The organism is Streptomyces sp. NPDC001816 (assembly GCF_042892235.1).
Lineage (GTDB): Bacteria > Actinomycetota > Actinomycetes > Streptomycetales > Streptomycetaceae > Streptomyces.
In genome coordinates, this window is the sequence record NZ_JBIATY010000002.1 from 844,178 (window position 1) to 898,146 (window position 53,969).

The 53,969-nt window shown below is 70.9% G+C and carries 52 protein-coding genes and 7 pseudogenes (1 of these 59 cut by a window edge); 26 read left to right on the forward strand and 33 right to left on the reverse strand.

What is annotated here, in order from left to right:
• From ACFYZZ_RS09690 to ACFYZZ_RS09710, 5 genes are all read left to right on the forward strand, one after another.
• Positions 1 to 200, forward strand: the end of a protein-coding gene (locus ACFYZZ_RS09690; protein ID WP_389173295.1) for an FAD/NAD(P)-binding protein. Its footprint begins 619 nt before the window's first position; only the last 200 of its 819 coding nucleotides appear in the window; its start codon lies beyond the left edge, outside the window; its stop codon occupies positions 198 to 200.
• A gap of 1 nt (position 201) precedes the next feature.
• Complete coding sequence (locus ACFYZZ_RS09695) at positions 202 to 1,083, forward strand: oxidoreductase (protein ID WP_389173296.1); 882 nt, start codon at positions 202 to 204, stop codon at positions 1,081 to 1,083.
• Positions 1,080 to 2,426 carry a Ni/Fe hydrogenase subunit alpha gene (locus tag ACFYZZ_RS09700; RefSeq protein WP_389173297.1) on the forward strand — a complete coding sequence of 449 codons (1,347 nt, stop codon included), beginning with the start codon at positions 1,080 to 1,082 and terminating at the stop codon, positions 2,424 to 2,426. Before ACFYZZ_RS09695 ends, ACFYZZ_RS09700 begins: the two co-directional genes overlap by 4 nt.
• Positions 2,423 to 2,929: a hydrogenase maturation protease gene (locus tag ACFYZZ_RS09705; protein ID WP_389173299.1), complete on the forward strand. Its 507-nt coding sequence runs from the start codon at positions 2,423 to 2,425 to the stop codon at positions 2,927 to 2,929. The genes ACFYZZ_RS09700 and ACFYZZ_RS09705 overlap by 4 nt, the downstream gene beginning before the upstream one ends.
• A gap of 139 nt (positions 2,930 to 3,068) precedes the next feature.
• Positions 3,069 to 3,932, forward strand: a complete 864-nt coding sequence (locus ACFYZZ_RS09710) for a universal stress protein (RefSeq protein WP_389173301.1) — start codon at positions 3,069 to 3,071, stop codon at positions 3,930 to 3,932.
• Positions 3,933 to 3,981: 49 nt separating this feature from the next.
• On the opposite strand, the gene ACFYZZ_RS09715 is transcribed toward ACFYZZ_RS09710, so the two are convergent.
• Together ACFYZZ_RS09715 and ACFYZZ_RS09720 are read right to left on the reverse strand one after the other, a co-directional pair.
• Positions 3,982 to 6,435: a SpoIIE family protein phosphatase gene (locus ACFYZZ_RS09715; protein WP_389173303.1), complete on the reverse strand. Its 2,454-nt coding sequence runs from the start codon at positions 6,433 to 6,435 to the stop codon at positions 3,982 to 3,984.
• A 228-nt stretch (positions 6,436 to 6,663) separates the two neighbouring features.
• Entirely contained in the window at positions 6,664 to 6,864 is a 201-nt protein-coding gene (locus tag ACFYZZ_RS09720) for a hypothetical protein (protein ID WP_389173305.1), read from the reverse strand.
• Positions 6,865 to 7,076: 212 nt separating this feature from the next.
• Here ACFYZZ_RS09720 and ACFYZZ_RS09725 point away from each other — a divergent pair, with 212 nt between their 5' ends.
• Positions 7,077 to 7,520, forward strand: coding sequence for a universal stress protein (locus tag ACFYZZ_RS09725; RefSeq protein ID WP_386577297.1), 444 nt, complete (start codon positions 7,077 to 7,079; stop codon positions 7,518 to 7,520).
• A 151-nt stretch (positions 7,521 to 7,671) separates the two neighbouring features.
• Here ACFYZZ_RS09725 and ACFYZZ_RS09730 read toward each other — a convergent pair whose 3' ends face one another.
• The 5 genes from ACFYZZ_RS09730 to ACFYZZ_RS09750 all read right to left on the reverse strand — a co-directional run bounded on the left by ACFYZZ_RS09730 (position 7,672) and on the right by ACFYZZ_RS09750 (position 12,098).
• The gene (locus ACFYZZ_RS09730) at positions 7,672 to 7,974 is read right to left on the reverse strand and encodes a DUF427 domain-containing protein (RefSeq protein WP_389173708.1); all 303 of its coding nucleotides are present in this window, start codon (positions 7,972 to 7,974) and stop codon (positions 7,672 to 7,674) included.
• A gap of 164 nt (positions 7,975 to 8,138) precedes the next feature.
• A complete protein-coding gene (locus ACFYZZ_RS09735) occupies positions 8,139 to 8,597 on the reverse strand; it encodes a cyclic nucleotide-binding/CBS domain-containing protein (protein ID WP_389173307.1) in 459 nt (152 codons plus the stop codon).
• Positions 8,598 to 8,612: 15 nt separating this feature from the next.
• The gene (locus ACFYZZ_RS09740; RefSeq protein WP_389173309.1) at positions 8,613 to 9,602 is read right to left on the reverse strand and encodes an Acg family FMN-binding oxidoreductase; all 990 of its coding nucleotides are present in this window, start codon (positions 9,600 to 9,602) and stop codon (positions 8,613 to 8,615) included.
• Between the two features lie 38 nt (positions 9,603 to 9,640).
• A complete protein-coding gene (locus tag ACFYZZ_RS09745) occupies positions 9,641 to 10,522 on the reverse strand; it encodes a universal stress protein (RefSeq protein WP_389173311.1) in 882 nt (293 codons plus the stop codon).
• Positions 10,523 to 10,718: 196 nt separating this feature from the next.
• A complete protein-coding gene (locus ACFYZZ_RS09750; RefSeq protein ID WP_389173313.1) occupies positions 10,719 to 12,098 on the reverse strand; it encodes a nicotinate phosphoribosyltransferase in 1,380 nt (459 codons plus the stop codon).
• Between the two features lie 186 nt (positions 12,099 to 12,284).
• Here ACFYZZ_RS09750 and ACFYZZ_RS09755 point away from each other — a divergent pair, with 186 nt between their 5' ends.
• A complete protein-coding gene (locus tag ACFYZZ_RS09755) occupies positions 12,285 to 12,707 on the forward strand; it encodes an Hsp20/alpha crystallin family protein (protein WP_389173314.1) in 423 nt (140 codons plus the stop codon).
• 68 nt (positions 12,708 to 12,775) lie between these two features.
• Here ACFYZZ_RS09755 and ACFYZZ_RS09760 read toward each other — a convergent pair whose 3' ends face one another.
• Complete coding sequence (locus ACFYZZ_RS09760) at positions 12,776 to 13,405, reverse strand: V-type ATP synthase subunit D (RefSeq protein ID WP_389173316.1); 630 nt, start codon at positions 13,403 to 13,405, stop codon at positions 12,776 to 12,778.
• Positions 13,402 to 13,647 (reverse strand): hypothetical protein, encoded by a 246-nt coding sequence (locus tag ACFYZZ_RS09765; RefSeq protein WP_389173318.1) that lies wholly within the window; start codon positions 13,645 to 13,647, stop codon positions 13,402 to 13,404. The genes ACFYZZ_RS09760 and ACFYZZ_RS09765 overlap by 4 nt, the downstream gene beginning before the upstream one ends.
• A gap of 382 nt (positions 13,648 to 14,029) precedes the next feature.
• Here ACFYZZ_RS09765 and ACFYZZ_RS09770 point away from each other — a divergent pair, with 382 nt between their 5' ends.
• On the forward strand, positions 14,030 to 14,680 hold the full coding sequence (locus ACFYZZ_RS09770) for a hypothetical protein (protein ID WP_389173320.1): 651 nt from the start codon (positions 14,030 to 14,032) through the stop codon (positions 14,678 to 14,680).
• 228 nt (positions 14,681 to 14,908) lie between these two features.
• Here the strand turns inward: ACFYZZ_RS09770 and ACFYZZ_RS09775 are convergent, their stop codons facing one another.
• The gene (locus tag ACFYZZ_RS09775; protein WP_389173322.1) at positions 14,909 to 15,202 is read right to left on the reverse strand and encodes a hypothetical protein; all 294 of its coding nucleotides are present in this window, start codon (positions 15,200 to 15,202) and stop codon (positions 14,909 to 14,911) included.
• A gap of 384 nt (positions 15,203 to 15,586) precedes the next feature.
• Here ACFYZZ_RS09775 and ACFYZZ_RS09780 point away from each other — a divergent pair, with 384 nt between their 5' ends.
• Positions 15,587 to 16,042 (forward strand): DUF6233 domain-containing protein, encoded by a 456-nt coding sequence (locus ACFYZZ_RS09780; RefSeq protein WP_389173324.1) that lies wholly within the window; start codon positions 15,587 to 15,589, stop codon positions 16,040 to 16,042.
• A 638-nt stretch (positions 16,043 to 16,680) separates the two neighbouring features.
• Here ACFYZZ_RS09780 and ACFYZZ_RS09785 read toward each other — a convergent pair.
• Together ACFYZZ_RS09785 and ACFYZZ_RS09790 are read right to left on the reverse strand one after the other, a co-directional pair.
• Positions 16,681 to 17,487, reverse strand: coding sequence for a helix-turn-helix domain-containing protein (locus ACFYZZ_RS09785; RefSeq protein WP_389173326.1), 807 nt, complete (start codon positions 17,485 to 17,487; stop codon positions 16,681 to 16,683).
• Complete coding sequence (locus tag ACFYZZ_RS09790) at positions 17,484 to 17,810, reverse strand: hypothetical protein (RefSeq protein ID WP_389173328.1); 327 nt, start codon at positions 17,808 to 17,810, stop codon at positions 17,484 to 17,486. The genes ACFYZZ_RS09785 and ACFYZZ_RS09790 overlap by 4 nt, the downstream gene beginning before the upstream one ends.
• Positions 17,811 to 17,892: 82 nt before the next feature.
• Here ACFYZZ_RS09790 and ACFYZZ_RS09795 point away from each other — a divergent pair, with 82 nt between their 5' ends.
• Positions 17,893 to 18,507 (forward strand): CBS domain-containing protein, encoded by a 615-nt coding sequence (locus tag ACFYZZ_RS09795; protein WP_389173330.1) that lies wholly within the window; start codon positions 17,893 to 17,895, stop codon positions 18,505 to 18,507.
• Positions 18,508 to 18,543: 36 nt separating this feature from the next.
• Here the strand turns inward: ACFYZZ_RS09795 and ACFYZZ_RS09800 are convergent, their stop codons facing one another.
• On the reverse strand, positions 18,544 to 19,200 hold the full coding sequence (locus tag ACFYZZ_RS09800; protein ID WP_389173331.1) for a CBS domain-containing protein: 657 nt from the start codon (positions 19,198 to 19,200) through the stop codon (positions 18,544 to 18,546).
• Between the two features lie 229 nt (positions 19,201 to 19,429).
• On the opposite strand from ACFYZZ_RS09800, the gene ACFYZZ_RS09805 reads away from it, so the two are divergent.
• Positions 19,430 to 20,335 (forward strand): universal stress protein, encoded by a 906-nt coding sequence (locus tag ACFYZZ_RS09805; protein ID WP_389173333.1) that lies wholly within the window; start codon positions 19,430 to 19,432, stop codon positions 20,333 to 20,335.
• A 32-nt stretch (positions 20,336 to 20,367) separates the two neighbouring features.
• Positions 20,368 to 20,478, forward strand: a pseudogene (locus ACFYZZ_RS09810) (universal stress protein); the annotation flags it as partial.
• 204 nt (positions 20,479 to 20,682) lie between these two features.
• On the opposite strand, the pseudogene ACFYZZ_RS09815 reads toward ACFYZZ_RS09810, so the two are convergent.
• Together ACFYZZ_RS09815 and ACFYZZ_RS09820 are read right to left on the reverse strand one after the other, a co-directional pair.
• A pseudogene (locus ACFYZZ_RS09815) lies at positions 20,683 to 20,952 on the reverse strand (OsmC family protein); the annotation flags it as partial.
• A complete protein-coding gene (locus ACFYZZ_RS09820) occupies positions 20,952 to 22,133 on the reverse strand; it encodes a site-2 protease family protein (RefSeq protein WP_389173335.1) in 1,182 nt (393 codons plus the stop codon). The pseudogene ACFYZZ_RS09815 and the gene ACFYZZ_RS09820, both read right to left, overlap by 1 nt.
• A 357-nt stretch (positions 22,134 to 22,490) precedes the next feature.
• Here ACFYZZ_RS09820 and ACFYZZ_RS09825 point away from each other — a divergent pair, with 357 nt between their 5' ends.
• Positions 22,491 to 23,561, forward strand: coding sequence for a zinc-dependent alcohol dehydrogenase family protein (locus ACFYZZ_RS09825; RefSeq protein WP_389173337.1), 1,071 nt, complete (start codon positions 22,491 to 22,493; stop codon positions 23,559 to 23,561).
• 142 nt (positions 23,562 to 23,703) lie between these two features.
• Here ACFYZZ_RS09825 and ACFYZZ_RS09830 read toward each other — a convergent pair.
• From ACFYZZ_RS09830 to ACFYZZ_RS09845, 4 genes and pseudogenes are all read right to left on the reverse strand, one after another.
• Positions 23,704 to 24,155: pseudogene (locus tag ACFYZZ_RS09830) on the reverse strand (pyridoxamine 5'-phosphate oxidase family protein).
• Positions 24,156 to 24,195: 40 nt separating this feature from the next.
• Entirely contained in the window at positions 24,196 to 26,883 is a 2,688-nt protein-coding gene (gene ppdK, locus ACFYZZ_RS09835) for a pyruvate, phosphate dikinase (RefSeq protein ID WP_389173339.1), read from the reverse strand.
• A 166-nt stretch (positions 26,884 to 27,049) separates the two neighbouring features.
• The gene (locus tag ACFYZZ_RS09840; RefSeq protein WP_389173341.1) at positions 27,050 to 27,700 is read right to left on the reverse strand and encodes a CBS domain-containing protein; all 651 of its coding nucleotides are present in this window, start codon (positions 27,698 to 27,700) and stop codon (positions 27,050 to 27,052) included.
• A gap of 26 nt (positions 27,701 to 27,726) precedes the next feature.
• A pseudogene (locus ACFYZZ_RS09845) lies at positions 27,727 to 28,185 on the reverse strand (cyclic nucleotide-binding domain-containing protein).
• A 481-nt stretch (positions 28,186 to 28,666) separates the two neighbouring features.
• Here ACFYZZ_RS09845 and ACFYZZ_RS09850 point away from each other — a divergent pair.
• Positions 28,667 to 29,461, forward strand: coding sequence for a hypothetical protein (locus ACFYZZ_RS09850; protein WP_389173343.1), 795 nt, complete (start codon positions 28,667 to 28,669; stop codon positions 29,459 to 29,461).
• A gap of 215 nt (positions 29,462 to 29,676) precedes the next feature.
• Here ACFYZZ_RS09850 and ACFYZZ_RS09855 read toward each other — a convergent pair whose 3' ends face one another.
• The 4 genes and pseudogenes from ACFYZZ_RS09855 to ACFYZZ_RS09870 form a co-directional block, all read right to left on the reverse strand.
• On the reverse strand, positions 29,677 to 30,189 hold the full coding sequence (locus tag ACFYZZ_RS09855) for a DUF2231 domain-containing protein (protein WP_389173345.1): 513 nt from the start codon (positions 30,187 to 30,189) through the stop codon (positions 29,677 to 29,679).
• Between the two features lie 69 nt (positions 30,190 to 30,258).
• Positions 30,259 to 30,513 (reverse strand): annotated as a pseudogene (locus tag ACFYZZ_RS09860) (acetate--CoA ligase family protein); the annotation flags it as partial.
• Positions 30,514 to 30,574: 61 nt separating this feature from the next.
• Positions 30,575 to 31,495 (reverse strand): SGNH/GDSL hydrolase family protein, encoded by a 921-nt coding sequence (locus tag ACFYZZ_RS09865; RefSeq protein WP_389173346.1) that lies wholly within the window; start codon positions 31,493 to 31,495, stop codon positions 30,575 to 30,577.
• Positions 31,496 to 31,766: 271 nt separating this feature from the next.
• A pseudogene (locus tag ACFYZZ_RS09870) lies at positions 31,767 to 32,275 on the reverse strand (heavy metal translocating P-type ATPase); the annotation flags it as partial.
• Between the two features lie 308 nt (positions 32,276 to 32,583).
• Here ACFYZZ_RS09870 and ACFYZZ_RS09875 point away from each other — a divergent pair.
• The 4 genes from ACFYZZ_RS09875 (at position 32,584) to ACFYZZ_RS09890 (ending at position 34,948) form a co-directional block, all read left to right on the forward strand.
• Entirely contained in the window at positions 32,584 to 33,078 is a 495-nt protein-coding gene (locus tag ACFYZZ_RS09875; protein ID WP_389173348.1) for an HPP family protein, read from the forward strand.
• Positions 33,079 to 33,126: 48 nt separating this feature from the next.
• Positions 33,127 to 33,420 (forward strand): hypothetical protein, encoded by a 294-nt coding sequence (locus tag ACFYZZ_RS09880; RefSeq protein ID WP_386577265.1) that lies wholly within the window; start codon positions 33,127 to 33,129, stop codon positions 33,418 to 33,420.
• A gap of 203 nt (positions 33,421 to 33,623) precedes the next feature.
• A complete protein-coding gene (locus ACFYZZ_RS09885) occupies positions 33,624 to 34,292 on the forward strand; it encodes a hypothetical protein (protein WP_389173350.1) in 669 nt (222 codons plus the stop codon).
• A gap of 2 nt (positions 34,293 to 34,294) precedes the next feature.
• Complete coding sequence (locus ACFYZZ_RS09890) at positions 34,295 to 34,948, forward strand: RES family NAD+ phosphorylase (RefSeq protein ID WP_389173352.1); 654 nt, start codon at positions 34,295 to 34,297, stop codon at positions 34,946 to 34,948.
• Between the two features lie 34 nt (positions 34,949 to 34,982).
• On the opposite strand, the gene ACFYZZ_RS09895 is transcribed toward ACFYZZ_RS09890, so the two are convergent.
• The gene (locus tag ACFYZZ_RS09895; RefSeq protein ID WP_389173353.1) at positions 34,983 to 36,995 is read right to left on the reverse strand and encodes a caspase domain-containing protein; all 2,013 of its coding nucleotides are present in this window, start codon (positions 36,993 to 36,995) and stop codon (positions 34,983 to 34,985) included.
• A gap of 77 nt (positions 36,996 to 37,072) precedes the next feature.
• On the reverse strand, positions 37,073 to 38,050 hold the full coding sequence (locus tag ACFYZZ_RS09900; RefSeq protein ID WP_389173355.1) for a hypothetical protein: 978 nt from the start codon (positions 38,048 to 38,050) through the stop codon (positions 37,073 to 37,075).
• A gap of 258 nt (positions 38,051 to 38,308) precedes the next feature.
• On the opposite strand from ACFYZZ_RS09900, the gene ACFYZZ_RS09905 reads away from it, so the two are divergent.
• The gene (locus ACFYZZ_RS09905; RefSeq protein ID WP_389173356.1) at positions 38,309 to 38,806 is read left to right on the forward strand and encodes a GNAT family N-acetyltransferase; all 498 of its coding nucleotides are present in this window, start codon (positions 38,309 to 38,311) and stop codon (positions 38,804 to 38,806) included.
• Between the two features lie 109 nt (positions 38,807 to 38,915).
• Here the strand turns inward: ACFYZZ_RS09905 and ACFYZZ_RS09910 are convergent, their stop codons facing one another.
• From ACFYZZ_RS09910 to ACFYZZ_RS09925, 4 genes are all read right to left on the reverse strand, one after another.
• On the reverse strand, positions 38,916 to 40,961 hold the full coding sequence (locus tag ACFYZZ_RS09910) for a HelD family protein (RefSeq protein ID WP_389173358.1): 2,046 nt from the start codon (positions 40,959 to 40,961) through the stop codon (positions 38,916 to 38,918).
• Positions 40,962 to 41,216: 255 nt separating this feature from the next.
• Positions 41,217 to 41,381, reverse strand: a complete 165-nt coding sequence (locus tag ACFYZZ_RS09915; RefSeq protein WP_389173359.1) for a hypothetical protein — start codon at positions 41,379 to 41,381, stop codon at positions 41,217 to 41,219.
• A 41-nt stretch (positions 41,382 to 41,422) separates the two neighbouring features.
• Positions 41,423 to 41,959 carry a hypothetical protein gene (locus tag ACFYZZ_RS09920; protein ID WP_389173361.1) on the reverse strand — a complete coding sequence of 179 codons (537 nt, stop codon included), beginning with the start codon at positions 41,957 to 41,959 and terminating at the stop codon, positions 41,423 to 41,425.
• 118 nt (positions 41,960 to 42,077) lie between these two features.
• Entirely contained in the window at positions 42,078 to 43,682 is a 1,605-nt protein-coding gene (locus tag ACFYZZ_RS09925; RefSeq protein ID WP_389173363.1) for an FAD-binding oxidoreductase, read from the reverse strand.
• An 82-nt stretch (positions 43,683 to 43,764) separates the two neighbouring features.
• Between ACFYZZ_RS09925 and ACFYZZ_RS09930 the strand changes: the two genes are divergently transcribed.
• Together ACFYZZ_RS09930 and ACFYZZ_RS09935 are read left to right on the forward strand one after the other, a co-directional pair.
• The gene (locus tag ACFYZZ_RS09930; protein ID WP_389173364.1) at positions 43,765 to 44,403 is read left to right on the forward strand and encodes a TetR/AcrR family transcriptional regulator; all 639 of its coding nucleotides are present in this window, start codon (positions 43,765 to 43,767) and stop codon (positions 44,401 to 44,403) included.
• Between the two features lie 117 nt (positions 44,404 to 44,520).
• Positions 44,521 to 44,766, forward strand: coding sequence for a hypothetical protein (locus ACFYZZ_RS09935; protein WP_389173733.1), 246 nt, complete (start codon positions 44,521 to 44,523; stop codon positions 44,764 to 44,766).
• A 56-nt stretch (positions 44,767 to 44,822) separates the two neighbouring features.
• Here ACFYZZ_RS09935 and ACFYZZ_RS09940 read toward each other — a convergent pair.
• Positions 44,823 to 45,164 (reverse strand): annotated as a pseudogene (locus ACFYZZ_RS09940) (DUF6192 family protein); the annotation flags it as partial.
• 267 nt (positions 45,165 to 45,431) lie between these two features.
• Here ACFYZZ_RS09940 and ACFYZZ_RS09945 point away from each other — a divergent pair.
• Entirely contained in the window at positions 45,432 to 46,226 is a 795-nt protein-coding gene (locus ACFYZZ_RS09945) for an SDR family NAD(P)-dependent oxidoreductase (protein ID WP_389173366.1), read from the forward strand.
• 194 nt (positions 46,227 to 46,420) lie between these two features.
• On the opposite strand, the gene ACFYZZ_RS09950 is transcribed toward ACFYZZ_RS09945, so the two are convergent.
• Positions 46,421 to 46,942, reverse strand: a complete 522-nt coding sequence (locus ACFYZZ_RS09950) for an NUDIX domain-containing protein (protein WP_389173367.1) — start codon at positions 46,940 to 46,942, stop codon at positions 46,421 to 46,423.
• 148 nt (positions 46,943 to 47,090) lie between these two features.
• On the opposite strand from ACFYZZ_RS09950, the gene ACFYZZ_RS09955 reads away from it, so the two are divergent.
• From ACFYZZ_RS09955 to tsaA, 3 genes are all read left to right on the forward strand, one after another.
• Complete coding sequence (locus tag ACFYZZ_RS09955; protein WP_389173735.1) at positions 47,091 to 47,483, forward strand: hypothetical protein; 393 nt, start codon at positions 47,091 to 47,093, stop codon at positions 47,481 to 47,483.
• Between the two features lie 398 nt (positions 47,484 to 47,881).
• A complete protein-coding gene (locus ACFYZZ_RS09960) occupies positions 47,882 to 49,366 on the forward strand; it encodes a hypothetical protein (RefSeq protein ID WP_389173369.1) in 1,485 nt (494 codons plus the stop codon).
• 203 nt (positions 49,367 to 49,569) lie between these two features.
• Positions 49,570 to 49,986 carry a tRNA (N6-threonylcarbamoyladenosine(37)-N6)-methyltransferase TrmO gene (gene tsaA / locus ACFYZZ_RS09965; protein ID WP_389173370.1) on the forward strand — a complete coding sequence of 139 codons (417 nt, stop codon included), beginning with the start codon at positions 49,570 to 49,572 and terminating at the stop codon, positions 49,984 to 49,986.
• Between the two features lie 336 nt (positions 49,987 to 50,322).
• Here tsaA and ACFYZZ_RS09970 read toward each other — a convergent pair whose 3' ends face one another.
• Positions 50,323 to 51,531, reverse strand: coding sequence for an MFS transporter (locus ACFYZZ_RS09970; RefSeq protein WP_389173372.1), 1,209 nt, complete (start codon positions 51,529 to 51,531; stop codon positions 50,323 to 50,325).
• 89 nt (positions 51,532 to 51,620) lie between these two features.
• Here ACFYZZ_RS09970 and ACFYZZ_RS09975 point away from each other — a divergent pair, with 89 nt between their 5' ends.
• Complete coding sequence (locus ACFYZZ_RS09975) at positions 51,621 to 52,382, forward strand: DeoR/GlpR family DNA-binding transcription regulator (RefSeq protein WP_389173374.1); 762 nt, start codon at positions 51,621 to 51,623, stop codon at positions 52,380 to 52,382.
• A 417-nt stretch (positions 52,383 to 52,799) separates the two neighbouring features.
• Here ACFYZZ_RS09975 and ACFYZZ_RS09980 read toward each other — a convergent pair whose 3' ends face one another.
• On the reverse strand, positions 52,800 to 53,498 hold the full coding sequence (locus tag ACFYZZ_RS09980) for a DUF4097 domain-containing protein (RefSeq protein ID WP_389173376.1): 699 nt from the start codon (positions 53,496 to 53,498) through the stop codon (positions 52,800 to 52,802).
• Between the last annotated feature and the right edge of the window lie 471 nt (positions 53,499 to 53,969).

Consider the following 53,969-nt stretch of genomic DNA (forward strand, 5'->3'; position numbering starts at 1 on the left):
TGATGATGCGCCACACCGCACGTGCCCTGATGGGCCGAGGCCTTGGCGCGCACCGCGTTCAGGTGTCGCTGGAACGCAACATGCGGTGCGCCACCGGCCATTGCGGCCACTGCCAGCTCGGCCCGCTGCTGCTGTGCCGGGACGGACCGGTCGTCCGCTACGACCGCGTGGAACCCCTGCTGGCCGTACGGGAGCTGTGAGATGGAAACCGACCGAGGGCCGGCCGACGCCCACCCCCTGCCCACGCTCGCCGTCTGGAAGTTCGCCTCCTGCGACGGCTGCCAGCTGACCCTCCTCGACTGCGAGGACGAACTGCTCGGCCTCACCGAGCAGGTACGGATCGAGCACTTCCTGGAGATGTCCGGCACCGAGGGCCCCGGCGGGGCGCGGGCGGAACTGGCCGGCCGGGGACCGTACGACCTCTCCCTCGTCGAGGGCTCGATCACCACGGTCGAGGACGCCGAGCGCATCCAGCACATCCGGCGCATCTCCCGGCACCTGGTGACGATCGGCGCCTGCGCCACCGCGGGCGGCATCCAGGCGCTGCGCAACTTCGGGGACGTCGACGAGTTCCGCGCCGCGGTCTACGCCCGTCCGGACTACATCGCCACCCTGGAGACCTCGACCCCGATCTCGGCACACGTGCCGGTCGACTTCGAACTCCGGGGCTGCCCTATCGACCGCCGTCAGCTCCTGGAGGTCATCACCGCCCACCTGGCCGGACGCAAACCCCAGGTCCCCGCCCACAGCGTCTGCTTCGAGTGCAAGAGGCGTGGCACCACCTGCGTCACGGTCGCCCACGGCACCCCCTGCCTGGGCCCCGTCACCCACGCCGGGTGCGGTGCCATCTGCCCCGCCTACGGCCGCGGCTGCTACGGCTGTTTCGGGCCAACGGAGCGGCCCAACCTGCGGTCCATGGTCGCGCAGCTGCGCCGCGACGGAATGAGCGAGGTGGACATCCTGCGTGTCTTCCGCACTTTCAACGCCGCCTCGCCGGAGTATGCCCCCGTAGCCGATCTCGCGGCCGAGGAGAACGACGCCCCTCGGGCAGAAACAGAAGACAACCCGGAAAGGCCCGCATGAGCCATCGCGGAACGCGCGTCCTGCGGCTGGACGCACTGGCCCGGGTGGAAGGCGAAGCAGCCCTGCACCTGCGCGTGCAGGAGGAGACGGTCACCGAGGCACGCCTGCGCATCTACGAACCACCCCGGTTCTTCGAAGCCTTCCTGATCGGGCGCGCCCACACCGAGCCGCCGGACATCACCGCCCGCATCTGCGGCATCTGTCCGGTCGCCTACCAGATGAGCGCCTGCCGGGCGATCGAGAACGCCTGCGGTGCCACCGTGGACGGGCCTCTCGCGGAGCTGCGCCGCCTGTTGTACTGCGGTGAGTGGATCGAGAGCCACACCCTGCACATCTACCTGCTGCACGCCCCCGACTTCCTCGGCCGGGCCGATGCAATCGAACTCGCCCGCGACCAACGAGCCGCCGTCGAGCGCGGTCTGCGGATCAAACAGACCGGCAACGCCATCCTCGAACAGCTCGGCGGACGCCCCATCCACCCGGTCAACGTCCGCGTCGGCGGCTTCTACCGCACACCGGCGCCCGAAGAGCTGCGACCCTTGGCCGAACGGCTGCGGCAGGCCCGGGACGACGCACTGGAGACCGTCCGCTGGGTGGCGGCGTTCGACTTCCCCGACGCGGCGAGCGACCATGACCTGCTCGCGCTGCGGGACCCGGGCCGCTACGCCATCGACTCCGGCACACCAACGGTCGTCGCCGCCGCCGGTGGGACGCTAGCGCCCCGCGAGTTCCCGGTGTCCGACCTCGAACAGCACGTCCACGAGGAGCAGGTGCCGCACAGCACCGCTCTGACCGCCACGCTCGACGGCCGCCGCTACCTGACCGGCCCACTGGCCCGCTACGCGGTGAGCGGCCGGTGGCTGCACCCGGTGGCGGCCGAGGCCGCCAGGGACGCCGGGCTGGGCGATCCGGTGGCCGGGGACATCTGCGACAACCCCTTTCGCAGCATCGTCGTCCGCGCCGTGGAAGTGGTGCAGGCTGTCGAGGAAGCGCTGAGCATCATCCGGGACTACGAACGACCGCCACGGCCGGCGCTGGACGTCGCCCCGTGCAAGGCAGTGGGCACCGGAGCGACCGAAGCACCGCGCGGACTGCTGTACCACCGCTACGCCCTCGACGAGAACGGCACGCTCACCGCGGCCCGCATCGTTCCGCCCACGGCCCAGAACCAGACGGCCATCGAGGAGGACGTCCGCCGGGCCGTCCAGGCACGCCTGGACCGGGACGGACCCGCTGCCGACGACGAGGAACTCACCCGCTTGTGCGAGCGGGCCATCCGCAACCACGACCCCTGCATCTCCTGCGCCGCCCACTTCCTCGACCTGACCGTGGAACGCGCATGACCGGCCGAATCGTGGTGATCGGAGTGGGCAACCCCCTGCGCGGTGACGACGGAGCGGGGCCGGCGGTGGTGGAGGCCCTGCGAGGCCGTGTTCCCGACGACACCGTGCTGGCGGTCAGTGACGGCGAACCCGGCCGGATGCTCGAACTGTGGCGCGGCGCGGACACCGCGGTCGTGGTGGAAGCCCTGCGCCTGCATGAGCCCAGGCCGGGCGAGCTGCACACCCTGACAGCGACGGAGGCGGCCGGCCGGGCGCGGGGTACGGCGAGTACGCACGCCCTGGGCCTGGGGGAGTGCCTCGCCCTGGCGGAAGCCCTCGACCTGCTTCCGCGGCAGGTCGTCGTACATGCCGTGGAGGTGGCCCACGTCGAACTCGGCGCGGGGCTGAGCGAACCGGTGCGGTCGGCCCTCCCCGAACTGATCGAGCGCACCCGCGTCTCCGTACGACAGGCTCGCGAAGCCAACCACCGGCATCGGACGCCGGGCGGTGCGGCTCCACCGTGACCGGCTGCGGCGTGGATGGACGAGCGATGGTCCTGTGGCCCCCGGAAGGGGCCGAAGGGCCCCTCGTGCCCCGGTGAGGGAGGGTGCGACGGTGAAGTCGTCCCATGCGCTGCAAGCCCCGTGAAAGGCGGTGGGGACGATGACACTTCCTCTGGTCGCAGGCATCGACGGATCGAACTCGAGTCTGCTCGCCATCGACTGGGCCGTGGACGAAGCAGGCCGTCATGGTGTTCCCCTCAGGCTGGTCTACGGCTCCCTCTGGGAGCGATACGACGGTGGCCTGCCGTTCACCGGCCTGGGGCGTCCCTCCGAGCAGGTGCTGGCGGAGCACATCGTGGCTTCCGGCGCGGAGCGCGCCGCGCGGCGCAACCCTGATGTGAAGGTCACCACCGACGTGATCCCGGACGATGCTGTCTCCGCCCTCGTGCGCGAGGGGGATGGTGCGTTCGCACTGGTGACGGGGTCGCGTGGTAGGGGTGAGCTCAAAGGACTGCTGCTTGGTTCGGTCGGGCTGGCCGTGGCGGGCCGGGCCCGTGGCCCGGTGATCGTCGTCCGAGGCGACCAGGCGGGAATCGCCGGCACACATGAGCGGATTCTGTTGGGGCTGGGGGACGCCGACACGGCCGTCGAGGCCGTTCGGTTCGCCTTCCGCGAGGCCGAGGTGCGCGGTTGCGTCCTGGACGCGGTCCGGGCCTGGCGCAGTCCCGCCCGCCTGAGCCGCCACGCCGAGGAAGCGGCGAACACTCCCGAGGAGGAGGCCTCCGTACTGCTTGACGGGCTGCTCGCAGAAGCGATCGCCGAGCATCCGCAGGTACGTGTGCACCGTACGACGGTCGAGGGGCCGGCCGGCAAGGTCCTCATGAACCGGTCGGCAGCCGCCGACCTCGTGGTCGTCGGGTCCCGGCCCAGGACGGGCCATGTCGGGCTCCAGCTCGGCCGCGTCAGCCACACCCTTCTGCACCGTGCCCTGTGCCCGGTCGCGGTCGTGCCGCAGAGGCCGTGAGGTGGTGAGGACCCGGGAGAGAGGCGAGCGGGGGTCGGCCAGACCGTGGTCAGCCGTCCGGCGTGACGGGCACGGCGTCTCCCGGATGCCCGGGCAGCGGCTGCTCGGTCCAGATGGTCTTGCCGCGGCGGGTGTGGCGGGTGCCCCAGCGGTCGGTGAGCTGGGCGATGAGCAGGAGTCCGCGGCCGCCCTCGTCGGTCGTCCGCGGATGGCGCAGATGGGGTGCGGCGCTGCTGCCGTCGGTGACCTCGCAGATCAGGGTGCGATCCTGGATGAGACGTACCTGGATCGTGCCCGGGGCGTACCGGATGGCGTTGGTGACCAGCTCGCTGACGATCAGCTCCGTCGTGAACGCCAGCTCGGACAGCCCCCAGTTGGTGAGCTGGCGGTCGGCCAGGGTGCGGGCGGTGGCCACGATCGCGGGATCGCTGGGGAAGGTCCAGGAGGCGACCTGGTCGTCGCGCAGGACGCCGGTCCTGGCGAGAAGGAGCACGACGTCCTGCGCGGTTCGTCCGGACAGCTGTGCGTAGATCACCGCGTCGCACGCCTCGCGCACGCACGCATGCTGCTGGGCCAGGACGTGCTGTACTCGCGCGACGCCTGCGTCCTCGTCCGGCGACCGGCGGACGAGTCCCTCGGTGTAGAGAGCGATCAGGGTCCCTTCCGGCAGGAGTGTTTCCCAGGTCTCGAAAGGCAGCCCGCCGCCGCCCAACGGCGGTCCGGCGGGCGCGTCGGCCGGCGCCACGTGCCCGTCGGGGTGGGCGAGGAGCGGTGCTGGATGCCCGGCGCGGGCAACGACGAGACGCCGGCTCACCGGGTCGTAGACCGCGTAGGCACACGTGGCGGTGGTGGGCTGACCGTCCAGTGGGTCGTTCGCGGCGGCCGGACGGCCCTCCTCGGCGAGCCGGACCATGAGGTCGTCCAGGTGCGCCAGCACCTCGTCGGGGGTCAGGTCCAGGGCGGCCAGGCTGTGGGTCGAGGCGCGCAGTCGGCCCATGGTGGCCACGGCACGCATGCCGTGTCCCGCCACGTCCCCTACCACCAGTGCGGTCCGTGCGCCGGACAGCGGGATGACGTCGTACCACGGGACGTCGTGCCACGGGCCGCCGGCGTGCCCCGGCACATAGCTGAACGCCGCATCGACGGCGTTCTGGGCGGGGATCCGGCCTGGCAGCAGACTGTTCTGCAGGACGAGGGCGGCAGTGTGCTCGCGTGTGTAGCGGCGGGCGTTGTCGAGGCCCAGGGCGGTGTGCGTGGCGAGTTCACCGACGATGGTCAGGTCGTCCTCGTCGAAGGCATCGGAGGTCACGGAGCGGTAGAAGCTGGCCACCCCGAGCACGACGCCGCGGGCGGCCAGCGGCACGACCATCATCGAGTGCACTCGCGCGGCGCGCATGCGGTCCGCCCGGAGCGGATCGTGCGCCAGCCATGTGTCGTCGTCGACCCTCTGGATCAGACGGGGCCGCAGATCGGCCAGGCACTGGGTGAGCGGTGTCGGGAAGCCGTAGGAGGCCTTCTCGCCGGTGGCGTAGGCGGGCTGAAGGCCGGAGGCCTCGGTCGCGCGGAACGCGGTGCGCCGGAACGTGACCTCGGCGGGCACCGGTCCGGGCTCGGGAGCCTCACCGCGGTAGACGGAGTCGAGCACGTCCACGCCGACGGCGTCGGCCACCCGGCCCACCACGGTCTCGGCCAGTTCCTCCGCGGTACGGGCGAGGTCCAGGGTCGTGCCGATGCGCATGCTGGCGTCGTTGAGGAGTTCCAGGCGCGCCCGGTACCGGTAGCGCTCCGTGACATCGATGGCCAGGCTCGCCACACCCAGGGGTTCTCCGGCGCGATTGCGCAGCCGGAACGCCGACAGGGAGAAGATATGTTCTCTGTGCGGATCGGCGGGTGGATACCCCGGCTGGACGAAGTCGATGGCCGGCTCCCCCGAACTCAGGATCTGCCGCAGCAGGTGCTCGACGGTGTCGGTCACCAGGGTGGGCGAGACCTCGCGCGCCGGTCTGCCGATGACGTCCTTGGCGCGCACGCCGCGCATGCCGGGCGAGGCGGTGTTGAACCGCACCAGACGCAGATCGGTGTCGAGGACGTGCAGTCCGATCGGTGACTCGGTCAGCAACGCGTCCAGCACCGCCCGGTCGAAGTCGCCCGGATCCGCACCGCGCGTGGCGGTGAGGAACACCGCCCAGCTCGCCGGGCCCTCGGGGCCGATGTGCGGGCACATCCACCACTCGGTGTCGACCGGCAGGCCGGACCGGTCCCGCAGTCGCACCCGGCAGCCGCCGTTGACGGGTGGCGCCTGGGGAGCGCCTCCCTCGCCGCCCGGCTCCGGCCGGACGAGGAGCGACGACAGCGGTCGGCCCACCATCTCCCCGGACCGGTGGCCGAGCAGTGCTTCGGCCTCTGTGCTCCAGTCGGTGATCACACCGTCGGCGTCCAGGAGGACCCTGGCCTGCGATGCCGCCGATGCTTCACCGCCCGGACCCTTGTCTGAAGTGGTCATGGCAACCCTCCCGCCCCGGAGGTCTGCGGCGTCCGCTCGGTAGGCACCGCCCCACCGAGGACCGGGCCGGGCCGGTGCCCCTCCTTCAGGGTGGCAGGCGACCCGGCCGCCCGGCATCTCGAGCTTCGGGCCTCCGGCGTGCCCGGGACCCGCGCGGCATTTCGCTCGGGGATCGTGTCCGGGCGTCCCGCCGTTGGACGCGCGTTTCGCGGGGCGCGTCTGTCGAATTCAGCCGAACAGACTCTGCACCCGGATCGTCTCGACACGCCGCCATGTACCGCCAGGGAGCAGCAGCCAGTCGCCGTCCTTGCCGCGGCCACTCCGACGGCCCGAGCCGCCCGTCGCCCGCGCGGCTGCGCCCCGCGACGGCAGCCGGGTGCTGCCGCAGCCGTGTTCAGCCACCCGCTTGGCTCGCCTGCGCTTGCTCATTCGTCGCTTCCATCTGCCGGGTCGCGGTCCTGATACGCCCAGCATCGCTCAGGTGGCACGGTTCCATCCGATCACCTGCACATGTCCGGTGGAGCACAGCCGTGTCATACGCCCGGATCCGTATCTCTCGCGGGGCGGCGATGCCTCGCGCAGCGTAGAGGCGAAGGGACGACCGTCAGGACGGCGTGCGGGCCGTAGGAGAGGTGGGACAGATGGACACGGATGTCTCCGGGCCGAGGGTCGTCGTCGGCGTCGACGGGTCGACGTCCTCGTACGCGGCCCTTCGGTGGGCTGTTCGCTACGCAGGCCTGGTGGGCGGCACCGTGGACGCGGTCGCGGTGTGGGAGCTGGCGGGCCTGTACGGCTGGTCGGCGCCCGCTGTGGACCTGGATGTCGACGAGGACGATGCCCGGCAGCGCATGCGGCAAGAGCTGACCGATGTGCTGGGCGCGGACGCGGCCGGGGTGGTCAGGACACACGTGGTGCACGGCAATCCCGCCGACGTCCTGCTGCGGGCTGCCGAGGGAGCAGAGGTCCTGGTGGTGGGCAGCCGGGGGAGGGGCGGATTCGCCCGCGCGCTGCTCGGTTCCGTCGGCCAGCACGTGTCGCAGCACGCGAACTGCCCGGTTGTGATCGTGCGCCCCGATCCGTCGTGACCTGGGATGGGGCCCGGTATGGTCCGGCGACTCGGGCGGGGCCGGTGTCATCGGCCGGCCGCATCGCCGCGTGGGGCCCCCAGGTAGGCGGTGGCCAGCCCGCCGCCCACACCGCCGGCCCAAGCCGCCACGCGCAGGCCGAGCGCGGCACTCACCGGCTCACCCGCGGAGCGGCTTCCTCGACCACGACGCCGTTCCGGAAGGCGACATGATTCTTGATCTTCCGGGCCAGCGGGCTGGGATGCGGGTAGTACCAGGCGGCATTCGCATTGGTTCGCCCACCGGCAGTCACCGTGTAGTAGCGGGCGAGCCCCTTCCAGAAGCACAGCGACCTGGCCCAGCTGTCGGTGAAGCACTCGCGGTGCAGCGACTCGGGCGGAAAGTAGTGGTTGCCCTCCACCACGACGGTCCGCTCGGCCTCCGCGAGTACGACGCCGTTCCACACGGCGCGCATCACGACCGACCACCTCCGACAAGATACTTGTAGTCCATGCCTAGTCCATGCCTCGACGCTAGAACGCCCATCGGTGGCCCGACGGTGAGCGCGCTTACACTCCGCCTTCCGTGTCGGCGGCTCCATGTCCCCAGGATCGCGAGATCGCTCCCCGCTCGGCCGGTTCAGGGGGCATTCCGGTCTGCCACCGCCGAAGGCGGCCCCGGCGGCTCCTGGAGCACGCTCCAGGCGACCGGTCCGAGCAGGTCGGCCAGCCGCCGGAAGAGGTCCAGGAACAGGTCGTCGACCGTCAGCACGCCCACCACGCGGCCCGCGTCGAGGACCGGAAGGCGGCGCACGCCGGTGCGGCGGAACGTCCGGTAGGCCACCTGGAGGTCGTCGTCCGCGTCGACCGTGGCCACCTCGGCGGACATCACTGTGTCCACCGGTGCCTCGCACGCCAAGCCACCGCCCAGGCCACGTACGGCGAGGTCGCGGTCGGTGACGATGCCGCGCAGCACTCCGCCCTCGACGACGAGGACGGAGCCGACGGCGGACTCGGTCATCCGCCGGGTCACCTCGAGCAGCGGTGCATGAGGCGCGACGGACACCGGCGGCGCGGTCATGACCTCGGAAACCTTCATGCGACCAGACCTGCCTCAGGCGATGTCGAGCACGTCGGCCACCGGTCGCCGCGGGCTCGCGGGGCCTTCGGGGCCGTAGCCGAGCCGGAGCACCATCTGCACGTGGGCCATGGCCGAGAACGGGTCGCGAGCCACCCACCGGAATTCCGGCCACTCCAGGGGCTGGGAGGTCATCGAGGCGACCAGCCCGTCCGCTGTGGCCTGGAGCAGGACACGCTCCAGTGCCTGGCCCGCCAGCAGCCAGTCGCCTGGCCCGTCATGGTCCGTGCCCAGCAGGGCGATGTGCGGGTTCTTCTCGAAGGGCGCCCAGCCACGCCCTGGCATCGGACGCCCGAGGGCGAAGTCGCGCACGGGGGCTGTGGTGCCGTGCTGGCGAGGGCCGAACGCCTCCGCGGGGATGCCGTCGGGTGCGCCCACGACGTCCGATGGTTCCGTACGCGTCCACTGCGCCGTTTCACCGAGGATGCCGGGGTCCATGGCCTGCCGGCCTTCGGCATCCTGTACCAGTTCCAGAATCTCCCGCACGTGCCAGGCGCCGGGGAACACCAGCTGGGCGCCCTCGGCATGAGCCGCGTCGCACAGCCGCTCCACCACGGCGGCCGGGATCTGCTCGTCACGGAAGGGGAAACGGCTGGAATGACGGCGGGAGATCGCCGGGTACAGCCGGGCGAGTGCCTCGTCGGGTGACGCGGATCCGCGCAGACCCACCTCGGCGAGCAGCTCCGCATCGTCCAGGTCGGGCAGCAACCGTACGGCCGGTGTCAGCCCCTTCGCAGCAGCGGCCACGCGGAGGTTGAGGAGCGCCGCGCCGCAGCCGAGGTGCAGGCCCCGCCTGTCCGGATCGATGTGCGGCAGGGTTCGCTCCAGGTCGGCGTACACGCGCAGGACGGCGCTGTCGCGCAGAAAGCGGAACCTCCACGGCTGCGCGTTGTGCTGCGAGGGTGCCGCCGCGGCCTCCGCCACCAGCTCGGAGACGACGTTCACGTCGATGGGTTGTGCAGTCACGGTGGCTTCCCTTCTCAGCAGGGCCGGCGACCTCGGCCTCACGTCGGCCTCGACGGAACGGCGATGACGGGGCAGCGGGCGTGGTGCAGCACGCCCTGGCTGACCGAGCCAAGCAGCATGCCGGTGAAACCTCCGTGCCCCCGGGTCCCGACCACCAGGCCCAGCGCATGGGCGGAGGCGTCGGTGAGCACCTGAACGGGATGCCCGACGACCAGCTCGTGGTGCAGGTCCACCTCCGGGTAGCGGTCGTGGCGGCCGGCTACGGTCTCGGAGAGCAGCCGGTGGGCCTCCTGCTGCGGGGCGTACTCGTCGAAGATCCGGAGCCGGCCGGGCTCCCAGACGTAGAGGGCCCGCAACTGGGCGCCGTGCAGGGCCGCCTCCTCGAACGCCACGTCGACCGCGGCGGCCGAGTGGGCGCTGCCGTCGACGCCGACGACGTAGTACCCGGGCTCCTGCGTGGTGTGCTCGGGCTCGGGGACGACGATCACGGGGCAGCGCGCGTGGGCCATGACCGGGACGGCGACCGAGGCGGAGCCGAACACCTCCTGGGCCCGGCTCAGATGCCGCGAGCCCAGCACGACGGCCGTGGCATCACGGCTCTGCTCACGCAGCACCCACACGGGGTCGCCCTCCGCGAGCAAGGCGTCCACCTCGACCTGCGGGTGCCGTGCCGCGATGAAGTTCGCGGCGTCTTCGAGCACCTGCTTCCCGGCCTCGTGCAGCGACTCGTTCCATCCCTCCCAGGACGGCGGGACCTCCCGCCCTCGGTAGCCCCTGGTGGGTACGCCCTCGACGTGGACGGGCCGCAGTGGCAGTCGACGGCGGGCGGCCGCGTCCGCCGCCCAGGCCAGCGCCGTCCGCCGGCTGGGATCGGGATCGACGCCCACCACGATCGGGAGGCGATCACCGGGCCGTGACATGACGGCCTCCAGCCATCTCGTTACGGCCTCCAGCCGCCTCGTTCGTCCTTGTCGGTGCGGGAGCGGACATCTCGCTCGCCTCCTCCCGGCGGTGCCGCGGAGCAGCACCGCCGATCTCATGGAAGACCTGACGCGGTCCGGGATCCAGGGGCCATTGGTCCTCGCCGCGTCCCTGTCGGCCCCACCGCACGGCCGTTCATGGTGCGCCGGCCGGCAGTGTCCAGGGGGGCGTGGCAGCGGTGCGGTGGTCCGGACGGAACCGTGCCTCGATGTCCGCACGTACCGTGGCCGTCAGCTCCTGCAGAGCGCGGGACGTGACCGGTCTGACCGGTTCGGGGTCGTAGATCCGCCGCGCCGTGCCGGGCAGGCCGGCAAGGTCCTCACGGAGCCGGTCGCGGGCGTCCTGCCAGCGGTCCGGCGGCCCTGTCCGGCGGCCGTCGCGCATCACCGTGCGCAGCAGCGGCCGTGCCGAGCCAGGGGGTTCCTCCCGCCACAGGCCGATGACGTCGGGCTGCCCGGCCCGGCGGAAGACCTGCTTGCGGCCCGGGGCCGTGACTTTCGCCGAGGACAACTTCATCACCGGGCGGCCGTCGTACTCGACGAGCTTGTACGCGACGTCCAGGTACGGGGTGTCCGCGGCCACACCGACGCGCGTTCCCACGGCATACACGTCGATCGGGGCACCGGCGCGCACCAGCCTGGCGACGCCGTACTCGTCCAGTCCGCCGCTGGCCACGATCCGTACGTCGGGCAGCCCGGCGGTGTCCAGAAGGGCGCGTGCCCGGCGCGAGAGCACGTCGAGGTCTCCGCTGTCCAACCGGATCGCGCAGCCGGGACCGCGCCCCAGGTCGCTCAGCACCCGCGCCGCGATCCGCACGCCCTCCCCGGTGTCGTAGGTGTCGACGAGGAAGGTGACCGGGCCCGGATGACTGCGCGCGAAGGCCCGGAAGGCTTCTTCCTCGCCGGAGAACGCCTCGATGTACGAATGCGCCATGGTGCCCGAGGCCGGGATGCCCAGAGCGGTGGCGGCGGCAACGTTGCTGGTGCCGGCGAAGCCGACCAGGGCGCCGAGCCGGGCCGCGTGATAACCGGCCCAGGGGCCGTGGGTGCGGCGCAGCGAGAAGTCCACCACGGGGCGTCCGGCCGCGGCCAGGACACAGCGGGCCGCCTTGGACGCGACGACCGTCTGGTGGCAGACCTGGTTCAGCAGGTAGGTCTCGACGAGCTGGGCCTGCGGCAGCGGCGCGGTCACCTCCAGCAGCGGCTCACCCGAGAACACCGCACGACCCTCCGGAACGGCGCGCACCTCGCCTTCGAAAGCGAGGCCGAGCAGTGGTTCGAGGTCCCGGACAGGGCGGTGCAGCGCGTCCGCGAACACCTCGACGTCCTCCCGCTCCACGCGGAGGCCGGCCAGGAAGTCCAGGGCGGACTCCAGCCCTGCGGCGACCAGGAAGCCCCGGCCGGGCGGGAGGTCGCGGACGAAGAGGCTGAAGGTGGCCGGGGCCCGCATGTGCTCCCGCAGGTAGGACATGGCCATGGTCACTTCGTAGAGATCGGTGGTCGTGACGTCGGACATGATGATCGCCGCCGAGTGTGGTCGTCCCTTCATCCACCAGTCTGCTATCCACCAGTCTGACCGCATACGCTGAGAAGGGGACTTCAGGGACCCCCGGCAGGGGCTGTTCGGCCTCAGCAGTCCGGGCCCGTGCGCGCTGGACTGGAGGTGTCGGCAGGCCGGACCAACAGCCGAGGAGGTACGGCGATGGCCACACTGGCACGTAGGCAGAGGTTCACGTTCCCGGAGATGCCGGACTGGTTCGAGAACCTTCCGGCCCGGTTCGCGATGCCCGGGATGGGCGACCTGTACACGGTCCGGATCGAGGACTTCACGGAGGATGACCGCTACGTCGTGCGAGCGGAGCTTCCGGGCATGACCCCCGAGAACATCGACGTCTTCATCAGCGAGGGGGTGCTGACGGTCCAGGCCGAACGCACGGAGAAGGACGTCGCGAAGAACCACAGCGAGATCCGGTACGGCGCGATGAGCCGCAGCGTGACGCTGCCGCCGGGCGCCGACGAGGACGACGTCAAGGCGGACTACACCGACGGCATGCTCACCGTCAGCGTCGGCCTGGGCGCCGAGAAGGCGGAGGCCAAGCACGTCGAGATCAAGCACGGCACCTGACGACAGGTGATGGCATGTGGCGGGCTCCGGTGCGGGCCCGCCACCGTCGTGCGCTTCTCGCGCCGCCGTCACCGTGCCCCGTGGGAGGCGGCCCAGCGCCGTCGCACCGCTTCCTCGTGTTCGGTCTCCTCCAACGCCGGCTCCAGGGCCGCCAGTTCGCGCCGAAGCCGGGGGATCCAGTGCCGGCGCAGGGCGCGCACCCGCTGCCGGGTCCGTCCGGCTTCGGCGGCGAGCAGTTCGGCGGCTGCCCGGTGAGCGGCGTACTCCGCCGCGGCGCGCACCGCGGCCCGGTAGGCCGTCGCGGCCTGCGCGAGCGCGGTGTTGGGCGGTGTCGGCTCCGCCGGGGAGCGAACGGGGGCCGTCCGAGCCACGGCCGCGGGATGGCGTACGCCCATCAGCGCGGCCCACTCGACGTCGACGCGCGCCGGCCTGCGGGCAACGCCTGGGCCGGCGCCTGTTCGCCCCCGAGCAGCACCCCGCGCACCAGCCAACACCAGCCAGGTGTCGGCCCGGGCCAGCTCTTCCCGCCACGCCGAGCCCGCGTCCTCTGCCGCCCGTCGTTCCGCGCGCTCCCGGTCGAGCAGTAGCCGGAGTTTGCGTTCCAGCAGATCGGCTCCGCGCAGCGCGGTGGCGAGGTTACGGCGAAGCCGCAGCCGCGCGGCCCGTCCCGGCGGCACCCGGCGCCCGTGCGTGCTCACGTCGGCTCCTCGTCCTGCCGTGCGGCGTGGCTGTCGAGCTGGTTCGCCGGGATCATGCCGAGATGGCTGCGCGGCAGGGTCAGCAGCACTTCCCAGGCCCGGCCCACGGACTCTTCCAGTGACCGGTTCTCGTCCGTGCCCTGGGCCAGGAACCGGTTCCGGAAGGCGTCCTCCAGGTCCAGGTGGCCGAGGTCGGTCGGGCTGAGTGCCGATCGCCCGATCAGGTCGGCGAGTTCCGGCACCTGCCGGGACCGGCGGCGCCGCAGGCGGCGAGGCCGCGCTCGATCCCCGTTGGCCACCTGGCTCAGCGAGAGTTGGCCAGTTGGGCTACTGACTGATCCCGGTCGGTGTCCGTGGGGCGTCAGTTGCAGCAGTCGCAGCCAGGACGGTAGCCGCAGGCCCCGTTCTGTGACTGAGAGCTTCAGTTGGTTGTGACCGCGCTTCCGTGATGGGTACGGCCGACTCGCTATCGGTCGTACCTCATTGAGTCGATCCGAGTCTCGCGATGCGCCCCCACGCCTTCGTTCGATTTGCGCTCACGCGCGGACCGCCGAGCCATAGCCGTACCTGTCCTGCCACCACCACAATGGGAGCGAGAAGCCACCCTGCAGAGCCGGAGTGCCGATGCTCGACTCCTTAAATGTCGCGGTGTCACTCTTGATCGCCGTAGCCGCGCTGGCAGTGGCAGTGCATCAAGTCCGAAGGGCCACACGGATTGCCACGGACACCAATGGGCTCAGCGTGTTCTCGGCCCTCTACCGCGAGTTGCGGTCGGTGGAGTTCCGGCGTGACCTGGACCTGGTCATCCGCCATCCACCCCGGACGGGGCTGGTGGAGGGCTGGGGCGGTGACGGCACTCCGGAGGAGGAACGGCGCATCGACGCCGCCTTCAACGTCTGCGCGACGCTCGAGTGGCTTGGCATCCTGGTCGCGTTCAGACTCATCGACGAGAAGCTCGTCGTCTCCGCGAATGCCACGATGATCATCCGGGCGTGGATCGCGCTGCAGCCTTTCGTTGAGCGTGAGCGTTCCCGTCGTCGCGACACCGGGATGGCCGGTGTCCCACCAGGCTTCATGCCCTTCTTCGAGCATCTGGCCGCTCGCACGGTCCAACACAGGTCGGGCGCCCGAGGCCGACAGCTGATCGCAAGCCTGAAGTTGGACACAATGCCCGATACCCTCCACGTCCTCGACGTGGCCCCGCCACTTCATGCGCCCGATCCGCTGCCAGCCCCGCGCGGCCAGAGTACGGACCCCTCAACACCGCTGGACTGAACTCACAGCAGTTCTCCGCATCCGCCGCGGTGCGTGGCGTCGTGCATCCATCACACCTCGGCTCGACAACGGAGCGCGCATCCCGCTTCTGACGTAGTCATCACGCAAAAGCGGCCAGAACCAACTGAAGCGCTCAGTTTTTCTCAGGGATAGGTGGCCACCGCGGTCTCGACCTATCCCGTGCCCCGGGCCGATATCCCGCCTGTGCACGGATTTGCCGGTCGGCGGTCACTCAGCGTGGATCCTCGGCCGGACCTCCACGATGATGTCCGCGTCCGCCTCGTCGCCCTCCTCGCCGCGCCAGAGGAAGACCCGCACGTGCTTCGCCCGGGGAAGGCCCCGCATCTTCCACTCGCTCATCAGGTCGGTGACGACGAGGGCGACGACGTAATGGGCACCCTCGCCCGAATCGTCGGCGGTGATCGCACCCCGCCACCGTTCAGGGTCGCTGCCGTAGGGGCGCCATCCCTCCGAGCCGTGCGGCTCGAACACCCGGTACACCCAGCCCGTCTCGGTGCCCATAGCACCGATCCTGTCACTGCAGGGAGTCCCATGCGCGTATCGGACGACGCCTGCCGAGCGCGGGTCGACCGGCTACAACGACTTCCCCGACGTCATCCACGACGTCACCCGTGAGCACTATCGGCTCTACCCCACGCCTGGCCAGCAGGGAATACAGCCTGACTACTTGATCACGAACTTCCCTCACTGCGATTGGCCAACTATCGCTGCGAGTCACACATGGGCGGGTGCAGTGGCGGAGTAAATCGAATCGAACACATGCTTGAATATGGCCGCGCACCGCGGTCCGGAGACGACTGATCCACCTGTCGTCGGAGGTGCTGTTCCACCCGTACTTGCAGGGCCGGCGGTCGGCGGGCTGGGCGGCGCTGAACGGTGCACGCCATGTCCGAGCCACCCCCTGACCCGCCGCTGCCCTCTGACCCGCCCCGGCTCCGGGAGATCCTGGCGTATCTGGACGAGCAGCTCGCCAAGACCGAGGCCATCGCCATCTACCTGCGCCTCCAGCGAGACAAGGTCAAGGCGGCCCTGGCCCGCGCCGAAGGTCCGGCCCAGCAGGAGCGACCAAGGCAACCGGAGCGACCGATGCGCAAAGTGAAGGACGGCGGCCCTCTTCCGGGCTTCGCCCAGTCACCTATGAAGACCGGCTACGTCGTCCGGCGGAAGCGGACCCCGCACGGACCTGAACCCGCCTTCATCCACCTCGCCTACTGCACGATGGTCGAGGGCACGCCGCACCGGATCAGGCCAGATGAGGCGCGGGCTGCGCTCACCGACCCGAAGATTGAGCCGTGCCGGTTCTGCCGTCCCGACACCGAGCTGGGCACGGACCTGGCGTGAGCATCCTGGGTCGGCGAGCTGCCCGCCCAAGTGGCCGGACGTACATTCGGTCACATGGACGAGATGCCACAGCGCATCGACCCTTCAACGGACCGGGCCGCCGCCGCTCTGCTGCTGGGATGTGCCCCCAACCAGGTCGGCTACTGCGCGCGCTGCCAGGGGCTGACGCGCCGCTACGGATCCGATGCCCAGGTCGTGTGCCGAGCCTGCCGAGCGGCCGAAGCCGCCCAGGGATCCTCCGGCTTATCGGCGGCTGTCACCCGGCGGCAGGCACAGCTCCCTGTCCGAAAGCGGCGACGTCCCCGGGCGCCATGTCCTCGCGGAGGCGTACGAATCGGGCTGGATGCCTCCAGGCCCCTCAGCCCTGGGCGGTGTCCACGTCGGTCTCGGCGACCAGCTCCGGCTCGACGAGGACGACGTCCAGCGGGGTTCGGGACCCCCATGTCGTCTGTCGGGCTCGGGATCTGCCGGGCGATCTTGATTTCTCCGGGACGGATGGGCGGCCGCAAGGCGACCCGACGCAAGCCCCGTCGAGAGGCTCGCGGAAGAACGCCGGCAGCTCCACCGTCTTCCGCGACGCCGGTTCACCACTGCGCGTCAGGTGACCTGGGAGTCCACGAGAGTGGTTTCCGTCCAGCTCAGCTTTGCGTGCCGCGGATCGTGCCGCGGAAGCCGAGGGGGCTCTTGCCCGTGTGCCGGTGGAAGAACTTGCTGAAGTTGGTGGCGCTGGAGAAGCCGAGCTGGGCGGCGATCCGGGCGGCGGACTGGTCGCTGTGGGCAAGCAGCCGCTTGGCCTCCAGCAGGACGCGGCGGTCGATGAACTCCTTGGCGGTGACTCCGTCGGCCGCGAGCGTGGCGCGGGAGAGCGTGCGCGCCGAGTGGCCGAGGGCGTGGGCGTAGTCCTCGACGCGACGGACGCCGGCGAAGTCGCGGTCCACCGCGGCACGGAACCGCACATACGGCTCGCCCGGGTCGGTGGCCGGGCTGCCCGGGGCTGGATGTGGGCGGCGCGCGCCCCGCCGTACGGCGCGCCGGGTCTTCCCCGTACGCCCGGAAGGGCACGTCGAGGATCCCGAAGTGCTGCGGGTGCAGCGGGTGCGGGCCTGGGTGGCCCTCGCCATGTCGGGGGTGCTGCTGGCCGTGTTCGGTAGCTGGCAGGACGTGTGGGAGGCACAGAGCCAGTTCCTGCAACGGCTGCTGTTCGCGCCCTGGTTGGCGCTGGCCAGCTCCCGCAGATGCCACAGCAGCGCGGCGGTCACCGCCCGCTGCGCCTCGGGCAGGCCGACCGCCGTTCGCACGTAGCGTGAGTACGGCGTCGCCGCCAGACGCTGCAGGGCATCGCCGAGCGAGGCACAGGCCGCGATCTCCCGCGCACCGTCGGCGCCCGGGTACCGGTTCACGAGGGCCTTGGCGTGCACCGCCCCTGCCACCCAGTCGGCGCTCATGGCGCTCCGCCGACCCTGACCGCCAGGCGCAGCGCGTCGGCCACCGCGCGCTCCACCAGATCCGGCATGCGCTCCGCGGCCCGCTCCCGGGCGGCCGCCACGAGGCGTTCCGCCTCCCGTGCGGTGTCGCGCCGGACGGCTTCGGCGGCCTCGTCCGCGGCGGCCCGGATGCCCGCCGCCTCCTGCTGCACGCCCGTCAACTGCGCGAGCGTGGGCTCCAGTTCCGCGGCGCGTTCCGCCGTACGATCGGCGGGCACCCCGGTGGCGGACGCTCCCGGCGTCCCCACCGGACGGAACCGCTCCAGGAAGTCCCGCAGACTCATCGGCGGCCTCCTGCCCGCGGCTGCCCCGACCGCGGAACGACCTTCGCCGCCCGAACCCAGGGCCCCGCTGGTACGTGACGTCATGAACGTACCCGCCGTCTCCCTGCGCGACGACCTGCCGTACCGCGACATCGCCCGTCTGCTCGCGCGCGAGCAGGTCGGCGCCGTCCCGGTCGTCGACGCCGATGACCACGTGATCGGTGTCGTGTCGGAGTCCGACCTGCTAGCGAAAGTGGCCTTCGAGGCCTCCGGCCACCGGCCCGGGCGCGTCGGAAGGCTGTGCGAGCGTCGGATGCACAGCAAGACCCGCGGTGAGACGGCCGCCGACCTGATGACGAGCCCCGCGATCACGGTGCTCCCGGTCGCGACCGTCGCCGAGGCCGCCTGGCTGGCCACACTGTCCCGGCTCAAGCGGCTCCCGGTCACCGACGGCGTGGGCCGCCTGGTCGGCGTCGTGCGCCGCAACGCGCTGTTCCAGGCCCTCATCAGGGACGATGCAGGGATACGGGCAGAGGTCGAGGCCAGGATCGAGGCCTGCTGCCCGCCGGAAGACCGCACCACGGTGGAAGTGGCCGTCCAGGACGGCATCGTGGAGCTGACGGGACGGATGCCGCCGGCCACTACGGCCCGGCTGGTGGCGGAGGTGGAAGCCATCGCCGACGTCGTCGAGGTGAAGAACCTTCTCACCGCCGTTTGACCCGGGGCGCGCCGATCGCTGGCCGGCGCGCACCGGCTAGCGCACATTCGCCCCTCGGGTGAGGTCGAACTCGACGTCCACCACTCCCTCGACGGCGCGCACCAGACGCGCGGCCACGGGGACCAGGGCGGTGTCCTGGACCTGGCCCGTCAGTGTGGCGACTCCGTCGTGCACATCCACCTGGATGGCCGAGGTCGTCAGCGGGAAGAGGTACGACATGATCTCGTGCCGGATCTCCTCGGCGATGTCCTGGTCGTCGCGCAGGAAGACCTTGAGCAGGTCGGTGCGGCTGACTATGCCCGCCAGCAGACCGGCTTCGTCGACCACAGGCAGCCGCTTGACCTTCTCGCGCGCCATGATCCGCGCGGCCTCGGACAGGGTCGCGTTCGCGCGGACGGTGATCGCGGGCGAGGACATCAGGTCTCCCGCGGTGACCGCACCGGCCTTCGCCACGTCGGCGGGCCGGCGCAGCAGCGCGTAGCCCTCCTCGGGGCTGTCCCGGAGTTCCTCCGTGGGCAGCAGGTCGGCTTCCGAGACCACGCCGACGACCCGGCCCTCGCCCTCCAGCACGGGCAGGGCGCTGACCCCCCATTCCTGCATCATCCCCACGATCACCTTGAACGAGGCCCACCGGCCGACGGAGGCGACCGTCTGGGTCATGACATCGCTGACGATGTGCGGGGTGCCGTACATGGTGACCCCCTAAGGTCCTCGGCGGGTGGTCCTGCTGTTTCCAGGGTGTGTCGGTACGGAAGGTTTGGGAAATGGGCCCGTAGGCCCCTGGACGGGCCGTTCGGCCTCCCGTCCCCGCCACCGCGGCTCCGGTGGGTCGGTCGGCCCCGCTCAGGGACCTCTGGCCTTTGACCTCGGCCCGACCGTGCCACCACGCTGGAATCGGACCCTCACGCGGGAGGTGGAGACCATGCTCCGAACCGTCACCATCGGCCTCGACGGATCACCCGAGAGCCGGGCCGCCGCCGAGTGGGCGGCACGTGAAGCGACGCTCCGCGCCGTGCCGTTGAAGATCGTCCACGTCTGGGAGCAGGTGCCGGGGCATGGGGCTGAGGCGGCGCTGCTCGGCCCGGAGACCGACCAGCACTGGATCGAGCGGATTCCGCACGAGGCCGCCGAGGGCATCCGGCAGAGCCACCCCGGTCTCGAAGTGACCAGCGAGCAGTTGAGGGGGAGCGTCGTCGACCTGCTGTGCGAGGCGGCGGGCTCCGCCGACCTGTTGGTGCTCGGCTCGCGGGGCTTCGGCGCGATCGGCGGGTTCGTGGTCGGCTCGGTGAGCCTGTCCGTCGTCGCACGCGCCGAACGCCCGGTGGTTCTTGTACGGGCGGGTGAGCAGGCCGCGGACGAACACGAGACGGACCAGGCGGGCGTGCCCTCCGCCGAGGCGCCCTTCCGGCCCGTGGTGCTCGGCCTCGACACCGACGATCCGGACGACACGCTGCTGGAGTTCGCCTTCGACGCCGCCGCACGCCGGGAAGCGTCCCTGCGAGTCGTCCACGGCTGGCCCGAGCCGCCCACTTCCTTCTACCGCTTCCCCGGCGACGCCGAACTCTACGACGCCCTCGAACGCCGGCATGCCGCCGCTCTCACCGAGGTCCTGCGTCCCTGGCGGCAGAAGTTCCCGGGCGTCGAGGTCATCGAGGCGAGCCGGTGCGGCAACGCCGCGCAGATCCTCGTCAACTCCTCGCGCGACGCGTCGCTGGCTGTCGTCGGCCGACGCATCCGCACCAGCCACCTCGGCGCACACATCGGGCACGTCACCCATGCCGCCCTGCACCACATCACCGCCCCCGTCGCCGTCGTGGCGCACAGCTGATCCGACACTTCACGGACGACAACCCATGAAGCGTCGGTGCCCGGCGCCGCCACGGCCACTTCGGCCTCCGGCTCGGCCGTGTCGCCCACGGGGTGCTGCATCACGCCGCATGCCGGGTGGCCGTCGTGCCGGAGCGTGAGTGACGTCGAACCACGCTCCACGGCCACGGGCCACGCGCACGGCCACGGATCAGCCGAACTCGATCTGTATCTCGGGCGGTTGCCGCAATGTGTTGTGCACCGTGCAGTGATCGACCACCCACGCAGCGCATCGAGCCTGGCCCCGCTCAGCTCGTGCGGCACCAGGACCCGCAGGCGCACGGAGGCGATACGGGCAGGCCGGTCGTCGGCCATGGTGAAGTCCGCCAGCACGCGGAGCTGTTCGCGGTCGAGGCGGTGGCGTTCGAAGAAGCGTCCCGCGTAGTAGGCGACGCATGAGGCGAGCGACACGACGAGCACTTCGACGGGCGTCGGGCCACGGTCGTCACCGCCCGCCTCGACCGGCTGATCGGTGACGAGGGTGTGCCCGCGTACCGTGACCGCGAAGGCGTGACTCTTGAGGTGACTCACCTGCACCTGGTGCGCAGGCACCGAGGTGGCGGGCGGGGGGATGGTCATCACGTCTCCTTCGGATGTTCGGGGCGCTCGTGGCGCGGCCCTGCGGAGCCACGAGCGGTGGATGTGGCCGGCCAGGCCAGGGCACGGGTGATGTCGGCGAGGGTGAGGATGCCGACGAGGCGGCCCTCGTCGAGGATCAGCGCACGGCGCACGGGGCTCGACTCCAGACGGGGGAGCAGATCGAGCACGGGTTCCTCGGGGGCGGCCGTGACGACCTCGTCGAGGGGGCGCATCACTTCGTGGACCGTCGTGCGCGCACGGGCCTGGGGCGGGGTCGCGTCGACGCGCCGAAGCGTCAGCACACCAGCCACCGAGCCGTCGGCTGCCAGCACCGGGAACGCGGAGTGGCGGTAGTGGCCGAAGGGCCCCTCGGCAAGGAAGTCGGTAAGGGTCGCCGTGGCCGGCACGGTGACCGGGTCCGGCGTCATGGCCCGGCTGACCGGGACACCGCGCAGAAGGCTGCGCATCTCGGCCTGGCGGGCCTCGGCGGTGGCCGCGGCTATGAGGAACCAGCCGATCAACGCGGGCCACAGAGCGGACAGGTCACGTCCGTACAGCACGGCCAGAAAACTGGTCACCACCATGAACCAGCCCAGTGCCCGGCCCGCCGACGAGGCACCTCGAGTGGCCCGCAGCCGGTCGCCGGTGCGGTGCCACAAGTACGCGCGCAGCAGCCGTCCTCCGTCGAGCGGGGCTGCGGGCAGCGCGTTGAAGACGGCCAGCAGAATGTTGATCGCGGCCAGCCAGGCGAACGCCTCGACCACCAGTCCGGACGTGTGGAGCGCTTCCAGCCCTGCGGCGACGCCCGCGAGCAGGCCACCGGCCAGCAGGCTCGTGAGCGGGCCCACGCCGGCGATGCGCAGCTCCGCGGCCGGCGTCGGCGCCTCGTCGTGCAGGCGGGCGGCGCCGCCCAGCATCCACAGAGTGATCCCGTCCACCTGGACGCCGTTGCGGCGGGCGACCACGGCATGCGCCAGTTCGTGCACCAGCAGGGAACCGAGGAAGACGACGGCGGTCACCAGGGCGAGTCCCCAGTACACGACGGCGGAGTGGCCCGGGTGCGCGGCGGGAAACCGGCCGCGCGCGAGCGCGACCCCCACCAGGGCGACGATGACCAGGACACTCCAGTGCAGGCCGACCCGCACGCCGGCGATCCGGCCGAGGGACAGCGTCTCGTTCATGACATCTCTCCTCACCCTCCGGCTGGTGCCTCGTGCGTCGTTCGGGCGGACGGCGCCGATCTCCCTGCCGGGAGCAGGTCCGCGGCACCTTCATCGTCCGGCGGTGGCCGTGTCGCGGGGAAGGGCCGATCGGCTCGCAGGAGGGACGACCGGCCCGGGCGCTGCCGCACCGTCTCCGGCCGGGATCGGCACTGGTCGGCCGACGGTGAGGGCCGGACGGCCCAAGCGCGGCCCCATGCGCGCTGCCAGGCTGGAAGGTGCGGGGCAATCCGGCACCGCGCCGGAAACGGCTTGTGCCGTTCGTCGTAGGCGCCGGAACCAGGGTCCCGCGGCAGACCGACGAAGGTGAGGAGCGTCATGCAAGGCTTCGTCTTCCACGGTCCCGGCCAGGCTTCCTGGCAGGACGTCCCGGACCCGGCCGTCAAGGAACCCACCGACGCCATCGTGAAGGTCGGTGTCGTGACCATCTGCGGGACGGACCTGCACATCCTCAAGGGCGACGTGCCCGAGGTGCGCCCCGGTACGGTGCTCGGGCACGAAGCCGTCGGTGAGATCGTCGAGGTCGGCAGCGACGTACGCACCGTCCGGCCCGGAGACCGGGTGCTCATGTCCTGCATCACCTCCTGCGGCCGGTGCCGCTTCTGCCGTGACGGCAGCTACGGCCAGTGCCGGGGCGGCGGAGGCTGGATCCTCGGCCATCTGATCGACGGCACCCAGGCCGAGTACGTACGCGTGCCCTTCGCCGACCTGTCCGTCCACCCGCTGCCCGGCGGGCTGCGCAGCGAGGACGCCGTACTGCTCGCGGACATCTTCCCGACCTCCTACGAGGTCGGCGTCCTGAACGGGCACGTACGCCCCGGTGACACCGTCGCCATCGTCGGCGCCGGCCCCATCGGGCTCGCGGCGATCGCCACGGCCCGGCTGTTCTCGCCCCAGCGGATCATCGCCGTGGACCTGACCCCGGCCCGGCTGGAGGCCGCCCACCGGCTGGGTGCCGACGCCGTGGCCGACGTCCACGAGGCTCCCGCCCAGCTGGTCGCCGACCTGACCGACGGGATCGGCGCGGACGTGGTCATCGAGGCGGTCGGCGTACCGGAGAGCTTCGAGCTGTGCACCCGCATGGTCCGCCCCGGCGGGCACGTGGTCAACGTGGGTGTACACGGCAGGGCGGCCACGCTGCACCTCGAAGACCTGTGGATCAAGAACGTGACGATCACGACCGGGTTGGTGGACACCTACTCCACCCCCACGCTGCTTCGGATGGCCGCGGCCGGTCGGCTGCCGACCGGGCAGCTGGTCACCCACACCTTCCCGCTGGAGCAGATGGAGGAGGCGTACGAGATCTTCTCCAGGGCCGGCGAGACCGGCGCGCTCAAGGTGGTGCTCGGCGGGGAGCAGCACGCGGAAGTGGTCGTGCCCGCGGCCTGACGAGAAGAGGGCCGGCTCGCCGCCCGGCGGGTGCAACTCGCCCTGACACGGCGGCGGGTGGCGGGTGGCGGCGCGGGCCGGGCACGCACCGCAGTTCACCCGGGCTGCGTCCCGGCGAGTGCCGCACGCTGCTGACCCTGAATCAGTCGTCCTCCGGCGCCTCGCCCCGCGCGATGAGGAGGATCCCCGTGATCAGGTCGGGATGGATGCGTACCGTATGGTCCATGCCCGGCTCGGCTGCCCAGGGCTCCAAGAGCGCCCGATGCGCACCAGTTCGCCGGGGTCTGTCACCGGCCGGGCATAGCCCGTGACCACCACACTCCAGCCAAGACGTGTGCCTGGGTCGATGGCGTCGGCCTCGTAGGCGACGACGACGCCGTTGTCTTCGGCCGGTTGGGCCTGGGAGGTGAGGGCCGATCCCTCATGGGTGCGTATGACGATGTCGCCGCAGTCCAGGACGTGGTTGACCGGACGGGCCGTGGGCAGGGCCTGCCGGGTGAAGACGATCCTGCCCATGGACATGGTGCCGAGCAGTCGCAGTGCCTCGGCGCGATCGAGGTCGATGCGCTGTGCCGGGCGGTCATGACGGTTCATGGCTGGCTTCTTCGCGCGTGTGTCGACCTGGAAGCCGTCGTCACCTGGTGTCGCTCGAGTCCGTGCTCCGCAGGGCAGCCCGGCCCGCCTCCAGACGGGCGACCGGGACCCGGAACGGCGAGCAGGAGACGTAGTCCAGTCCAGCTGTGTGGAAGAAGTGGATGGACTCGGGGTCGCCGCCGTGTTCTCCGCAGACACCGGTCTGCAGGTCCGGGCGGGCGGCACGGCCCTCCTCGACGGCGATCCGGACCAGCCGGCCCACACCCTCACGGTCGAGCGTCTCGAACGGCGAGGCGGTGAACACGCCCTTGTCGAGGTAGGCCGAGAAGAACGCGGCTTCCACGTCGTCGCGGGAGAAGCCCCAGGTGGTCTGGGTGAGGTCGTTGGTGCCGAAGGAGAAGAACTCGGCCTCCCCGGCGATCCGGCCGGCCGTGAGCGCGGCCCTGGGCAGCTCGATCATCGTGCCGACGGGGCAGTGGACGGGCATGCCGGTCTCCGCGCTGACCTCAGCCATTACCCGCCTCACGTCCTCACGGGTGAGCCGGAGTTCCTCTGCCGCGCCGACGAGCGGCACCATGATCTCCGCCCGCGGGGATCCGCCGGCGCGAGTGCGCTCGACGACCGCCTCGGCGATCGCACGCACCTGCATCGTCACCAGTCCCGGTACCACCAGCCCGAGCCGTACGCCGCGCAGGCCGAGCATCGGGTTCTCCTCGTGCATCCGGTTCACGGCGTCGAGCAACTCCACGTCGTGTGCGTCCGGTTGTCCGCCACCGGCCTTGGTGGCGGCGATCCGCACGGCGAGGTCCGTGCGGTCGGGCAGGAACTCGTGCAGCGGCGGATCCAGGAGCCGGATGGTGACTGGCAGGCCGTCCATCGCCTCCAGGATGGCCGCGAAGTCCCGCCGCTGGAGCGGGAGAAGAGCCGCTAGAGCATGATCGCGCCCGGCGTCCGTGCGGGCCAGGATCATCCGTTCGACCAACTTGCGCCGCTCGCCGAGGAACATGTGCTCGGTGCGGCACAGTCCGATGCCCTGTGCCCCGAACCGCCGGGCGCGGGCGGCGTCCTCGGGGGTGTCGGCGTTGGCCCGCACCTCCAAGCGCCGCACCGAATCGGCGTGGTCCAGGGCGCGGGCGACGGCGGCCACCGTGGTGTCCAGGTGCTCGCCGGTCTCCAGATAGCGCATCGTCGCGGAGGCGACCAGCTCAATCGCACCCGCGTACACGTCCCCCGTCGAGCCGTCTACCGAGATGACAGTGCCCTCGTCGACGACTGCGCCGGCCTGGGCGGTGAAGCGGCGCGCCTCCGCGTTGACGGTGATGTCCTGCGCACCACACACACAGACCTTGCCCATGCCACGGGCGACCACCGCCGCATGGCTGGTCTTGCCGCCCCGCCCGGTCAGTACCGCCTGCGCGGCGACCATGCCGGGCAGGTCGTCGGGGGTGGTCTCCTCGCGCACGAGCACAACCTGTTCTCCGGCCGCGGCCCTGCGCACGGCCTCCGCGGAGTCGAACACGGCCGCGCCCACCGCGGCACCCGGCGAGGCCGGTACGCCATGGGCCAGCGCGTCACCGGTCGCGGCGGTGTCGAAGCGGGGGAACATCAGCCTGGCCAGCCCGTCGCCGCCGACCCGGGCCAGGGCCTCGTCGGCGGTGATCAACCCCTCCTCGACCAGCTCTGCGGCGATGGCGAAGGCGGCCTCAGCGGTGCGCTTGCCCACCCGGGTCTGCAGCATCCACAGGGTGCCGCGCTCGATGGTGAACTCGATGTCGCACAGGTCCCGGTAGTGGCGCTCCAAGGTCTGGGCGTGATCACGCAGTTGCCGGTACGAGCGCGGGTCCAGCCGTTCCAGCTCGGCAAGCGGTACGGCGTCCCGCACGCCCGACACGACATCCTCACCCTGCGCATGCGGCAGGTAGTCGCCGTACAGGCCGGGGCGACCGGTCGCCGGATCGCGGGTGAAGGCGACGCCGCTGCCGGAGTCGGGGCCCAGGTTGCCGAACACCATGCGCTGCACGGTGACCGCGGTCCCCAGGTCGTCCGGGATGTGCTCGCGCCGCCGGTACAGACGGGCACGCTCGGCGTTCCAGGACCGGAACACGGCGAGGACCGCCTGTTGGAGCTGCTGAGCGGGGGACTGCGGGAAGTCGTGGCCCGTCTCGTCCCGGATCAGGCTCTTGTACGTCCCCACCAGCCAGGCGAGGTCGCTCGCGTCGAGACGGAGGTCGTCGGGGGCCTCGCGGGCCTCCTTGAGCAGGGTCATGGCCTCGTCGAACAGGGCCGGATCGACCCCCATCACCGTGCTGCCGTACATCTGGACGAGTCGGCGATAGGAATCCCAGGCGAAGCGCTCGCTGCCGGACACCTTGGCCAGGCCCAGCACGGAGGCGTCGTTCAGGCCGATGTCGAGGACCGTCTCCATCATGCCGGGCATGGAGAAACGCGCCCCGGAGCGGACGGACACCAGCAGCGGGTCGTCCGCCTGCCCGAGCAGCCGCCCGGTGGCCGTCTCCAGTGCCGAAAGGTGCCGGGAGACCTCCGCCGACATGCCCTCCGGCTCCTCGCCGGTGGCCAGGAAGGCGCGGCAGGCCTCCGTGGTGACGATGAACCCCGGCGGCACCGGCAGACCCAGCCGGGCCATCTCGGCGAGGTTCGCGCCCTTGCCGCCGAGCAGGCCGGCCAGGTCGCGGCCGCCGTCCTGGAAGTCGTAGACGTAGCGGACCATGACGCCTCTCCTCGGCTCTGCGGTCTCGTACGTCTCCAGGGTCGGACGGGACCGGGCTGCTGAGCGAGGTGCTCTCAGACCCCTGGGGTGGGCCGATCGGCCCCCTCACCCGCAGGACTGCCCGGCAGAGCCCCCGCCACTGACAGAGAAACCGCCCCGCAGACCACTACTCGTCGGCCGCGGTGAGCCGGCAGTCCACGCCCACCACGCCCTCGACGCCTCGCACGAGACGCACGGCGAGAGGAATCCGGCTGGCGTCCGGCACTCGTCCGGTCAGCGTGGCGACGCCCTCGGTGACCATGATGTGCACGGGCTCGACCGGATCCGGGAAGAGGACGTCGACCACGTCGCGCCGGATGTCGTCGGCGAGGTCGTTGTCCGGGCGCAGGAACACCTTGAGCAGGTCGCTGCGGCTGACAACGCCTTCGAGCAGGCCTTCCGCGTTCACCACGGGAAGCCGCTTGACGTTGCGCAGGGCCATGATGCGGGCTGCTTCGGCGAGCGTGGCGTCGGCGTGGACGGTGACGGCCGGGGCGCTCATCAGCTCCTCGGCCCGGACGCCGCCGGCCTTGGCCATGTCGGACAGCCGACGCAGCTGGGTGACGCGGTCCGGATCGCTGTCCCGGAACTCCTCCTTGGGCAGCAGGTCGGCCTCGGACACGACCCCGATCACCCGGCCGTCGCCCTCCAGCACGGGAAGGGCACTGACCTTCCACTGGTCCATGCGCTCGACGATCTCCTTGAACAGAGCCTCGCGGCCCACGGCGACGACGGCATGCGTCATCACGTCACTCACTCGATGCGGGCTGCTGTGCATGCTGTCCTCCTCGCGGGACCGGGCGGTCACGTCAGGCCACCGCTGCCGTAGGGGGCGTAGAGGTCGAGCAGCCGGACCCGGGAGGCGTGCAGCCGCTGGGCCACCACCCGTCCGATCCAGACCGCGATCGCCCGCCCGAACTCGGGATCGGCGGCGCACATCTCCCGGACCGTCTCGGCGTCGAACTCCTAGGCCCGCACCGGGCTGGTCGCTTTCGCGCCCAGGTGCCAGATGTACGGCGGGAAGTGCCAGGACCAGCCGACCAGTTCGCCGTGCCCGAGTGACTCGATGACGGCGGGACGGCGGCCGGGCACACGCAGGTCCAGGGCGACGGTCCCGGTACGGACGATCCAGAAGCGGTCGGCGTGCCGGCCCTCCTCGAACAGGTGGGTCCCGGGCTCGAAGGAGACCTCGCGGGCGAGGCGCATCAGCCGTTCACGGTGCTCGGGCTCAAGGGCCGTGGTCATGGTCGTGGCGGAGGTCATCGCACCGGCTCCCTTCATGGTCTCTGCTTCCAGCGTGGGCGCATCCGTGCCCCGCCGCCACGGGCCGCTCGGATCCGACCAGGGCCCTTCGGCCCATGGGCCCCGGTATCCGTCGCCACGCAGGCTGGAAGCATCCGCTCTGGGGGATGGATCGCCGCTGCTCGCGGATCCACCGACCAGGCCGCGGCATGACTGGACGGGAAGGGCCACCCACTTCTCGCGGATCCGGATTGCGCGGTGCGCGGCTGCCGGCCGCTTCCCCGCGTCTCCAAAGGGTCCTTCCCGCCACCACCAGCACACCACGGGAACCGCCGTTCCACCAGGGCCGTTCGACCCCAAACCGGCGACATACGCGAGGAGTCGAGACCATGACCACCGCGACTCCCGGGCCCGCGGCCCGGCCACTGCGCGGGCAACGGCCCGCGGCAACTGCGGCCTCTTCCAGGGCCTCGCCGACCTGCGTCGGCGCAACTGGCGTGGCATGCCGTGTGCCGCCGAGGACATCGAGGCCGTCGTGATCACCCACGCCCACCTGGACCACTGCGGCTACCCTCCGCGTCTGGTCCGCCAGGGCTTCCGGGGCCCGGTGGTGACCACCTACTTCACCGCCCGCCTCATGGACCGATCTCGCAGCCGGCACCCAGCTCACCCTCCACTCCGCCGGCCACATCCACGGTTCGGCCTGGGCACGCCTCACCCGCTGCTCCTGCCGCCGGAACCGTTCTCCGGCGCGGACGTGCTGCTCATGGAGTCCACGTACGGCAACCGGGAACACGAGCAGGAGGCCGGGCGAGCTCGCTTCGTCGGCGTACTGAACCGGACGCTGGCCCGGGGCGGCACCGTCGTCATCCCGGCCTTCGCCCTCGACCGCACCGAGGTCGTCCTGCACGAACTCGCCGAGTTGGGCCGCGCGGGCCGACTCCCGGCCGATGTCCCCGTCTACTCGAGCGCCAGATGGCACTGGCTGCCCTGGACGTCTACCGGGACGCAGTCCTCAGCCGGGACCCCGCAACTCCGCCCCGAGATCACCGCGGAAGGCATGGCCGCGCTCAGCCCCGAGCCGTTTCTCGCCGTACGGTCCGTCCAGGAGTCCGTCGAACTCAGCCGGTCCGGCGGCCCGGCCATCATCGTCTCCGCCTCCGGAATGGTCACCGGCGGACGCGTCCTGCACACCTGCGCCGACTGCTGCCCGATCCACGCAACGCGATTGTCGTGGTCGGCATCGCCGCGCAGGGCTCCCGTGCCCGTGACCTCGTCGACGGAGCCCGAGTGCTGAAGATGTTCGGCGAGTACGTCCCCGTCCGGGCCACCGTCGCCGACCTGCCGCACTTCTCGGCACACGCTGACGCGGGGCGGGTGCCGCGCGGAGCATGTACTCGTCCGCTGAACGAAGACGCATGAACGAAGACGCATGAACGAAGACGCACCAGGACCCGGCCGCAAAGGCCCTCCCCAACGCGGGGCGGGCCGGGACGAGCGGCCCGGGCAGGATCAGGAGCCGCCCTTCTCGCCCGTCGCCGTCTTCGAGTAGGCGTCGTGCCAGGCGGCCTTCGCGCCGGAGTCGCCGATCCGGTAGACGTCCACGACCGCCCCCGCAGCAACGGCGAGCGAGAGCACGCCTACGACGATGCGTACCGGGAGGGCGGACCAGCGCCTGCCGTCGCTCTGCCCGGGCTCCGCAGGAGCGCGCCGCCCCGCCCACCAGACGACCGCTGCCAACGCGAACAGGCCCAAGGCCCAGGGCAGCAGCCCGTCGCCCAGCTCGGCGTGGCGGCGTACCAGCGCGTCGTCGTCCACGTGTCGTTCGAGCCACTCGCCGGCGTGGGTGGTCAGCGGCACACTGATCAGAGCGATCAGAGCCAGCAGCGGCAGCAGCGGACCCAACCGCCGGGCGGCGCGCGGCCACAGCGCGGCTGTGACCAGGGCCAGCGCGGTCAGGGGTATCAACACGACGACCACATGGACCAGCAGGACGTGGGTGGGCAGACCGTTGACCAGATTCATCGAGGCGCTCCTGAGGGGTGGGGCGCGTCAGCCTGGCACAGCAACCTCTCAGTTACCTCTCAGGCCCCGTCAGCGCAGCCTGCGCAGACAGGGGTGGTGGGGGTGGCGCGGTACGAGCCGGACGCGGACGTCGAGCGTCGTGACGCCGCGCTGCCCGGCCAGGACCGGGTGGAGGTCGGCTTCCGCGAGTTCGGGCAGGTCGGAGGCCATACGGGAGAGCCGATGCAGCAGCTGTTCCAGGGCGCCGAGGTCGGCGGCGGGGCTGGCGGCGTAGCCGAACAGCAGCGGGGAGCACCGGGGCGAGGTGAGCAGGTCGTGCACGTCGAGGCCGCGTGCCGTCACGCCGCCTACCGTGCTCGCAAAGCCCAGTGGCTACGCGAAGCCGTCACACCCCCGTCCGGTGTGGAGCCTGCGCGAAGCCACTCCGCGGCACTGACCGGCATGGGGTGCCGTTAACGAGAGACGAACCAGATGACACGCCGATGACGGCGCTGACGGGTGGGAGGTAACCGCAACGTTGGCCCACCGCAGTCGGGTGAAAGGAAGCAAAGCTCGGCGATACGATCGCGTTGATCCATTGCGGGACTCCCGCGGGCGCGCACACGCCGTGGCCGGCGAAGGAGCGGCGCACATCAGCGAATCTGAACCCTTGTTCCTTGCCGGTCTTCCGGATGAGGCTGTCCAACTGGTCTGTCAGGGCGTTGATCCGGATCCGGCGTGCAGGAGTCCCGTACGGGCACGCGCTTGTTCCTGCTTCGAGCAAGTGAGGGTAGCCCGCCAGTACGACCCTTGCTTTGGGGGCGGCTGCGGCGATGTCCTGGTACGTGCGCTGCAGGTTTCCCGGCAGCTCGTGTTGCAGGATGTATTCCGATTCGTCGAGCGCAGCGTTGCAGGTCGCATCAGTACTGGTGGGCAGCACGCATGCCGCGACACCCTGGGAGAATCCCAGGTCGTTTCCCCCGACAGTGAGAGTCAGCAGCGTGGTCGCCGGTGAGATTTCAGGCACCTGGTCTTTCTGGACATCGGTCGTGGTCGCCCCGCTGCATGCGATGAACTGGAACGTCTTCGGGTGGTGGGCCGCAGCCCAGAGGGGGCCGTACGCACGAGGGCTGCGGAAGCAGTCGCCGCTGGCCGGGATGTAGTCGCCGGCACCCACACCGGATGCGAACGAGTCGCCGAGCGCGGCATACCGTGTTTTGCCCTGCCCTCCATACACCGACGGGTCGGCCTGCGCGGGAGATGTACCCAGCGCAATGGGGAGAGCCAGCGCAATGGGGATGATGCACTTGGGTGCCGAAACTCTCACGAAGGCTCCACCCTTACTTGTAGTAGCACAAAGCGACTATTTGACTACATTGCGTAGCTATCATGGATGTACCGCTTCCAGAGGCGCTGACACGCAGGATTCATTGGCGACATCCGAAGTCGTCTCGAAGCGGCATCCGTACTCACCGACACAGCCAGCGGCGGGCGTGTTCGAGCGCGTCCATGAGAAGACCTGAGGACTCGGCCACTGTCCCAGCGGACTCGGAGGGATGCTGCAGCGGAGGGCAAGGTCTGAGATGGGACGCCGTGTGCCGCCCGTCCACCGGGACGACCTCGCCCGGACCCACGACAAGCGGGTCACCTACGGCGACTGCGGCCGGCGGAACCGTGGCGACTCCGTAGGCCGTCCGGCGACGCGCCGAGCGGGGCGCACGCTCCAGCAGCGCACGCAGATCGTGCGAGGCCCGCCGCTGGGCTGCCGCCTCCAGCGTGCGGCCGGTCGCGAGCATCAGCGCGATGAGCGCACCGGCCAGGTACTCGTGGACGGCAAGGGTGCCACCGAGAGTGAGAACCGCGATCAGGTCGACCCCCGCACGGCCGTGACGGAGAGCGGCGAGCACCCAGCCCACCGCCGGTGCCACCGCGGACACGGTGCCCAGACCCACATGAGGTCGGCCAGAGCCTCGTCACCGGCGAGCCAGGCGGCACCCCCTGCGGTCAGGGCCGCCGCCGTGATGACCAGGAGGGTCGGCTCCAGCCGTGGCGAGGCGACCGCCCTGGTCAGAGAGCGCAGCCGGGCGGCGAAGGCGGAGCGGTTCATGCCCACCTCCGTCTGTTCGGCGTCGTTGCCCGCGATCCGGTCCCCGTCCATCACGCCTCGGCTCCGTGGGCCCGTGGCAGGGGACGAACGGATCTTCCGCCAGGGCCGTACGGATGCTGTTCGCGCCCGTGCGCCTCTGTCGTCGCCCTCAGGTGTCGCCCTCCGGTCGACGAGGGTCCATCGGCCCCTCGCATTGGCCTCACCGGCCCATGACGTGCTCCGCGGGCCGGGCGAGCTTGAGGAACACATACCGTGAGGAACACACACTTCGTACCACCGTCGCCTGACCGCTCTGGGAGGAGGCAGCCGTGGACGAGAGGCTCTCCGTGGGCGCCCTGATGGGTGAGGCGCCATACTCGATCAGTGAGGACGAGACCGTTCTGATGGCCTGGGAGGTGGTCGAGCGGTCCGGGCAGCGCCACCTGCCGGTGGTTCGCCAGGACGGCAGCTGCGCCGGTGTGCTGGACCGCGCCGAGCTGGCCGTCGCGTGCGCGGACCCCGCGGTGACACTGTCCCTCAGGAAGGTCCGCGACCTTGTGCACGGGCGCCGCACGGTCACGGTCCATCCGGAGGAATCGACGCTCCACGCGGCGACTGTGATGGCGGAGGAGGACATGGACGCGCTACCGGTCACCGACGCGCACGGACGACTGACCGGGCTGCTCACGGCCCGGGACTACGTGGCCTCGGCCGCAGGTCTGCACGGCCGAGCCAAGCCTGTCAGCAAGGGCCCCGCACGGGCGACCCTGCCCGGGCTGCCACCTCGTCGCGCAGTGAGGGAGCACGGGATCGTCATTCCGTAGGAGAGACGAGTGGCCCGGTCGCTGGAACCAGAGAGGAAGGCTGACGTCATGGTCTGGGCATCATGGACCACCCCCGGGGTGTTCACCGGCCGGGGCGGCGCATGTACCGACGAGGCGGGGGTCGTGAACGGCGATCTGACCGTCCACACCACCTGGGACGGCAACGAAGCCGACGTGACCGTCCAGTACACCGGCACCTCCGAATGGTTCACCCTGACAGGAAGCCCGGTGCCCTGCCATTCGGAGCAGGAGAGCCGGAATCTGCACCAGGCCGTGGTCGCGGCCGTCAGAGCAGGCGGCGGAGTCACCCTTGAACAAGGGCGCATCAGGGAAACAACCTGAGACGGCGACGGACCTGGCTCGGTCCTTCGTCGGGAGACGGCGGGCGTAGACCTTCTGTTCCGGACAACGCCCCTGCATCACCCGGGCATTGACCTGTGCGACGGCTCGGACGGCGGTACGGTCGACCTCGGCGCGCAGCATGCCCGTGGTCGCGCCCGTGAAGCCGGGGGAGGGCAGCAGGTGAAGCCGGGGAGGGGCAGCAGGTGAATCCGTTACAGGTGCTGGCCGCGGTGGCGGCAGCGTGGGAACGGCTGGGGCCGTATCTGACCTGCCTGTCGGGAGAGTCCCGGGAGCGGTTGGCCTCGGCCCTGGAGGCGCTGCGCGCGGCAGACGCTGGAGGCGAGCAGCGCGGCCACGCCGAAGCCGCCGCACGGCTTGTCCTCGACTGCCTTCCGCCGGAGGAAGCCCGGCGGCTGGGTGCCGGGGACGACGCCCGTTACACCGGAACCGCCGGGGAGATCACCGTCCACGGGTTCCGCGCCGACGACCTCGCCGTGCTCCTGATCGACGGCAGCCCCATGGTGGGTCCCGTGCTCGGACCCGTCCGCACGCGCCTGCTCGCGCAGCCGGCGCTGGACGACGCGGACGTACGGAGCCGGGGCGGCGATCCCCTGGCCCCGGGCCTGATCCGGCTGCCCGGCGCCGGGGGGCGCGGGTTGCTGCCGGGCTTCCAGTTCCGCGAGGACGCGCTGCCGTGGCGGGTGGTGCTGGAGGTGAACGCGATCCTCGACGCGGGCCGGGACCCGTGGGGGGCGGCCGACTGGTGGCTGTCGGACAACGCCTGGCTGCGCACCGCGCCCGCGTCGCTGCTGGGTACGGCCCGGGACGAGGAACTGGTCGGCGCGGCCCACTCGCTGCTGGAGGGGGAGTAACGGTGCCGAACGTGCCTCCGCCGGCCGCACTTCCCCGCACGCCCACGAAGGTGACGCTCCCCGCGGGCACCGCACTGTTCCGGGTGCACCTCTCGTCCCGTGCCGGAACCGCGTTCAACCCGGCCCCGGCCGACCGGCTCTACGGCGGCGGGCGCTTCGACGCGACGGAGCACCGGCCCTACGCCTACCTGTACGCGGGGCTCGAGCCCACGGCGGCCGTGTGCGAGTCGCTGCTGCGATCGGTGCCGTTCGCTCCGGACGGCGGGCCCCGTGTACTGCCGCGCGCGGGCGTCGTCCGTAAACGCTTCACGTTCCTCAGGCTGGCAGCCGACGTCACGGTGGTGTCGCTGATGTCCGGCGCCGACCTCGCGGCGGTGGGGCAGGACTCCTGGCTGGTGCAGGCGGAGGCCGCCGAGTATCCGTGGACGCGGAACTGGGGGCACTGGATCCGCGACCGGACCGAGCCGTGGGCGCAGGGTTTCGTCTGGCCGTCCAAGCGGGAACCCGCCGACCGGGCCGTGATCCTGTTCGCCGACCGGTGCGCGACGGACACGGTGGCCGAGTCCGCCGAGCCGGCCGTCGACTTCGGCACCCCGGAGGGCGAGGACTGGCTGAACTCCGTGCTCGCGCCGTATCACGCGCGCGTGGCGCCCTGAGCGGCATCCGGGACCGAATCGCCCGGCGCGCCGGTCAGCCGTGGGCGGGGCGGTCGGCCGGGATGACCGTGCGCACCGGGATCGTCCGTGTCGTCCACTGGCCCGGCCTCCCCTGCGAACGGGCCTCCCCCATGTCGCGGTCGCCGTGGCCGGGCGGAGTGAGACGCAGCATCCCGTCCGCGCCGGCCCGCCGGGCGCCGCGGTCGTCGGGGCTGTCGGGGTCCCAGGCCGGCAGATGGAAGGGGACGGTGTTCAACTCGCCCTCGGCCACGATGAGTTTCAGCCAGTCCCGCACCTCCGCCCCGGGGCGTGCGCGCCGCGCCGGGACGGACATCGCCACCGGCCGGTCGTTCAGCGCGAAGCCCGAATGGCCGGGCCCGATGAAGTGGCCCGGGTACAGGTCCGTGTGGCCGGCGTAGCTGTCGGTGAGATTCAGCAGAACGCACCACAGCGTCCGGGTCGCCGAGCGGTTGTGGAGGCGGATGGACAGCCAGGGCTCCTGCGGACGGCCGGAGGGCGAGTGGCGGTAGCTGCAGACGACCTCGCCGCTGCCGTCCGGGAGGATGGGGCTCGGTCCGTCGGAGCTCCAGGGCCCGTCGTACGTCCAGGGGAGGATCTCGACGCGGACCAGATCCCTCAGCGGTGAGGACGGGTTGTCCAGGGTGAGCAGCTGGTGCCAGCGCGTCAGATGGTGCAGGCAGTCGGCGACCCGCCGGGCCTCCTCCGGCCGGTCGAGCCGTAGCGGCGGCACGGCGGCCGAGCCGTCGCGCCGCAGGACGTCGGCCCCGAGGCCGCCGGTGCAGTGCTCCGGGGACACGACGACGCGCAGCAGGTGGCCGGGGGCGGAGCCCTGGCCGTCGACCAGCCGCAGCAGCGGTGTCGGTCCGCCGTCAGGGCCCGCCGAGGCGATGGCCTCCCGTACCAGCTCGGCAGCTCGGCGGGCTGCGGTGGAACCGTCCGGTGTCTCGACGCGAACACAGGTGGGCGGCAGTGCGAGCGCCGACAGCGCCACCGGATAGACCCGCCGGCGATCCGGCTCCCACCCTCTGGGTTCGACCTCGGTGCGGTCGGCGTGGACGGTCCGGGCTCGTACGACGCGGGATGCGGCACCGGGCGCGGTGACGGTGAACTCGGTGACACCCGGGCCGTCACCGAGCAGCCCGTGGACGCGGCCGCAGTCGATCTCCCAGCCGTGCGGGCCGTTCCGCAGCAGGTGGGGGGCGAGGCTACGGGTCACCGCCCCGCCGAGGAAGGGCTGGTCGGCGATGCCTCCGGGCTCCGGCGGGAACAGGACCGGGTGCTGGTCGGCGCGCTCGGTCTGGACCCGGCAGTGGGCGGCGGCCAGCAGGTCGCGGTAGGTCGCGCCCGGTCCCGCCGCCCGCAGTGCCTCCAGCAGGGCGTGGGTGAACACCCCGTACGGCACTTCGTCGAAGTCCCTCTCGTGGGACAACTGGTTGAGCCGGCTGGCGGCGAGCAGCACGTGGCGGCCGGGCGGCGCGCCGGAGCCCTCGGTCAGCCGCCGTTCCCCCCGGGCCTCGCCCCACCAAGCGGCGGGCGGCGCATAGCGGGTGGTCAGGTCCGCCGCAGCGGGCCGGCGGGTGGCTCCGCCCGAGAAGCAGCAGTCGAGGACGGCGGCGACATGCGCGCCCTGCGCGGCGACCGCGTCCAGCAGCGAGCCCAGCTCCTTGTCGACGAGCGGGCGGCCGCCCTCCCGTGGACTGTCGACGCAGACCAGCGCCTGGTAGCGGCCGGTGGCCTCGGTCCGCCGGTGCAGGGGCAGGACGGCCTCGTAGTCGGTGCCGTGCCCGGAGAACCAGAAGAGCGCCGTGTCGCCGCGCCCGGCGGCCCCGAGATGGTCGCGGATGGCGGCCACGACGGCATCGGTCGTCGCCTCGTCGTTCCTCAGGAAAAGGGGCTCGAAGGCGCCGCCCCCCAGACCGGCGAGCAGCCGCGCGGCCGCTTCGACGTCGTTGACGGCGCCCCTCAACTTCCGCTGTGGAACCGGGTAGTCGTCGATCCCCGCGAACAGCGCGTACACAGTCCCCATGGAGGAAGTCTCGCAGGGCACGGCCCGCTCTTGCGTGCACAACCAGGCTGTTTGCGGGGCGGCTTCCGGTTGCCGTGTCACTGGCCGAGGTGGTGAAGCCCGCCCAGCCCCGCAGGTCGTCCGGGTCCACGGAGCCGACCTGGGCCGCCAGTTCGGGAGGCATCGTCGCGGGCGGCCGCCGCCAGAGTCTCTTCGCCGGCCCGCTCACGCAGCAGTCGGCCGTAACTCCTCAGCACCGGCAGCGGAAGCGACGCCAGGGCCAGGGCGGCATCGCGCGCGTTGCGGTGCTGCCGGGCCTCCGGCAGCCGCAGGAGCAGAATCCGGGCGAGCTGGGCGCGGGCGATCGGGAACCAGCCGTCCTCGCACTCGGCGGAGTTCTCGCCGTGCTCGACGGCACGCCGTGTTTCGGCGAGGGCCCGGTCGAAGTCGGCGTCGGCGCCGGTCAGATCGAAGCGACGGGCGTACTGCTGTCCGTAGTGGAAGCGGAAGAAGGCCGGCTGCTCCATGGGTTCGGGCGCGCCGTCGAGTGCCTCGCCGAGCTGCGTGATCGCCGCTTCGACGTCGGCCGGGTCCTCGGTGCTGAGGAAGCGAGTCCCGTAGGCGATCCCCAGCCGGGCTCGGACCTGCCGGGTGATCTCCTCGCCCGGTGCGAGGACGGCCGCGGCGGCCTCCAGCTGCCGGATGGGCTCCGCCAGGAGAGCGGCGAGTTGGTCCGGGGGCGTGCTGGATTCGTAGGTCGCCTCGTACCGGGCCCAGTGCAGCTGGCCGAGGATTCCTTGCCATTCCGGCGCGTCGTGGTGGCCGGGGTCGTCGGCGAGCGCCTGATCGATGGCGGCGATCGCGGCGTCGAGATCGCGCGGGTCGCCCTGCCGTTGGGCCAGCTCCGCGAGCCACAGGGCCAGGGCGACCCGCGTCGCCGACGCGTCGAGATCCCCGTCCAGCGGCTCCCGTGCCAGTTCGGCACGGGTCTCGGTGATCCACTCCCGCAGTTCCTCGTCGGACACACCAACGAGGTCCCCGTCCACGCGTTCCTGCTCGGCCGTGCCGTCCGACATCCCGGGGCTCCGTCCCGAGGCGCCCCCGCGCCCCCCCTGTACCAGTGAACCTCAACTCCGGGCCAGTCATTGGCTGTTCGACGGTCGCCCGCCGGGCGGATCCCGGTGCTGCGGTCAGCGCCGTGACACGTCCCTTCCGATCTGTCTCATCGATCAGCCGGCCAACCCACTACCCAGTAGTGCATGGGTCCAGAGGAAGGTTGCTGCGATGCAGAGGGCGGCTTGGTAGATGCGAGCGGTCATATAACCTCGGCCCTTATGAGTTGGCTGCCTGACGACTTCGTCCACCCCGTGTACGTGCCCGTGCCCGACACTGCGCTTCACCTGCGGCCGATCCGGGAGGCGGACACCGCGATCGACTACCCCGCCGTGATGGGCTCCCGAGAGCGCTTGTGGGAGATCTTCGGCCCGGCCTGGGGCTGGCCCAAGGAGACGATGACGTATGAAGAGGACCGCGTCGACTTGCTGCGGCACGAGAAGGAGATAGCCGCGCACCAGTCGTTCAACTACGCGCTGCTGGACGAGGAGGAGACGGCGATCCTCGGCTGCGTCTACATCGATCCGCCCGAGCGCATCGGCTCCGACGCAGAGGTCTCCTGGTGGGTGGTGGACGACCTTGTCGACGGCGAGGCGGAGCGCGCGCTCGACGCGCTGGTGCCGCAGTGGATCGCCGCCGACTGGCCCTTCCAGCAGCCCCGTTATCTGGGCCGCGACATTACCTGGCAGGACTGGCTCGCACTGCCGCGCCCCTCGTGACACGTTTGCCCTTCGCCGGCTGTGTTCACGGGAAGCGGATCGGGCTCAACTTCTCTGGTCCGTGAACGCCGAGCGACTGCTACCCGGGCCCTTTCCGCCCGGGAAATCCTCACCTCGTGGTCTTCAAGGCTGTCTGGACGGTGATGGTGCACAGTCGCTTGGTGGCCCGGGTCAGGGCGACGTACAGATCGCGCTCACCCCCAGGGCGGGCGGCGGTGATCCCATCAGGGTCGACCACGACGGCAGCATCGAACTCCAGGCCGCGCGCCTGTGAGGCCGGCACCAGTCGGGCATGCTGCTCGATTCCCGCAGCCGTGAGCTGCTCCGTCCTGCCATCGGCGCAGATCACCCCGATCAACTCGCCCGGGTACGCGGCGCCCTGCTCCCGCAGCTCCCGCACAAGGGCGGCGACGAGCGACTCCGGGGCCGCGGCGAGGGTTCGAGGCACCTCGCCGCGTCGGATCGACCGGACTGCCGGCCGGCCCGGGGCGATCCGGGTGAGCAAGTCCCCTGTGGCGGCGAGGATCTCCTGGGTGGTCCGGTAGCTGACGGTCAGCGTTCGCAGGTCGAAGCGCCTCCCGAGGTCCGGGCCGAGAGCCTCCTTCCAGTCCCGGGCCACCGTCGCCGGGCCTGCCTGGGCGAAATCTCCTACCAGCGTCATCGACCTGCCCGGGCAACGGCGCACGATCATCCGCCACTGCATGACGGTGAGCTCTTGTGCCTCGTCGACGACGACGTGCCCGAAGGCCTGCTCAGGCGGGCCGTCGACCAGGCTCGCCGCCTCGTCGAGAAGCGGCACGTCAGCATCCGTCCAGGGCGCACCGGGCGTTCGCCACAGCAGGGCCCGCTGGTCGTCGGTGAACTGCCGCAGGTACGCCGCCAGCGCGTCAGCATCCGTCAGCAGGGCGCGGACCACGTCGCCGGGCGTGAGCCGGGGCCACAGGTCCTCGACGGCCTGATCGAGCAAGGCATCGTCCAGGAGGTCGGCGCGTACGGCGTCGGCGTCGAACTCGTCGGCACCTGTGGCGGGCGTGTCCTCAACACCGAGGCGGCGCAGGTCCGCTGCCGCAGCCCGGTCCAGGTCGAGGCCGGTCAGCTGCGCGACCTCAGCGTCGATACGCTCAAGCGCCTCGGCGCCACTGCGGGCAAGCTCACGGACGAGAGCGTCGACCAGCAGCTCCTTGAACAGCCGACGCGCCGGGTTGTGCGCGAGACCACTGGTCCGTGCCGACTCCCGCGCTTGTGCGACATCCCCTTCCTGCAGACGAATCCACTCCTGCCCGACCCGGACGTCGAAGTCACCGCCCGGGGCCTGCCGTGAACGGACCACAGCGGCCAGCCCGTCGGCCAGTGCGGCACTCCCCTTCAGGCGCGCCACCTCGAAGGGGTCCGTGGCGCCCGGCACGACGCCGGCCAGTTCCTCGCACGTTGCCAGGACGACGTCGCTCTCCCCGAGCGAGGGCAGGACCTGACAGATGTAGTCGAGGAACCGCGCGTTCGGCCCCAGTACGAGCACGCCGCGCTCCGATGCCTTCGGAAACGCGTACAGCACATACGCGGCGCGGTGCAGCGCTACGACCGTCTTTCCGGTGCCCGGACCACCCTGCACCACCGTTACCCCGCGGTTGGGCGACCGGACGATCGCGTCCTGCTCGGCCTGGAGCGTGGCAACCGCCGTACCCATCCGCCCCGTGCGCCTCTCCTGGAGCGCCGCCGTCAACGGGCCGTCGCCGACCACGTCATGTCCGGTGGGTGCGGAGCCGTCAAGCAGCTCGTCGCTCACCCCCACCACCGTGCGTCCCGCCAGGCGCAGATGGCGGCGCCGCCGCAACCCCATGGGATGAACCGGCGTCGCCTCATAGAAAGGCCGCGCGGCCTCGGCCCGCCAATCCACCAGCAGTGGCAGCTCGTCCGAGTCCCTGTGCAGCCCCAGCCGCCCGATCCGCAAGACGGTCCCGTCCGCCAGGTCGATCCGGCCGAAGACCAACCCGTCCTCGGCTCCCTCCAGCCGACGAACCTCCCCCGCCAGTCGCCCGGCCGCCACCTCCCGCTCGTACGTCTCACCCGCACCATCGGACGGCGACGCGAGCACGTGGGCCAGCTGCGCCCGCGTCCCGGCCAGTCGCTCGTCCAACAGCTCGCCAATGACGGACACCTGAACTCGCTCAAGCTCCACCTCGCGCGCGGCACCATCGTTGATCGGCGACAAGAAAAGCCCCTCCCTGTTCAGCCCGCCGCTATTTCGAGGCGCCACTATGCAGACGGATTCCGGGAAAGTAAATTTTGACCAGCCCAGGTGGAATGTGGCCTCAGATGCGGCACCACGCCCGCCTGCGGTTCCGGCATCGAATTCCGGTTGCTCGCGCCGCTGACGTGCTGTCGGCGGGCCCGCTGGCGTCGGCCGGCTCTGTCACAACGGCTGAACCAGGCCGGCCCGCCACTCCGGCGACGGATCGGAGCCCAACTCGGTCCAGTACTCCCGGCCGGCCATGCGGACGTAGTGCGCCGGCCCTACGATCCGTTCGCCGCTGACCGACCACTCCACCACCAGGCCCTCGGCCAACAACTCACGCAACCCGGTCAGGACCCACTCTCCAATCCGCCCAGCAGTCAGCGTCACTCGTACCTGGCGTCGTACAAGTCGGCACCATCAGTAATCCAGGGGAACGTGATCCAGGGGTACAAGGTGGAGGACGCCATCTGCAGATCGAAGGCGAACACGGCGTCGACGAACATTTCAGGTGGCAGGTAGCCGTGGTCGGCTACGTAGTGTCCGACCAACTGCGGAGCGGCGAAGGCGATGCCGGGCGGGCCAGGGACACGGATCTCGCTGGTGCCCGCACTGGCACAGCGATGCCCTGGCCGGGGAGTGAACCACTGGTTGGAGTCGTCCAGTACCGGACAGAAATCGCAGTGGTGCAGCCGCAACGTCCCGTTCACTTCCTGTACTGCCAAGATTTTCACCAGCTTGTCGGTGAAGCCGTCGGAGACCGGCCCTTGCGTCCAGGGCTGTGCGGCTTCCAGCCAGCCCACGTTGAGACGCTCGTAGGCGGGCTGGAAGCTGACAAAGCGCACGCCAGTGGTGCAGTCGGTGAACGTGTCTCCGTCATCGGAATAGCTGTAGGCGCTGAGGTCTTCGTAGAACACCAGCACATCCCACCATCAGGAGTGGGTGGAGGCCATTGCCGTCCGTGGCCCGTCGTCGCGGGTGTCCCTCTGCGATTGCTGTTGGGGCAGCTGACGCGGTCCTTGCCTGCCTCTGGGCGTGTCGTCAGCCGATGAGGACGCCCGGGTTGAGGATGCGATGGGGGTCCAGGGCGTCCTTGGCGGCGCGCAGCGCGAGAGCGAAGGGCTCTGGGCGTTGGCGGTCGTAGGCGGGGCGGTGGTCGCGGCCGGTGGCGTGGTGGTGGGTGATGGTTGCGTGGTGGCGGTGGAGGACGTCGTTTGCGGCGGCTTTGATGTCGTCCCAGATGTCGAGTTCGTTGCCGGGTCGGCCGGCGACGGCCACGGTGAAGTAGGGGGCGGCGCCGTCCGGGTAGACGTGGGTGAGGCGGCAGTTGATGGTGGCGGGGTTTCCGGTGGCTTTGAGGGCGGTGGCGCTGACCTCGGTCCGGACGGCATCGATGAGGGCGGGGATCCTGTCCCAGGTGGCGGCGGTTTCGAAGGTTTCGACGACGGCGCCCATGCGGGCCAGGCCGTCGCGTAGGTAGGGCATGCGCAGGAACGCGGAGCGCCAGGCGGTCACGGCCGTGTCGGCCGGGGCGTCCCGGTCCGTGGTCGGTGTCCCGGCGCGGCCGCCGTGGGCGCGGGCCAGGTCGAGGGCGTCGGTGAGGCGGTCGTCGACGCGGGTGGTGGCGGATTCGAAGCCGAGGATCAGGACGGAGGAGCCGTCGTGGGAGGCACCGGAGAGCAGTGCTTCGCCGGGGTCGAGCAGGCGGCAGTTGGCGGGGGCGAGGTCGGACTGGGCGATGGCACGTACCGCGTCGAGCGCCTGGTGGAAGTCGGTGAAGGTCACGGACGCCGAGGCCTTGTGCCGTGGGCGTTCCTGCAGGCGCATCCAGGCCTCGGTGATGACGCCGAGGGCGCCCTCGGAGCCGAGAAACAGGCGGTCGGGGGAAGGGCCGGCGCCGGATGCGGGCAGGCGCCAGGACGTTCCGGCGCCGGCGGGTGTGACGACGTGCAGGGACTGGACGAAGTCGTCGATGTGGGTGTGGCCGGTGGCGTAGTGGCCGCCGGCGCGGGTCGCGAGCCAGCCGCCGAGGGTGGAGAACTCGAAGCTCTGCGGGAAATGGCGCAGGGTGAGACCGTGCGGCCGTAGCTGCTCTTCGAGTACGGGGCCGAGCGCGCCGGCCTGGATGCGGGCTGAGCGGCTGGCGGTGTCGATCTCCAGGACCCGGTCCATGGAGGTGAGGTCGAGTGAGAGGACGGCGCGGTGGGTGTCGCCGCGGTACTCCACACCGCCGACGACCGAGGAGCCGCCGCCGAAGGGGAGGACGGCCACGCCGTGCTCGCCGGCCCAGTCGAGCAGGTCGGCGACCTCCTGGTCGTCGGTCGGTCGGGCGACCAGGTCGGGAATCCTGCCGGGTCGGCCGCGCAGGGCCCGGATGACGTCGCGGTAGGCCTTGCCCATGGCGTGGGCGGCGCGCGCCTGGGGATCGGCGGTGACCAGGTGTGCCAGTGCGGGCGGGGGTGTCGCGGCGGGACGGGCGATGGGCAGGTCGGCGACCTGGGGTATCGGCAGAGGGCGGGCGAGTGTGCCCGGCAGCAGTGCGCCCATGGCGATGCATTCGGCGTCGTCGGGGTGGGCGTCGGCATAACCCCAGCCCCACCAGGAGCGGGTGCGGGAGGCGCCGGGGCGGGGCGGGGTGGCAGGCATGAGTGTGCTCCCAGCAAGGTCCGAGGTCGGAGGTCCAGGCAATTTACCCAACGGAAAATTACCCTAGGGTAATATCAGGTCTATGACAACGCTCCCTTCCAGGGCCGGCACCAAGGGCGTGCCCAGGGCCGCGCGCGAACGACAGGTCCTGGCCGCGGCCACCGAGGAGTTCGGCCGCCACGGCTACGAAGCCACCACCGTCGCCGCCGTCGCCACCCGCGTGGGCGTCACCAAGCCGCTGCTGCACCACTACTTCGGCAGCAAGCAGGACCTCTACCTCGCCTGCCTGAACCCCGTGGGTGACCGACTGCTGGACGCCATCCGCTCCGCGATGGCCGAACACGCCTCCGACGCGCCGCCCACCTCCCTGCGTGTGCTGCACGCCCTGTTCACCGCCCTGGACGGACAGCGCGAGGCATGGTTCGTCCTCTACGACGCCACACTCCCGCCCGACAGCGACGCCGCCCGACGCGCGGCGCACTACCGCAGCGCCATCGACGACCTCGCCGCGACCGGCACCGCCGACCTCCTGCAAGCGGCGGGATCGAGCGACCCGCTCGACGCCGACGCCCTCAAATACGCCTGGCGCGGCCTGTGCACCGCCCTGGTCCGCTGGTGGGTCAACCACCCCGACCAGTCACCCGAAGCCATGACGCAACGCTGCGCACGGCTCTTCGCGGCCGGCCGCACCCTCCTCGCCGCCGGCGACGAGACCAGGTGAGCGGGACGGACCGACACCCCCACCTCCACCCCCAACTGTCCAAACCCGTGAGCATGTCCCCTGGAGCCGGGCGTGGGTGGCTGGTTTCTTCGCCTCTACGTCTAGGACGCCGACGCCGTGCACCGGCAGGCCGTTGAGGCCTGCGGTACCTCGGTCACGGAGGTCACCCACCTTTTCTTCGGCGACCGGGTCGGCCGGGTGCGCGATCCGCTGGGCAGCCTGTACTGGATCCAGACACGCGTGGAGGACGTGAGCCCGCAGGAGATGGGACGCCGCCTCGGCGACCCGGAGTTCACCAAGGCGATGGAGTACGTGCAAAGTGCCGAGTTCTTCCCGGACCGGGCTGCGACACCGACCGAGTGACTGGTGGCGGTGCGCCCGCGGTGTCGCCGGCCCCGCGCGGATCCGCCGATCTGGTGGCGTAAGGTCTCGCGCTCGTCGTCGGTGAGCTCCTGCCCACGCAGCTGCGGGACCAGCAGGCCCAAGGTGGCCACGGAACTGCGGCAGGACCTGGCCAGGTCGAGGTACTCGATGGTGTGCTCGATCGTACGAACGGCCGTGGTGTGTTCGCGGATCCGGTCACGCGTCTCGGCGGAGTTGTCGAACTGGGCGCGGTTGACGAGCCTCCCTGTGGTGTCGTCACGTATCGCCTTCCGGGTGACGTCCGGGGGACGCAGCAGACGGGTAGTGGCCTCCTGGGTGAAGGTGTCGCCCCTCGTCGGCTCCGTGACGACCCCGCACTTACTCGACGGGGGTGGCATGCAGGACGCTCGTCCCGCCGGCTGCTGCAAGACTCCATCAGGGTGAACAGGTCATCGGTGGCCGGCTTCGACACCGAGCGCAGGTCGGCTCTGTGGCGAGTGGCCGACTTCGGATGAAACCGCTCCGTGGCCCGGCCTGGCCCGGCTCGTGCGGTTTGCGGGTGAGGGATCGCCACGAGACCGAGCGAGGCCGCTCGCCCCGGGCCGACGGCGCCGGTTCCACGTACTCTCGACATATGCGGTGATCAACGCGGAAAAGGAGCCCCCATGGACCTCCAGCTCAAAGACAAGGTCGCTGTCGTCACCGGGGCGAGCAAGGGCATCGGCCTCGCCATCGCCGATGCGTTCGCCCGCGAAGGCGCGCACGTCGTCGCCGGCAGCCGGAGCGTCACTCCCGAGCTCGAAGCGCTCCATGAGAACTACGGCGTCACCGCAGTCCCGGTCGACCTGTCCACCGCAGAGGGACCGGACACGCTCGTCAGGCTCGCGACGCACCAGTACGGCAGGGTCGACATCCTGGTCAACAATCTGGGTACCGCGACGTCCCGTCCGAGCTTCCTGGACATCGACGACGCCGAGTGGCAACGGATCTTCAACATGACCCTGTTCAGCGCGGTCCGGGCCAGCCGCGCGGCGCTGCCCCACCTGCTGGACGCGGGCGAGGCGTCCATCATCAACATCAGCTCCATCAACGCCCGCCTGCCATTCCCCATGGTCGTGGACTACTCCGCGGCCAAGGCCGGGCTGACCAGCCTGACCAAGTCACTGTCCGAGGAGTTCGCACCGCGGGGTGTCCGGGTCAATGCGATCGCCCCAGGACCGGTCCGGACTCCCTTCTGGACCGCTCCAGGTGGCTTCGCCGACGCGACGGCAGCCCAGGCCGGAACCACCGCACAGGAAGCCATCGATGTGGTCGTGCCCCAGAGCATGGGCATCTCCACCGGACGGGTCACCGAACCCCACGAAGTCGCCGATCTGGCTCTCTTCCTCGCCTCGCCACTCGCCGGCAACATCACCGGTGCCGAGTTCACCATCGACGGTGGCCAGGTCAAGACGGTGTGATCTCATGCCCCGCTGGGGCTCTGCCCAGGACGATGTTGGACGTCCTGGGCTGTAGATACGGGTGTCCCCGGACCTTGGAGACTCCGGCGCGGAGGGCGGTGTCCGCCACGACGGTCCTCCTCGCGGTGAACGCCGCCCCTGTTTTTGGCCTCCGGCCGACTGTCGAAACCTGGCGGTCCTGCCGAAGCTTCCTATCAGCGGCCGGAGACCTCGCGCAGCCGTCGCGCATGCTGACGTATGCGGGATGCGTCCTCGGGGAAGTAGCTGGCCCAGTCCTCGTTCAGAGACTTCCAGGCTGCCGGCTGTCCACTCTCTGCGGCCAAAGGCGTCGCGCCATCCACGACCGCAACGAACGACAGCCCGAGTGTAGCCGCCCACCCCGGGCGATAGGAACGCACCGTCGCCATCGCCGGCTCCGGTAGTAGCTCCGCCTTGACGCCGGTCTCCTCGAAGAGCTCACGGCGTGCCCCTTCTCGGGGCGTTTCCCCCGGCTCGACGCGCCCGCCCGGCGGAACCCAACCCCGCCAGCGGTGATGAACCAGCAGCACCCGAGCGAGATCCGCGTTGAAGACCCAGACCTCTGCGGCAAGAGGCTCCGAGGGCCCCTGACCGACGGCCGTCAGCCACATGCCGGCCCCGTCGAATTCCGTTCTCGCCAGCCGGACATCGGCGGCCGCGGCCTCTATCACCCGGTGCTCAAGCGCTTCACGAATCACTGGGCCAACATAAGGCGACGGTCTGACACCAGCATGGCAACGGACGACGTCCCGGACGCCCTGCGCGCCGCCTCACGCACGGCAGAGACGATCCGAACGGGACGCAGGTCGGCCCGGCCTCCGGTGCGAACCAATCCCTGAGTTCATCGTGCAAGAGCGGGTCTACGGCCTTGAGTTCACCACGGACTGCCTGGTCGACCGCGACGGGCGAGCCTCGGTGATCCTGCGCCGCCGGGACCTGGTGAGAGCCGGACTCGCAGCCGCAAGCACCACGTTCGAGGACGACACCGTGTGCAGCCTGTTGGCGGACATGCTTCGGGCCGTCCGTGCGGGGCCCTGGCTCTGCCTCGTCCTCGAAGCAGAGCCAGGCGTCTACACCGCATGTCTTTCACGACGGGCCGCTGTTCGTCCTTCCATGCAGGGCCCTTCGCCTCGTCGCGCTCGGTGGCCTTTGCAGCCGGTCGACCAGGTCATCGACCAGCAGCGGGATCGGGTCGAGGTCGTCACGAAGCTCAAGCAGGTCGTGGGTGTGAAGGGCTGACGCCCGGCATCTCGCCCGCCAGCGCGCCGCCGCCGGGCTCGGGTGCCGGGAACGGCGGCTTGTCCTGGCGGCAGGTTGTTCCGGCCGGCGAGAGGGTGCCGTCGGCGAAGTTGCCGAAGGCCATGCTCGCGTGGCAGGCCCGCCGGTCGGTCGAGGGGAAGACGCTCGCGGAGGTCGAGGAAGCCCAGGAGGAACTCCGACCGCCCCCACTTCTGGCCTGCGAGGTCATCCACAGGAAGTACCCTGGCCGGCGTCACCAGCGGTCAGCCGGTCACCAGCCGTCCTGACCGTCTGCCAGTGTCCCCAGCAATATGCGATGGATGTTCGAGCGCCCTTCCTGTTACATCGACCTGCCGCCGGCAGCCAGGCAGGTGGCAGGCAGGCCTAATCGTTGGGAGATGGACCGCTTGCGTGACGCGCTGCTAGGGCTGGCCGAGAACCCGGCCCTGCCCGCGGGACTGTTCGCCCGGCTCGTGGCGAGCGGCGACGAGGAGGTCCTGTTCGCGCTGGCCGATCGTGAACGGCTGACACCCCCACAGGTCAGGGACCTGCTCACCGTCGGCAATCCGTCGCTTACCTGTTTTCTGATCCGGAGCGGGCTGGTGCCGTGGCCCAAGATCCCCCAGGAGCATCCCGGACGGCTCCTCGACGCGGTCCTCGGCGGGGTGGCGCCGGCCGCCGCCTGGCGGCAGGCTGCCGCCGATCCAGACCCCGAGGTACGGCAGGAGGTCGCCTATGCCCGCGACGCACCCGCCGACGTTATTGCCTCTGTCGCCCATGACCCGGACCCGGAGGTCGTCGCCAGCGCCGCCGGAAGCCCGCACGTTCCGCCCGAGCTGTTCCCTCACCTCGCGCGCCACCCCAGCACCGTCGTGCGGCAGGCCGTCGCGGACAACGAGAACGCGCCGCCCTCGCTGCTCGCCGCCCTCCTCGCCGACGGCGGGCGCCCGGCTCCGACCCGCTGCGGTGCCTGTCACCGCAGCGAGGCGGCGTGCGCGGACCACACACCCGGCATCCGGCGCGTCCAGTTGGCGGCCGCGAGCCACCCGGCCGTGCCGCCTGAAGGGCTCGCTGCTTTCCTGGACGCCCCCGAGGTCTGGGCGGTCGAGACGTTCGCTGCCCGCACTGACCTACCCGCCGACTTCCTGAACCGGCTGGCCACACACCCCTCCTGCGACGTCCGCGCTGTGATCGCCGCGAACCCCGCCGTCCCCGAAGCCCTGCTGCGTACACTCGCCGCCGACTCCGCTCCTGTGGTCCGCCGGGCCATCGCAGAGAACCCGGCCGTCCCGCTCGACCTGCTCATCACACTCGCCGCTCACGAACGGCTGCCCGGCGAACCGGCACCCCGCGTCGAGTCCGCCACCGAGCTTGAACTCCGTACGCTGGCCACGAGTCGGGTGGCGCAGGCCAGGGCGCTTGCCGCCAACCGGACCCGGCTGCAGGGCGACCTCGCCGAACAGCTCGCCACCGACCCGGACATCGCAGTAGCCCAGCGGATCGCCGCCCGGCCGGAACTGGCTCCCGAACGGCTCGCCGAACTGGTCGAACGGCACGGGCCGCCCGTCTTTGCCGCGGTCGCCCGCCACCCCGGTTGCCCCGCTGCCCTATTGCACTGCATAGCGGCGAACCCGGCCAGCACCAGCCGCGCCCTGCGAGAGGTCGCCCGCCACCCGGCGGCACGGTCCGAGACACTGCTGCTCTGCCTGGCCGCCCAGAATTCCGACACACGGCGCGACGCGGCCGCCCACCCTGCTCTGGCCCTCCCGGTCCTGGAAACCCTGCTCGACGCCCCTGACAGCTCCCTTGCCCGTGCGGCGGCGAACAACCCGGCGCTGCCCGAGACGGTGATGGAACGGGTCATCAGGCGAGCCCTGGGATGAAGTCGGCCCGGCATACCCAGTGACCAGCCGCGCTGCTTGTCCATCGGCAACAGCGCCTCCAACCCGCGTCGTCGCCCGGCGACGGTGGCCGATGGCGGTCCCCTTGAAGCGTCGGCGTAGGCGCGGGGAGGTCGGCCGATGGCGCTAGTGTGCCTGGACTGTCCGGTACGGGTCGCGGATGTGGCAGCCGGGAGGAGCCTGTGGTGCAGGAGCAGTCGTTCACCGTTGTGCCGATCGGTCGGGTGGAGTCACCGTTGCGGCGTCTGGAGGATGCGCCGCGCCAAGGTGACGAGGAGGCGCCGGAGGCAGATCTGGTGTTCGCCCCGGCGGTCGCCGCCGGGCTGGAGGGCATCGGGGTGGGGGCGCGGCTGCTGGTGCTGACCTGGCTGGACCGTGCGGAGCGCGATGTCTTGACGGTGCACCCGCGCGGCGACGTCTCCCGGCCCGTGACGGGTGTTTTCGCGACACGGTCGCCTGATCGGCCGAATCCGCTGGGTCTGCACCGGGTCGAGGTCTTGGCCCGGGACGGTCTGCGGTTGCGGGTCAGCGGTCTTGAGGCGCTGGATGGGACGCCGGTGGTGGACGTGAAGCCGGTTCTGGGTCCGGTCGGTGAACGTTGACCCGCCCGCCTGGGACGATCCGCCGCCGCGCGAACAGTGAGCGACGCCCTGACCTGCCGGCCCCTCGTCGAATGCGCCGACTGCGGCCCTCCTGGATCCACCCCCGATGAGGACCTCTGCCCTGCCTGCCGGGCGAACGGCAGCACGTCCCGGACGGGCAGGTCGCAGGGGAGCATCGCACCGACACCGACACCGCCGCGGCCGGGGGTGGCGTCTGTCTCGGGCATCGGGGCCCCTGCTGCGGGGCGGCGGGCTTCTCCCCACCGGTCAGGTAGCCGACTGGGGGCGAGCGGGGAGCCTGTGCGGCACGGTGTCAGGGCCGTGCCGCACAGGCGGTCAGCAGCTGCTCTGCACCATCTCGCGGGTGCGGTCTGATCCGGTGCGCAAGATTCCGGCGGTCGCAGCGGCGATCACGCACAGCAGGGTCATCAGCAGGAAGGAGTGGTTCAGCGCCACGAGGTGGGTCATCCAGCCGATGACAGCGGGGCCGGCGAGCATGCCGAGGTAGCCGAGCCCGGCGACGCGGGAGACGTTGGTGCCGGCAGCGGAGGGGTCGGCGTGACCGGCTGCGCTGAACAGCTGGGGTATCAAGCCGGACAGTCCCAGGCCGAACAGGGCCCAACCCGCGAACACGGGCCAAATCCACGGGGAGAGTGCCACGATCGTGATTCCGACGGCGGCCATGGCCGAGCCGTGGCGCAGGATGGCCACGGGCCCGAACCGGGCGGTGAGGCGGTCGGTGAGGAGGCGGCCGATGGTCATCGTTGCCGCGTAGGTGCCGTACCCGAAGGCGGCGGTGCTCGCGGGTGCACCGAGGATGGTCTTCAGGTGCAGCGCGCTCCAGTCGTTGGCGGCTCCCTCGCACAGCATGATCATCAGAGCTACGGCGGCGAGGATCCAGATGTGCCGGGGGGCGGTGCGCGGCTTCGTGGCCGGCTCTCCCTCACCTTCCGCAGTCGCAGTCGGGGTCGCAGTGGCGGATGTCGGCGCGGCCGGCAGCAGACCGCGTGCCGAGACCAAGGCGGTCACGATGCCCACCACTCCTGTGGCGCCGAGCGTCGCAGCCGGACTCATGCCGGCGCTCGCGGCGCCTGCTCCGACGAGCGCGGCGATGACGCCGCCGACGGAGAACATGGCATGGAAGGCCGACATGACGGGCCGGTCGTACGCCTTCTCCACGTGCACGGCGTGGGCGTTCATGCTCACGTCGAGGCAGCCGTTGCCGAAGCCGAAGACCAGCAGGGCACCTGCCAGCGTCCAGGGATCCCGTGGGAGGCCGGGCAGTACCAGGGCCGCGCTGCAGAGAACGCCGGTGGCGGGGACCACGACTCGCGTTCCGAGGCGGTCGGCCAGCCGACCCGCCACCTGCATACCGACGAAGGCCCCGAGACCCAGCAGCACCAGGAAACCCCCCAGCGTTGAGTGGCTGATCCCCACGCGCTCCTCGATGGCGGGGATCTGCACCACCCACATGCCCACCAGGGTGCCGTTGAGGACGAAGTAGACGAAGGTCGCCACACGGGCGGCTCGGAGCGAAGGATCCATGCCAACGACCATAACGAACTTCATGTGTGTTTGAAAAACGCGTTTGCGAACAGCTTGCGTGTTCGTTTTGGGTGGTGTTCAATCGCGGTATGAGCAACGCAGACCGTCACCGGCTGATCGCCCAAGCCGTCAGAGAGTCGGGCAGTGCCACGGTCCTGAAACTCGCCGAGCTGACCGGCGCCTCGGAAATGACCATCCGGCGCGACCTCGACACACTGGCCGCGCAAGGCGTCCTCGAACGCGTCCGCGGCGGGGCGCGCACCCTGCTGCTCAGGGGTGAGGAGCCGCCCTTCGCGCTGCGCGCTCACGAGGCCGCCGACGCCAAGCGCCGGATCGCAGCCGAGGTGTCCTCACTCATCGCCGACGGCGAGACCGTCCTCCTGGACAGCGGCACCACCTGCCTGGAGGTCGCCCGCCTGCTGCGCGGACGGCCGGTCACCGTGATGCCCCTGTCATTGCAGGCCATCCACATACTCAGCGACTCGCCGAGTCCGACCACGCTGATGGTGCCCGGCGGACGGCCCCGCGCCGCGGAAGGGGCCCTGACCGGCCCCCTCACGCTTGCCTCTCTGTCGGCACTGCGCTTCGACACCGCGGTCGTCGGCTGCTGCGGCCTGAGCGCAGCCGAAGGCCTGACCGCCTACGACCTCGACGACGCGGCGGTGAAGAAGGCAAGCATCGCCTCCACACGCCACATCATCGCCGCCGCGGACGGCAGCAAGCTCGGCAACACCGCCTACGCCTACGTCGGCCCCTCCACGCTCCTGCACACCCTCGTCACCGACACCACGGCGCCCGCCGACGAGGTAGCCGCGCTCGACGGCGCCGGCACCGTTGTCAAAACCGTCTGACGCCGCTACGAGCGGCGCACGCACCGCGGACCAAGAAGGCCCCGTCCGTCATCGGCTCTCCGGAGCAGGCAGAGTTCCCGCACGGACAGCGCCGCACCGCCGACTCTCTCGTCGCGACTGAGCGGGGACCTGCCACGGCGCGTGTTGACGAGGCGGAGACGGTCGGGTCGGACGCGCCCGACCCGACCGTGCCGTCGGCCCGTAGCGTCGCCACCATCCGCCAGGCACTCCCCGCACAGAGCAACTGCGAGCGCGAGGTCGAGCACTCGCCGGCAGGAACCGATGCGCTTGCTCACTTGAGAAGTGCCTCCACCTGGTGCGGGAACGAGGACCTGGGCGATCCTCATCCTCACTGGTCAGAGGCACTTCTTACGGAGCTGGCCACCTGCCGGCAGCCCGCTTCATGAAAGCGCGCGGCTAGCCTGCCGACTCCACAGTCAAGTCACCGTTCGTTGTCGACAGATCCAAGCGGTACTTGCCCGAGGGGTCGTTCTTGAACGCCACCTTCTTGTCGCCGTGGGAGTCGTTCGCCGAGATCTGGTACTTGGCGGGCGGGGCCGTGACCGTGAGGCTGCCGTTCGTCGTGTGGGCCTCGATGTTCTGCGGGGTGGCCGTCTGGATCGTCACCTCGCCGTTCGACGTCTGCGTGTCGATGTCGCCGGCCTTGACGTCCTTGACGTTGACGTCACCGTTGGACGTGCGTAGCTTCACCGGGCCTGTCGCATTGTTCACCGTGATCTCGCCGTTGCTTGTGTGCGCGTCGACCGTGCCGACATTGCTCAGCGTGAGGCTGCCGTTGGACGTGGCTCCCGTCACCGGAAGACCGGCGGGCACCTTGACGACGTAGTTGACGCCGCAGTCCTTGCCGCAGCCGGAGAGTGTCAGGACGCCGTTCTCGACGCTGAACGACGTGCCACTCGGCTTGTCACCGCGGTAGTTGACCTTGCGGTGCACGGAGATCGTCGAGATGTCTGCCGAAGCGGCCACCCTTACCCCGCCGTTCCTGCTGTCGAGACGGATCGACGTGATTTTCTGGTGCACCTTGGCGTCGTCCTCGAAGGTCTTCTGGTCGAGGGCCGAGCACGCGGAGAGGCCGCCGATGGTGAGAGCAGCCAAAGAGACTGCTGTAAGGGCGCGCGTCTGTAGGCGTCGCATGAAGTTCCCCCGTGTGGAGCGAGTTGAATCGGTGATCAGTCACTGCGACTTTACGCAGCCACAGTGCTGCCCACGATGGGGAAAACCCCCCAATGCCAGGACTGGGCTTACGCTCATGCCGACCGGGGCCACCGGCATGCTGGCTTCGGCATCCGCGAGCCCGTGTCAGTTTCCACGCCGAGCGCCAGGACACCTCGGCCGATGGGTGGCAGCGTCTACCGCCCGAGATCGGTGCAATGAGCAGCCTGGAGGAGCTCACCCCCTATGCCTCATACCGGCTGCACTGGTTCCCCTACGAGATCACCCGATGCTCCTCACTGGCCCGGAGCACGGTGAGCACCCGCGCACTGTTCGGGAACTACTCTGCGCGGTGATCTCGAAGAGCCGCATCAGCTTGAGGAGGATCGCCGGTGCCGGCGCCTCGTTGAGCGC

What these genes read in the sequence shown, in the direction of transcription:
- ACFYZZ_RS09695 (WP_389173296.1), top strand. Translation starts at nt 202, where the DNA reads ATGGAAACCGACCGAGGGCCGGCCGACGCCCACCCCCTGCCCACGCTC.
- ACFYZZ_RS09700 (WP_389173297.1), top strand. Translation starts at nt 1,080, where the DNA reads ATGAGCCATCGCGGAACGCGCGTCCTGCGGCTGGACGCACTGGCCCGG.
- ACFYZZ_RS09705 (WP_389173299.1), top strand. Translation starts at nt 2,423, where the DNA reads ATGACCGGCCGAATCGTGGTGATCGGAGTGGGCAACCCCCTGCGCGGT.
- ACFYZZ_RS09710 (WP_389173301.1), top strand. Translation starts at nt 3,069, where the DNA reads ATGACACTTCCTCTGGTCGCAGGCATCGACGGATCGAACTCGAGTCTG.
- ACFYZZ_RS09715 (WP_389173303.1), bottom strand. Translation starts at nt 6,435, where the DNA reads ATGACCACTTCAGACAAGGGTCCGGGCGGTGAAGCATCGGCGGCATCG.
- ACFYZZ_RS09720 (WP_389173305.1), bottom strand. Translation starts at nt 6,864, where the DNA reads ATGAGCAAGCGCAGGCGAGCCAAGCGGGTGGCTGAACACGGCTGCGGC.
- ACFYZZ_RS09725 (WP_386577297.1), top strand. Translation starts at nt 7,077, where the DNA reads ATGGACACGGATGTCTCCGGGCCGAGGGTCGTCGTCGGCGTCGACGGG.
- ACFYZZ_RS09730 (WP_389173708.1), bottom strand. Translation starts at nt 7,974, where the DNA reads ATGCGCGCCGTGTGGAACGGCGTCGTACTCGCGGAGGCCGAGCGGACC.
- ACFYZZ_RS09735 (WP_389173307.1), bottom strand. Translation starts at nt 8,597, where the DNA reads ATGAAGGTTTCCGAGGTCATGACCGCGCCGCCGGTGTCCGTCGCGCCT.
- ACFYZZ_RS09745 (WP_389173311.1), bottom strand. Translation starts at nt 10,522, where the DNA reads ATGTCACGGCCCGGTGATCGCCTCCCGATCGTGGTGGGCGTCGATCCC.
- ACFYZZ_RS09750 (WP_389173313.1), bottom strand. Translation starts at nt 12,098, where the DNA reads ATGTCCGACGTCACGACCACCGATCTCTACGAAGTGACCATGGCCATG.
- ACFYZZ_RS09755 (WP_389173314.1), top strand. Translation starts at nt 12,285, where the DNA reads ATGGCCACACTGGCACGTAGGCAGAGGTTCACGTTCCCGGAGATGCCG.
- ACFYZZ_RS09770 (WP_389173320.1), top strand. Translation starts at nt 14,030, where the DNA reads ATGCTCGACTCCTTAAATGTCGCGGTGTCACTCTTGATCGCCGTAGCC.
- ACFYZZ_RS09775 (WP_389173322.1), bottom strand. Translation starts at nt 15,202, where the DNA reads ATGGGCACCGAGACGGGCTGGGTGTACCGGGTGTTCGAGCCGCACGGC.
- ACFYZZ_RS09780 (WP_389173324.1), top strand. Translation starts at nt 15,587, where the DNA reads ATGTCCGAGCCACCCCCTGACCCGCCGCTGCCCTCTGACCCGCCCCGG.
- ACFYZZ_RS09785 (WP_389173326.1), bottom strand. Translation starts at nt 17,487, where the DNA reads ATGAGCGCCGACTGGGTGGCAGGGGCGGTGCACGCCAAGGCCCTCGTG.
- ACFYZZ_RS09790 (WP_389173328.1), bottom strand. Translation starts at nt 17,810, where the DNA reads ATGAGTCTGCGGGACTTCCTGGAGCGGTTCCGTCCGGTGGGGACGCCG.
- ACFYZZ_RS09795 (WP_389173330.1), top strand. Translation starts at nt 17,893, where the DNA reads ATGAACGTACCCGCCGTCTCCCTGCGCGACGACCTGCCGTACCGCGAC.
- ACFYZZ_RS09800 (WP_389173331.1), bottom strand. Translation starts at nt 19,200, where the DNA reads ATGTACGGCACCCCGCACATCGTCAGCGATGTCATGACCCAGACGGTC.
- ACFYZZ_RS09805 (WP_389173333.1), top strand. Translation starts at nt 19,430, where the DNA reads ATGCTCCGAACCGTCACCATCGGCCTCGACGGATCACCCGAGAGCCGG.
- ACFYZZ_RS09820 (WP_389173335.1), bottom strand. Translation starts at nt 22,133, where the DNA reads ATGAACGAGACGCTGTCCCTCGGCCGGATCGCCGGCGTGCGGGTCGGC.
- ACFYZZ_RS09825 (WP_389173337.1), top strand. Translation starts at nt 22,491, where the DNA reads ATGCAAGGCTTCGTCTTCCACGGTCCCGGCCAGGCTTCCTGGCAGGAC.
- ppdK (WP_389173339.1), bottom strand. Translation starts at nt 26,883, where the DNA reads ATGGTCCGCTACGTCTACGACTTCCAGGACGGCGGCCGCGACCTGGCC.
- ACFYZZ_RS09840 (WP_389173341.1), bottom strand. Translation starts at nt 27,700, where the DNA reads ATGCACAGCAGCCCGCATCGAGTGAGTGACGTGATGACGCATGCCGTC.
- ACFYZZ_RS09850 (WP_389173343.1), top strand. Translation starts at nt 28,667, where the DNA reads ATGCCGTGTGCCGCCGAGGACATCGAGGCCGTCGTGATCACCCACGCC.
- ACFYZZ_RS09855 (WP_389173345.1), bottom strand. Translation starts at nt 30,189, where the DNA reads ATGAATCTGGTCAACGGTCTGCCCACCCACGTCCTGCTGGTCCATGTG.
- ACFYZZ_RS09880 (WP_386577265.1), top strand. Translation starts at nt 33,127, where the DNA reads ATGGTCTGGGCATCATGGACCACCCCCGGGGTGTTCACCGGCCGGGGC.
- ACFYZZ_RS09895 (WP_389173353.1), bottom strand. Translation starts at nt 36,995, where the DNA reads ATGGGGACTGTGTACGCGCTGTTCGCGGGGATCGACGACTACCCGGTT.
- ACFYZZ_RS09900 (WP_389173355.1), bottom strand. Translation starts at nt 38,050, where the DNA reads ATGTCGGACGGCACGGCCGAGCAGGAACGCGTGGACGGGGACCTCGTT.
- ACFYZZ_RS09905 (WP_389173356.1), top strand. Translation starts at nt 38,309, where the DNA reads ATGAGTTGGCTGCCTGACGACTTCGTCCACCCCGTGTACGTGCCCGTG.
- ACFYZZ_RS09925 (WP_389173363.1), bottom strand. Translation starts at nt 43,682, where the DNA reads ATGCCTGCCACCCCGCCCCGCCCCGGCGCCTCCCGCACCCGCTCCTGG.
- ACFYZZ_RS09930 (WP_389173364.1), top strand. Translation starts at nt 43,765, where the DNA reads ATGACAACGCTCCCTTCCAGGGCCGGCACCAAGGGCGTGCCCAGGGCC.
- ACFYZZ_RS09945 (WP_389173366.1), top strand. Translation starts at nt 45,432, where the DNA reads ATGGACCTCCAGCTCAAAGACAAGGTCGCTGTCGTCACCGGGGCGAGC.
- ACFYZZ_RS09960 (WP_389173369.1), top strand. Translation starts at nt 47,882, where the DNA reads ATGGACCGCTTGCGTGACGCGCTGCTAGGGCTGGCCGAGAACCCGGCC.
- ACFYZZ_RS09970 (WP_389173372.1), bottom strand. Translation starts at nt 51,531, where the DNA reads ATGGATCCTTCGCTCCGAGCCGCCCGTGTGGCGACCTTCGTCTACTTC.
- ACFYZZ_RS09975 (WP_389173374.1), top strand. Translation starts at nt 51,621, where the DNA reads ATGAGCAACGCAGACCGTCACCGGCTGATCGCCCAAGCCGTCAGAGAG.